The organism is Nocardiopsis rhodophaea, from assembly GCF_039530945.1.
Classification (GTDB): domain Bacteria; phylum Actinomycetota; class Actinomycetes; order Streptosporangiales; family Streptosporangiaceae; genus Nocardiopsis_C; species Nocardiopsis_C rhodophaea.
In genome coordinates this window covers 115,344-170,314 of the sequence record NZ_BAAAPC010000015.1, presented here as the reverse complement: position 1 = coordinate 170,314, position 54,971 = coordinate 115,344, and the positions used below count along the sequence as shown (strand labels likewise).

Here is a 54,971-nt window from a genome sequence, read left to right as displayed (position 1 = left end):
GTGGGCGAAGCCGAGCCGGGACACCTCGCCGCCGAGCATGGCGCGGATCATCCAGTTGGCGGCCACCCGCGCCCGAGCCGGGGCGGAGGGGACCGCCCACAGGTGGTAAGCGCGGGTCACCGCGAAGGCCGGCAGACCGGAGAGGTCGATGCCGAACGGCCGTGCGACGGCGTCCTTCCCGCTGAGGTCGACCACCAGCCCCATGTCCTCGTGCACGAACGGGCGCAGCGGACGGTCGAGCAGTGAAGAGATCACATTCTCGGCGGCGACGACGCCCTGGCGCTGCGCGTACTGGGCGGTGGGCGGGCAGAGCGCGGTCTCCTCGGGCGAGTCCAGGTTGGGAATCGCGGCGGCGTCGCCGATGGCGAAGACATGGGGCTCGTCGGCCGTGGCGAGGTGAGAACCGACCACCAGCTTCCCGCGATCGGTGGGGGTGCCGACGGAGGCCATGAGCGGGCTCGGCGCGGTACCGGCCGTCCAGATGAGGGTGCGGCACGGCAGCACCCGGCCGTCGGTGAGGGTCACCTTGTTCTCCGTCACGTTGCGGACGGACACCTCCAGCGTGACCTCGATGTCGAGGTTTCGGAGCAGGTCCAGCGTCTCCTCGCCCAGCTTGACGCCCAGTTCGGGGAGGAGGCGAGGAGCGATGTCGACGAGGTGCCAGTGGATAGCGGACCGCAGGTCGGGGTAGCGCAACGCGGCCTCGTCGGTGAGGCGGCGCAGGGAGGCGGCGGTCTCCACGCCGGTATAGCCGCCGCCGACCACGATGAAGCGGCAGCGCTCCTCGCGCTCCGCCGGGTCCCTGCTGGCGTTGGCGAGTTCCAGTTGGGCGAGCACGTGGTCGCGCAGGACGACCGCCTCGGCGAGGTTCTTGTTGCCGAACCCGTGCTGGGACAGGCCCGGGATGTCGAAGACCCGCGTGAGGCTCCCCGGCGCGAGGATGAGCCGGTCGTAGCGCTCGTAGGTGAGCTCGTCGGAGATCTTCTTGATGAGGACGACCTGGTCGGTGGTGTCGACGCCGATCGCCGTTCCGGGCACGATGCGGGTCCGGCGCAGCATCCGGTGCAGGGACACCGCGATCGACTGCGGCGTGAGGAGCCCCGAAGCCACCTGCGGCAGCAGCGGGCTGTAGAGCATGTAGTCGTTGGGTGCGATGAGCACGATCTCGGCCATGCCCTTGGGAATCCGCCGTTCCAGTCGACGGAGGGCGTGCAGCCCCGCGAATCCGGCACCGATCACCACGATGCGAGGTCGTGCCATGGTCGATTCCCCCTATCGATCGGCCCGGCACCGCCCCGAAGGCCGTGGTCGCGTCGCCCTCGTGCGGTTAGCGCCGATGCGGTCGCCTCCGGGGTGCGCGCTGCCGGGCGATGGTGACCTCTGTGGTCAGGGCTGCCCGTACCCCCTCAGGTCAAACGTAGATCGCGGTGGGCCGGTCATCGCGGCGGACGCGCCGGTGGGACGCGCCTTTTGGACCAGGATCGCTTTTCGTGCGAAACCCATTTTCGAGTTTCACCCACCGACAAACGAGCACATAGGCACATAGGGTGAACATTTCGTTACCCACCGATATCGGTGACGAGGCGCGCCGCTACCGCCGACGCGGTCAGCGCCGCGGCCTCCGCGCACCGGGGAGGGGATGACATGCGTGGTGTCAGCACGAGCGCGGCCATCGCGATCACGACCGGAGTTCTGTTCGCGGCGAGCGCGGGGAGCGCGGCCCGGTCCCCCGCGGAAACCGCCGCCCAAGGGCCGATCGAGGACCTGTTCGCGGTCCTCTCGGCCGTCGATACCGTGTGCCAGCAGGCGGAGGGGCTGCCGGACGTTCCCGACGCGGTTCCTCCCGACATGGACCCCGACGTGGATCTTCCCGACACGGACATCCGGGGTGCTGAGGCTCCCGGCGTCGACCTGCCGTCTCCGGATATCCGAAGCTCCCAGCCCCCGGACGACCTCACCGCGCCCGTCCAGGAATTGTGCGCCGCGTTTGAGGACCTCTCCATCGAAGAGCTGGAGAGCCTCTTGAACACCATTCCCGACCTGCCCACCGACGGGCTCCCAGAGGCACCGACGGACGACCTTCCGGAGCTTCCTGGGCTGGAATAGGCACGGGGGCGAACGTCGCGCCGCTCGCGTCAGGCCTCGGCGAGCAGCGCGGCGGTCCCCATGCCCAGCAGCAACTCGGTCATCCGCTCCTCCGGCAGCTCGCCAGCGCTGTGCGGCGTGGAGTTGAGCAGCCCGAACGTGGCGTGCACGGCGGCGCGCAGCACGGCGGGCGGGGTGGCGGGCCGCAGCAGGGCGAGCACGCCGACCCACTCCTCCACGTAGCCGCGCTGGAGCCGCCGGACGCGGCGGCGGTCGGGGTGGGGGACATTGTCCAGTTCGCGGTCGTGCACCGTGATGAGGGCGGGCTCGCCCAAAGCGAAGGCGATGTGCCCGCGCAGCAGCGCGTCCAGCGCTTCGCGCGGGCCTGAGGCGGAGGCGACGCGCTCGCGGCCGTCGGCGGCCAGCCGCTCGCTGATGTCCAGCAGCATCGCGGCCAGCAGCGCCTCCTTGCCCGGGAAGTGCCGGTAGAGGGCGGGGCCGCTGGTGCCGACGGCCCGCCCGAGGTCGTCGATGGACACGCCGTGGAAGCCGCGCGCGGCGAACAGGTCGGCGGCGGCGTGCAGGATCTCGGCACGGCGTGTCCCCGCGGTCCGGTTCACCATGGTCGCCTCTCCCCCAGCTCGGTGCCGGCCGACCCGTCGCGCCCTGACCGGTTCGATGTGACCCTGGACACCGAGGTTAACGATCACTAACATCGGCCATGTTAGCGACCATTAACACCTCAGGCCAGAGGGGACTCGATGAGCAGGGCACCCGTGCTCACCTCGGCAATCGACACCAACAGCGCGGCCTACGCCGCCAACGCCGAGGCCAACCGCTCCCTCGCCACCGAATTGCGCGAGCGGATCGCCGCCGCCGCGCTCGGCGGCCCGGAGAAGACGAGGATCCGGCACGTCGAGCGGGGCAAGCTGCTGCCGCGCGACCGGGTCGACGCGCTGCTCGACCCGGGCTCCCCCTTCCTCGAACTCTCGCCGCTGGCCGCCTACGGCCTTTATGGCGACGATGGGCAGGACGCGCCCGCGGCGGGTCTGATCACCGGGGTCGGCCGGGTTGCCGGGCGCGAGGTCGTGGTGGTGGCCAATGACGCCACGGTCAAGGGCGGCAGCTACTACCCGATGACCGTCAAGAAGCACCTGCGCGCCCAGGAGGTCGCGCTGCACAACCGCCTGCCGTGCGTCTACCTCGCCGACTCCGGCGGGGCGTTCCTGCCGATGCAGGACGACGTCTTCCCGGACCGGGAGCACTTCGGGCGCATCTTCTACAACCAGGCGACCATGTCGCAGTTGGGCATCCCGCAGATCGCGGCGGTACTCGGGTCGTGCACCGCCGGGGGCGCCTACGTTCCTGCGATGAGCGACGAGGCGGTGATCGTGCGCGAGCAGGGCACCATCTTCCTCGGCGGTCCGCCACTGGTGAAGGCGGCGACGGGCGAGGTCGTCACCGCTGAGGAGCTGGGCGGCGGCGACGTGCACTCGCGGACCTCCGGCGTCACCGACCACCTGGCCGAGGACGACGCACACGCGCTGGACACCGTGCGGCAGATCGCCGCGACCTTCGGCCCGCGCCACGAACCCGCGTGGGAGCGGCGCGAGACGCGCCCGCCGGCGCTCGACCCCGAGGAGCTGTACGGGGTCATCCCCGGCGACACGCGCACGCCCTACGACGTCCGCGAGGTGATCGGGCGCGTCGTGGACGCGAGCGAGTTCACCGAGTTCAAGGCCGAGTACGGGACCACGCTGGTCACCGGCTTCGCACACATCCACGGCCACCCGGTGGGAATCATCGCCAACAACGGCATTCTGTTCAGCGAGTCGGCGATGAAGGGCGCGCATTTCATCGAGCTGTGCGACCGGCGCCAGATCCCACTGGTGTTCCTGCAGAACATCTCCGGGTTCATGGTGGGCCGCGACTACGAGGCCGGCGGTATCGCCAAGCACGGGGCGAAGATGGTCACCGCCGTCGCCTGCGCGCGGGTCCCGAAGTTCACCGTCGTCATCGGCGGGTCGTTCGGCGCCGGAAACTACAGCATGTGCGGTCGGGCGTATTCGCCGCGGTTCCTGTGGATGTGGCCGAACGCGCGGATCTCGGTGATGGGCGGCGAGCAGGCGGCGTCGGTGCTGGCCACCGTCCGGCGCGACCAGCTTGAGGCGCGGGGCGAGGAGTGGTCGGCGGAGGCGGAGGAGAGCTTCAAGGCGCCCATCCGCGAGCAGTACGAACACCAGGGCAGCCCCTACTACTCGACGGCGCGGCTGTGGGACGACGGCGTGATCGACCCGGTGGACACCCGCACGGTGCTCGGACTGGCGCTGTCGGCGGCCCGGCACACGCCGCTGGAGCCGGTCGGCTACGGCGTATTCCGGATGTGAGGTCGCAGGTGGCGGAATCAACGGGAGCACCTGGGGCGACGGCCGGGGCCGCGGAGACCTCAGGCAGATCAGGAACCGCAGGGAGAAGAGCGACCGCAGGGAGAGCTGGGGCGGCAGTGTCAGCGGAGGCGACGGAGTCGAGGATGACGAACACCCGCGCGGCGATGACCGCCGTTCCAACGGTGCTGGTGGCCAACCGCGGCGAGATCGCGGTGCGTATCATGCGCACGCTGCGGCGGCTGGGGATGCGGTCGGTGGCGGTGTACAGCGACGGCGACCCGGACGCGCGCCACGTGCGCGCCGCCGACGTGGCGGTGCGGGTGGGCGGCGCGAGCCTGTCCGACAGCTACCTGAACGGGACCGCCATCATCGACGCCGCCCTGGCGACCGGCGCGACCATGGTCCACCCCGGGTACGGGTTCTTGTCGGAGAACGCGGGCTTCGCGCGGGCGTGCGGCAAGGCCGGGCTCATCTTCGTCGGCCCGCCGCCGGAGGCCATCGAGGCGATGGGCGACAAGATCCAGGCGAAGGCCACGGTGGCGGCGGCCGGAGTGCCGCTGCTGCCAGGGTTCGCGGAGGAGGCCGGGCGCCCGCTGCCGGACGCGGAGCTGGAGCGGGCCGCGGCGGAGGTCGGGTACCCGCTGTTGATCAAGCCCTCGGCCGGTGGCGGCGGCAAGGGGATGCGGCTGGTACGCGAGGCCGGTGAGCTGGCCGGGGCCGCGGCGGCGGCCCGGCGCGAGGCGGCCGCGGCCTTCGGCGACGCGACGCTGCTGGTGGAGCGGTTAGTAGAGCGGCCACGGCACATCGAGGTGCAGGTACTGGCCGACGGGCACGGCAACGTGGTGCACCTCGGCGAACGCGAGTGCAGCCTGCAGCGGCGGCACCAGAAGATCGTGGAGGAGGCGCCGTCGCCGCTGCTGACGGAGGAGCAGCGGGCGGCGATGGGTGCGGCGGCGGTGGCCGCGGCCCAGGCGTGCGGGTATGTGGGAGCGGGCACCGTGGAGTTCATCGTCCAGGGGCCCGGTGGCGCCGCGGAGTCCGGGGCCGTGCAGGAGGCCGGTGCCGTGAGGGCGCGCGGGCACGACGGGGCGGAGGTTCCGGGGGAACCCCTTACTTCAAGTGAAGCCGACGCGGCACCCGCCCGGCCAACGGCAGACGCCGACCTGGGGACAACCCGCGACCTCGACTACTCCTTCCTGGAGATGAACACCCGCCTCCAGGTCGAACACCCCGTCACCGAAGCCGTCACCACCATCGGCGGCCACCGCGGCGTCGACCTCGTCGAGCTGCAGCTGCGCGTCGCCCTCGGCGAGCCCCTCCCCTTCTCCCAGGCCGACATCGGCATGTCCGGCCACGCTGTTGAGTCCCGCGTCTACGCCGAGGACCCCGCCCTCGACTTCCTGCCCACCGGCGGACGGGTCCTGCTCCTCTCCGAGCCCGAAGGCGAGGCCACCCGCGTCGACTCCGGCCTGGACGACCACGCCGAGATCACCTCGGCCTACGACCCCATGCTGGCCAAGGTCATCACCTGGGCCCCGGACCGCCCCTCCGCGCTGGACCGGATGGACGCCGCGCTCGCCCGCTACACCCTCCTCGGCTGCGGCACCAACGTCGCGTTCCTGCGCCGCCTCCTGCGCCACCCCGACGTCGCGGCCGGGAACCTCAGCACCGACCTCACCGAGCGCATCCGGCCCGACCTCATCCCTGAGGCCGACGACGCCGTCCCCATCGAGCTCTACGCGGCCGCCGCCCTGGACCACCAGCTCCGGTTGGAACCGACCGACCCGCGCACCGACCGCTTCGACGTCCCCGACGGCTGGCGCGTCGGCGGCCCCGCCTGGACCACCTGGCGCCTGCGCGCTCCCCGCCACGAAGCGGTCATGGTGCTGGTCCGGCGCACCACCGCCCCCGACGCGCCCCGCTCCCCCGGTGCGCCCATCGGCTACGAGGTCCGCGTGGGCGACACCGAGCCGCTTCCGGCGCGCGCGTCGCGATCTCCGGACGGCAGCTCCCTGACCGTCGACTACGGCGGCCGCACCGTGCGCTACGCCCGCGCCGCCGACGGTGCCGACCTGTGGCTCGGCCGCGAGGGCTCGGCGTGGCAGATCCACGAGGAGCGCGCGTTCGCGACCAAGCGCGAGGCCGATTCCGGCGGCGACGGCGCGCTCCGCAGCCCGATGCCGGGCACGGTGCTGTCCGTCCCGGTCGAGCGGGGAGAGCGGGTCACCGCGGGGACCCCGGTCGTCGTGGTCGAGGCGATGAAGATGGAGCACGCGGTCACCGCCCCCATCGACGGCGTCGTCACGCGGCTGGAGGTCGCGCCCGGGCGCCCCGTGGCCATGGACATGCTTCTGGCCGTCATCTCCGCGGACGACAGCGTGCCGAGCGCCGAGCCACCAGCCGATCCACCGGCGGCACCGCACCCGCCGTCCGCCACCGCACCCACCGAACCGGCGCGACCCGCCGATTCCGTCGCCCCCAAGGAGTGACCGACATGACCCACCGACTCTCCGAAGAGCACGAGGAGCTGCGCCGAACCGTCGAGGCGTTCGCCCGCGACGAGGTCGCGCCGGTCATCGGCGACTTCTACGAGCGCGGTGCCTTCCCCTACGACATCATCGCCAAGATGGGCCGGATGGGCCTGTTCGGTCTCCCGTTCCCCGAGGAGTTCGGCGGCATGGGCGGCGACTACTTCGCGCTCTGCCTGGCCCTGGAGGAACTCGCGCGGGTCGACTCCTCAGTCGCCATCACCCTGGAGGCCGGGGTGTCCCTCGGCGCGATGCCGATCTTCCGCTTCGGCAGCGAGGAGCAGAAGAAGACCTGGCTGCCCCGGCTCTGCTCGGGCGAGGCGCTCGGCGCGTTCGGGCTCACCGAACCCGGCGGCGGCTCCGACGCGGGGGCCACCCGCACCACCGCCCGCCTCGACAACGGGGAGTGGGTGATCAACGGGACGAAGTCGTTCATCACCAACTCCGGCACCGACATCACCGCACTCGTCACCGTCACGGCCATCACCGGCGAGCGTCCGGACGGCCGCCCCGAGATCTCCGCGATCCTCGTGCCCTCCGGCACCCCGGGGTTCTCCGTGGGCCAGCACTACTCCAAGGTGGGGTGGAACGCCTCCGACACCAACGAGCTCGTCTTCGACGACTGCCGGGTGCCCGAGGCTAACCTGGTGGGCGAGCGCGGCCGCGGCTACGCCCAGTTCCTGCGCATCCTGGACGAGGGGCGGATCGCCATCGCCGCTCTGTCGGTGGGCCTGGCCCAGGGCTGCGTGGACGAGAGCCTGCGCTACGCGGCCGAGCGAGAGGCGTTCGGCCAGCACATCGGGCAGTACCAGGCCATCCAGTTCAAGATCGCCGACATGGAGACCCGTGCCCACACCGCCCGCCTGGCCTACTACGATGCGGCGGCGCGCATGCTCGCGGGCGAGCCGTTCAAGAAGGAGGCCGCCATCGCCAAGCTGGTGGCGTCCAACGCCGCCATGGACAACTCGCGTGACGCGACGCAGGTCTTCGGCGGCTACGGCTTCATGAACGAGTACCCGGTGGGCCGGTTCTACCGGGACGCCAAGATCCTGGAGATCGGCGAGGGCACCAGCGAGGTGCAGAAGATGCTCATCGCCCGCGAACTGGGCCTCCCGGCCTGACGCCCCGCCGCCGCGCGTGCCGCGACCGCTTCGGGCGACCGTTCTGCGGTCGCGGCGTTCACCGCCGCACGCCGTCCACTCCGCGCGCCTCCTCGTGGGTGACGCGGATCTTGGACTGGCCGTGCGGCTGCTTCTCCCAATCGTCCATGAACCGCGCTTTGAGCCCGTGCTTCTCCGCTACGGCGATCAGGGTCTCGGTGCGGTAGTAGAAGTCCTCGCGCAGCACGTGGTGTTCCTTCCCCTCCGTCCGGTCGAAGGTGAAGTCGAACCACCCGTCAGCGGTGAGGATCCGCCCCACGTGGGCCAGGCACTCGTCGATCACGTGCAGCGGCGAATGGGAGAACACGCTGTGGGCGTGGACCACTCGGAAATGGGCGTCGGGCAGGAAGGTAAAGGTGAGGTCGCGCACCGGCGTCAGGTGCGGCAGTTTGGCCTGCAGGCGCTGGCGGGCCAGGGTCTCCTGGGCAGCGACGAGAATGTCGGGCGAGATATCGATGCCGTAGTAGTTGCCGGTGTCGAGGTAGTCGATGAACCACCACCCCGCGCGCAGGTTTCCGCACCCGATGTCAAGCATGCGGTCGCCCGGCTGCAACCCGTGGGAGACGAGGTAGTCGAACTGCATCTTCCCAAGAGCCAGCCATCGGTCATGGGTCGCGGAGCCGACGGCGGCCTCGGGGCTGTTGGCGGTGTCATGCTTCATGACGGCGCGGTAGTAGGAGACATGGTCCGGGTAACGCAGCCTCAGCCACCTGTCGCGCCCCGCACGCTTCAGGTACCCCGGTATCTTTCCGGGGTTGCGCAGCGCATAGCCCATCTTGTGACCCAAGGTGGAGCGGTCCGCGATGACATTCTTCCTCGACACGGCGATGGATTCCTCTCAGCCACGACTCCTTGCCTCCGAACCGAAGCCTGCCAGACCGCAGACATCGATGGAGCAAAACGGGGCACTCGCCTTCTATCCTCACATTCACTCGTAAATCCAACACACCACCCTGTCCCTCACCACGTATCGGACACCCCATCCAGGACCGAGGGAAGGACCACTACGCCCGATTTCATCACTTTTTTTGGTAATTTTGCCAACTCCCCGATGGGCGCGATGCCTACCGTGCGGGGACCTTCCACAGCTCCGGGCGCGGGCGCGGCACACCGTCCGCGCTGGCTTCGAGCTCATCTCATCGGGGGTCTGGGGTAGCAGACCAGCGTGCGGCAATGGAGGCAACGCCCAGGATGTGGATCACCTTGCGCTCGCAGCAACGGTGCAGGCGGCAACATCCGCCCAGCGAGCCATCGTGCGTTCGGTACTGACGGCGAGGATGGTCGCGGACGAGCCCTCGCGTTCTCCGCATTCACGCGGGCCCCGATCCCGGAGCACGTGGGCGCCGTGAGCACCATTGCACCGAACAGGTGTCCGCGATCCGTCCGCCACAAGGCGTTCTACTATCGTCGCGCAGCACGGGGACCGAGAAACCACACAAGCTGACGTCGAGGAGCTGCCGAAACGCGATCGCCTGCGATGCTTGGGGCGATACGAATCAAATGATAACCAAAGCCCCCACAACAAAAGGCAGACTCCACAATATCGGATGGTTCCTTTCTGTCACAATGGACAAAAAGCAAAAATAAAGAACAATGGAAACCAGTAGACCAGAGGCTATGGAGAGAAAGACAAACAGGAGGGGCAAAGGAGGCGACAGGCACGCCCATTCGTCACACGAAAAGCTTGAATAAAACATGTAGGCAAGGATGAATCCCGCACAGAATCCGCTACCTGATACAAAAATCCGAGAAGCCCTTCCACCCAGGCGAAGGCCGCGAGCTACGAATACCGCAATAATGCCGGGCGATGCGACACCACCATACCCCAGCAGAACCCCGGAAAGAGCAATGATGGGCTCATTCGCCTCCGATGACGGAACACCGAACAAGAGCTGGAGAGTATAAAATGCCACGGAGGTCAGAGCGCCAGCAGTTATGGGTGCTCGAAGGAAGGACTTCAATCGTCCCGAAGAATCACTTTGGTTCACTGTGCATACCTTGTCGCCCTATCGAAGCAAGAAAGTAGCGGCCGCCCCCAAGCATTTAATCCATAAATAGGCGACCGCGGTAAGACTCTAACACAAAGATTTTAGGGACTCTGCAGACTTCGAATCCGAGCTGGTGCGAACCATGGCGCGCGACCACCATGTCGTTTGGATTGACAGCAGCTATTCTTAGACGCACTGCCTCATCAGGCGCCATGTTCTCCAATTTGACCCTCGACGCGCGCCCTCTATAGATCGGTTGATGCTGAGACCCGCGGTTATCGTCCTTGGTAGTCTCATCGAAAACCACGTATTCAGTTGCTTCAGGAACGCCGACGCCTGCACCGCCGATACGAGCGCAAGTCGGCCCACTTCCTGGGCGTAACCGCCATCAGCACACTCTGATCGGCTACCGCAGACCGCCAATGAGACGAGCTCGAAGCCGACATGACTGCTTAATTGGGCCGAGCGGTGCTGCCGTAAACCGGTTCCGGGGGTGTCGCGTTGGCGAGGAGGGCATGGATCGTGGCACCGATTTCATCGGCGTGCCAGCGAGCGCCCTTGTCTATGGCGGGGCCGTGCCGGTAGCCCTCCATCACGCAGATGCGGCCGCCGTCGACCTCGAAGACGCGGCCCGTGACCTTCGCTGAGCCCGCTGATCCGAGCCAGACCACCAGCGGCGAGACGTTGGCCGGGTCCATCCGGTCGAAGGTCCCGCTCTCTGGCTCGGCCATGGTGGTGGCGAAGAGGTCCTCGGTCATCCGGGTGCGCGCGGCGGGCGCGATGGCGTTGACCCGGACGCCGTAGCGCGCGAGTTCGGCGGCGGCTACCAGGGTCAGGGCAACGATCCCCGCTTTGGCCGCCGCGTAGTTGCCCTGGCCGACGCTGCCCAGGAGCCCGGCGCCCGACGACGTGTTGATCACGCGCGCGTCGACGTCGCGCCCGGCCTTCACCTCGGAGCGCCAGTGGGTCGCGGCGTGCTTGAGCGGCAGAAAGTGCCCGGTCAGGTGGACGCGCACGACGGAGTCCCATTCCTGCTCGGTGAGGTTGACCAGCATCCGGTCACGGAGGAAGCCGGCGTTGTTGACCAGGATGTCGAGTCGGCCAAACGCGTCGATCGCGGTGCGGATAAGGTCGGCGGCGCCGTCGGTCGTGGAGATGTCGCCGGCAGCGGCGACGGCTTGCCCGCCGAGATCGCAAATCTCCGCCGCCACCTGGACGGCCGGTTCCTGGGAGCGGCCCGTGCCGTCACGCTCCACGCCTAGGTCGTTGACCACGACCTTGGCCCCGTGCCGTGCGAACTCCAGGGCGTGGGCGCGGCCGAGCCCACGGCCGGCTCCGGTGACGACGGCGACTCTGTTTTCGCAGATCATGCGTTGTCCTCCCGGTCGGGGGTGTCCGCGTCGGCAGCGGCACCTGTCGATGTCTGCTGGGGGTTGGTGGGTGGTGCGGTCGATGCTTGTGCCGCGGCGTCCAGGAACGCGGGACGTTCGCCTCCTCCGTGCAGCGGCAGGGAGGCGCCGCTGATGTAGGCGGCGGCCGGGGAGGCCAGGAAGACGCACGCGTCGCCGACGTCCGCGGGCTCGGCGAGCCGGCCGAGCGGCACGGTGCGGGCGACAGCCGCAACGCCCGCCGCGTCGCCGTAGTGCAGCGCGGACTTCTCGGTTCGCACCATCCCGACGGTCACCGCGTTCACCCGCACCCTGGGCGCCCACTCGATGGCGAGGGAGGCCGTGAGGTTGTCCAGTCCCGCCTTGGCCGCACCGTAGGCGGCGGTGCCGGGCGAGGGACGGTGCCCGCTCACACTGCCGATCATGATGATCGAGCCGCCCTCGGGCCGACGCTGCAACACGCGGTTGGCGGCGCGCGAGATGATGAGCGGGGCGATGAGGTTAAGTTCGATCACCTTGGCGTGTCGGCGCGCGTCTCCCTCGCTCATAGGCAGGTACGGGGTACCGCCCGCGTTGTTGACGAGCACGTCGAGGTCGGTGATCCCGCCGATGAAGGCCTCCACGGCGTCGGCGTCGCGGACATCGACCCGCGTGAAACCGACCCCGTCGGGCAGGTCCTCGGGTTCGCGCCGGGCGCAGGCGATGACACGGGCGCCAGCGGCGCGAAACGCGGCGGTGATACCGAGACCGACGCCCCGCACGCCCCCGGTGACCACGACCGTCATCCCGCTGAGGTCTGCTGTGCGCACCCCGGCCCACTTCCTCTCCCACTGACGTTTCACCACCGCAGTCACGATCCCTCCGTTGATCTCGGCGATATCGACCTAATCTCCGCCAAAATTCGGTCGATTTCGCCGAGATCAACGGAAGGGCGAGGCGGGAACCGACACCGCCCGCGAAAAGCTCGGTGGCTGCTCTCGCTCACGGCGCTCCCGCGTTCGTCGGTCGTCGTCGTTTCCGCCCTCGCTGCCCTCTGGAGGGATTCGCGGGCGACTGCTACGGTCATAGTTCTAACAAACGTTTGGTGGAAAGGTAAGCCATGGCGGTCTCCACCACCATCCACTCCTCGGACATCGCCGAGATCGTGGTCCACACTCCCCCGGTCAACGCGCTCGCCGTGCGCGACTGGTACGACCTGGCCGACGCCGTGCGCCACTCCGGACACGACCCCGCCGTGCGTGCCGCCCTCGTTCGCGCGAAGGGGCGCGGCTTCAACGCCGGTGTCAACATCAAGGAGATGCAGCGCACGAACGACTTCGACGCGCTCCTCGGCGCCAACCGCGCCTGCTACGCGGCCTTCGCCGCGATCTACGACTGCGAGGTCCCGGTCATTGCTGCCGTGCACGGCTTCTGCCTCGGCGGCGGCGTCGGCTTGGCCGGAAACGCCGACATCGTCGTCGCCTCCGAGGACGCCTACTTCGGCCTTCCGGAAGTCGACCGGGGCGCGCTGGGCGCCGCCACCCACCTCGGGCGGCTCGTGCCCCAGCACCTGATGCGCGCCATGGTGTACACGTGCCGGAACGTGCGCGCCACGGAGCTGCACGCGTACGGCTCGGTGCTGTCGGTGGTGCCGCCCGCCGAGCTGCGTGCGGAGGCCCTGGCCGTGGCGGGCGAGATCGCGCAGAAGGACCCGCAGGTCATCCGGCGCGCCAAAGAGGTGCTGAACGGCATCGACCCGGTGGACGTCAAGCGCAGCTACCGCTTCGAGCAGGGATTCACCTACGAACTCACCCTCACCGGGGCAGGCGGTGCCCACCGCGACGGCTTCGTCGCCGAGAGGGAGACGAGAGAGACGAGGGAGACGAGGGAGTCAGCGGACTGCGAGGAGGCGGCGGATAAGGGCCCGCCCCTGTCCCCACTTCCGTACCTCGCCCACACGACCACCGACACGGACGGAACGCGGTGAGCGGCAAGGTCACCTCCCCCGAGCACATCGCCGCCTCGCTGTCCGACGGGATGACGATCGGTATCGGCGGCTGGGGATCGCGCCGCAAGCCGATGGCTCTGGTCCGGGCGATCTGCCGTACCCCGCTGCGCGACCTCACCATCGTCTCCTGCGGCGGTCCGGACGTCGGCCTGCTGTGCGCCTACGGCAAGGTGCGACGCGTGATCGCCCCCTTCGTCACGCTCGACTCGCTGCCGCTCGATCCCTGGTTCCGCACGGCACGGCAGCGCGGCGACATCGACTTCACCGAGTACGACGAGGGCATGTTCATGTTCGGGCTGCTCGCGGCGGCCCACCGGCTCCCGTTCCTCCCGACACCCGCCGGGATGGCCTCGGATCTCCCGCGGGTCAATCCCCACCTTCGGACCGTCCGCTCTCCCTACCCCACCCGCCCAGGCCCAGAGTCGAACAGCGACGAGAGAGCCGAGGAACGGGCAGGGCCAGGGGAGGCAGCAGGTGAGGAACTGATCGCCATGCCCCCGCTGCACCTGGACGTCGCGCTGGTGCACATGAACCGCGCCGACGCGCGCGGCAACGGGCAGTACCTCGGCCCGGACCCCTTCCTCGACGACCTCTTCGCCAAGGCCGCCCGCCGGTGCTACCTGTCCTGCGAACGCATCGTCGAGACGTTCGACGGGCCGGTGCAGTCGCTGCTGATCAGCCGAATGCTGGTGGCGGGCGTCGCGGAGACCCCGAACGGAGCACACTTCACCTCCTGCGAACCCGATTACGGCCGCGACGAGGCCTTCCAGCGGCGCTACGCGGCTGCCGCCCCTGCCCCCGACGACTGGCGGCGCTTCCGAATCCGCTACCTGGACGTGGACGAGGGCACCTACCAGCAGGAGGTCGCCCGCCCATGAGCCCGATGAACCCCACGAGCCCGACCGTGGCCGCGCCGACGCGCGCCGAGACGTGCGTGATCGCCTGCGCCGAGGCCTGGCGCGGCGACGGTGAGGTACTCGCCGCCGCCATGGGGACCTGCGCGATCCTCGGCGCGCGCCTGGCCCGCCTCACCTTCGAGCCGGGCCTCCTCACCACCGACGGCGGCGCGCTCCTCACCCGCGAACCGCTGCCGCTGGGCCGCCCCAGAACCCGCGCCGCCCCTTCCACCGACTCAGCCGACGCCTCCGCCGAGGGATGGCTCCCCTTCCGCGACCACCTGTGGTTGGTCCTGCATGGGCGCCGACACGTGATGATGGGCGCCGCGCAGCTCGACCGGCACGGCCGCAGCAACATCTCCTGCATCGGTGACTGGTCGAAGCCGACCGCCCAGCTCCTCGGCGCCCGCGGGGCACCGGGCAACACGATGTGCAGCACCACCAGCTACTGGATCCCGCGCCACACCCGACGCGTCTTCGTGGACAAGGTCGACATGGTGAGCGGTGTCGCCGCGACCGACGCCCATGACCTGCGCCGCGTCGTCACCGATCTGGGGGTGCTGGACGTCAACGGCCCGGGACGCACGCTCCAGCTGGTGTCACTGCACCCGGGCGTCACGGTCGAGGAGGTGTGTGACAACACCGGGTTCGACCTGCATATCCCAGGCAACGGTGTACGGACCACCCGCCGCCCGACCGCGCACGAACTCCACCTGCTACGGGACGTGCTCGACCCCGAAGGCCTGCGCGCCCGCGAGGTTCCCTCATGAGCCCCGAACCCGAACACACCGGCCCCCGAAAGGGCTCCCCGTTGCCAGCGAGCAGCCCCGCACCGCTGCCGACACCGCTGACCGCACTGGTCGGCTGCCGCTACCCGATCGTGCAGACGGGTATGGGCTGGGTCTCCGGGCCGCACCTGGTCGCCGCCACCGCGAACGCCGGTGGGCTGGGCATTCTGGCGTCGGCGACGATGCCCCTGGAGCGGCTCGCCGAGGCCATCGGCGAAGTGCGCGAGCGGACGGACGCCCCCTTCGGTGTCAACCTTCGGGCCGATGCCGCGGACGCGAGCGACCGCGTCGGCCTGCTGGTCCAGGAGGGCGTGAAGGTCGCCTCCTTCGCGCTCGCTCCCGACCCGAAGCTGATCCGCCGCTTGAAGGACGCCGGTGTCGTGGTCATGCCGTCGGTCGGCGCCCGGCGCCACGCCGAGAAGGTCGAGGCGTGGGGCGCCGATGCCGTGCTGGTGCAGGGGAGCGAAGGTGGTGGTCACACCGGGGCGGTGTCCACCACCGTGCTGCTTCCACAGGTCGTCGACGCGGTCGACATCCCCGTCATCGCCGCGGGCGGCTTCTTCGACGGGCGCGGCCTCGTCGCCGCCCTCGCCTACGGCGCCGCCGGAATCGCGATGGGCACGCGCTTCCTGCTGACCTCGGACAGCCCGGTCCCCGGCGAAGTGAAGCGGTTCTACCTCGGCACACGTGACACCGTGGTGACCCGCCAGGTCGACGGCCTGCCGCACCGCGTCCTGCGCACCGATCTCATCGACGGACTGGAGACCTCGGCTCGCCCCCGCCGCCTCCTGAGCGCGACCCGCAACGCCGTCCGCTTCCGCCGGATCTCCGGTCTGTCCTGGCCGCACCTTCTGCACGAGGCCATGGCGATGCGGCGCGGCACGGGCCTGTCATGGTCGCAGGTGCTCATGGCGGCCAACACTCCGATGCTGCTCAGGTCCGCCATGGTCGACGGCCGCACCGACCTGGGCGTCATGGCCGCCGGGCAGGTCGTCGGTGCCATTAGCGACCCGGACGACCTGCCCTCGTGCGCCGAACTCATCGACCAGATCATGGCCGAGGCACACACGACCCTTCACCGATTGGACCGCAGCTCGGTCACAGACGTGGCCAGGGCCACGGAGGGCGAGTGAATGGTGTCAAACGCTTCTGTCGGTCAGTCGTTCCAGACGCGAATGGTGCCGACGTTGTCGTTCAGCGTGTTCCCGATGAACGGAACCGGAAGATTGAACGTCCTCGCATAGGTATTGCTCTGTGAGACGAAATCCGCCGTATCGCAGGTCTCGGTTCCCGCGGCCGAGCTGATCGAGTTCCCCCATGACCACGGCCAGGTGGTCGATGGGTGAAGCTCATAGCCCGCGCTGTCGCATGGGCCGGCGTCGCCGTAGATGTCCGCCTTGGGCGTCCCGTAGTTCGCGTCCTCGAACCAGGTCATCAGCAGATCGCTGGACAGCTTCGTCGAGCTCTCGCTGCCCTGGGTCCGGGCTTGCGTGCGCTCCGCCGCCCGCATCATCCTGTTACGGGCGTCTTTCTCGGAGGTGGGGGAGCAGGCCGAGGCGATCACCGGCGAGGGCCCGTCACCGCTGGCCTTGCCCACGAGAATCGCGCAGTAGGGCTCGTCGGAATTCGACGCCACATCCGCGTTCGCGGACGGGGACGCCAGAACGATGACTCCGAATACGCCACAGGTCGCGGCCGCAATGGAACTGAGCTTTTTCATTGGTTTCCCCTTTCCCTCTCAGTTCCGAGGATGCGTCGCGGCGAATGGCACGGCAACGACTTTCGGCGACAGCCGAATGACGCGAAATCGCGGGGATCGCGACCTGTGTTTCGATGGCCGAGCGCCTGGTGCCGGACGGATTGTGGGAGCTGTGCCAGCTTCCGCCAGCAGGCTAAACCCGTGCGGTGGGGGCAAGGTCACGTCCGGAGGACGAGGAGCACCGCACCCCAGTCGGTAAGCGCAACCACCAGCGGGAGGGGACGGTCGACGGCCGTGCCCTCCCGAAACGCGTGAACGCCGGGAACCTTTAGATGCCCGCTCCAGCCATCTGCTGGCACTGCTCCGCGCACCGACGGCATGCGGCCGCGCACTCACGGCAGTAGTCGGCGTCGTACCTCTCGCACTCCAGCGCGCACGCCTTGCAGATCTCCGCGCACGTCCGACACAGCCGCACCGCCCATTTCGACCCCCGCGACAGCAGCGTCACGCACAGCGCACAGATCACCGCACAGTCCAGGCACAATCGCGCACACTCGGCCATCTCCGGGTTCTCCGCGCAGCACCTGTAGTTACACGCCTCGCACGCCTGCTGGCACTCAACGCAGGCATCCACACATTCCTTGTTCCGGTTGTCCAAGGTTGACACCGCCATGACGAGCCCCCTGTGATCGTCGATAACTGACAAACGGCTGTGTGCGCAGTGAGTATCACCCCAGTGCACGACGCACGCGGCCGCCCCTGCCCACGCTAGATCGTCGCTGCCGAGACAAAGCGGATCGACACCGAAAACAGTGGCTATGACCGAAAGTTAGATGTTTGCTGTCGGATTATTGGAAGACGCCGTGTCCGTCCACTCTGTGTCCCGCCCCTGCGTCGGGGATTGCCCCAAGCACTGGACATCTCCGACGAGTGAGCCAGGTGAGGACTCCCTCGCATGGCCATGAAGGCCGACCCGTCTGAGTTGAGAGCCGCCGCCGTCGCTACCATGGCGACCTCGCCCCGCCGTGCCCAACGACCTGAGCACCCCGAACGACCCGTCCTCCGCGCGGATCTGATCGACCGCGTCATCACCCAGGCGCGCTCGCCCCTGGATGGCCTGTTCCACCTGACCCGCACCGTTCGCACGTGTAGGAGATGAGTCGACCGCGGAGAGCACACCGCATATATCGGGCATTCAATCTCCTCTTCGGGCAAGAGCGGAGATCAATCTTTTCAAGAAAATTCTCCACGACTCCTGACACAAGACCCTAAAGACCAGAAAAACAAACGAATCAAGCGCGAGGGAGAAAAAAGCGAGCAAGCTCATCAACGAGCGCTAGGGATATCGTCTCCGACGCCAGGACCATAGGGGCGTCACCAACCGCTCGTGACCACACGACCTACTCGCTACAACAGAGGTGGGAAATTGGCCTGATCGGGCACCCGATTGGCTCGATGGGAAACATTTCTGGCCACTAATCTATAGACTTCGAGCAAGTCCACAGAGCGCCAAGAAAAGGATCCCCCCATGGCGACGACCAAGCTGATACTGACCTCCACCCTTGCCACCGCCGCGATCGCAGTAGCGGGCCTGTCCACCGGTACGGCCCACGCCGGCACCCTGTCCTCCTTGGTCGGCGACGGTGAGAGTGTCGCAGGCACCGTCGTGGACCCCGGGGCCGCCCTGAACGAGGGCAACCACACGATTCAGGACAGCAAGCCACGGGACACCAGTCTCATCGAGCCGCGGGTCGCCGACAACTTCTACGCTGAGGAACTGGTCGACACCGAGGACATGATCTCCCCCACGATCGAGCTCGGCACCAGCAAGTAGACGCAGACAAGGGCAACGAGGGCGGGGCCCTGGGCATTATCGAGAACCAAGAGCAGTGTGTGGGGCGTTCCGGCGACCGCGAGCCCGCGGGGTCGGCTCACACCCGCTCGATGATCGTGACGTTGGCCTGGCCGCCGCCCTCACACATGGTCTGGAAACCGTAGCGCCCACCCCTGCGTTCGAGTTCGTGGAGCAGGGTGGTCATCAACCGGGCGCCGGTCGCTCCGAGAGGGTGGCCGAGCGCGATGGCGCCGCCGTTAGGGTTGACGCGCGCCGGATCGGCACCGGTCTCCTTCAGCCAGGCGAGTACGACCGACGCGAACGCCTCATTGACCTCCAGCACGTCGCAGTCGTCGATCCGCATCCCCGCCCGGCTCAGCGCGTGCGCGGTGGCCGGGATCGGCGCCGACAGCATGCGCACCGGGTCCTCGCCCCGGGCGGATAGGTGGTGGACGCGTGCCCTGGGGGTGAGCCCGTGCGCGGCCACGGCCCCCTCGGAGGCGACCAGCAGCGCGGCGGCGCCGTCGGAGATCTGCGAGGCGAGCGCGGCGGTGAGCCGCCCGCCCCCGACGAGCGGGCGCAGTCCGGCCATGGCCTGCCGGGTCGCCCCGCGGCGCGGCCCCTCATCGGCCGTGACGTCGGCGTAGGGAACCGTTTCGCGGTCGAAGCGGCCGGAGTCGATGGCGTGGATCGCCCGCTGGTGGGAGGCTAAAGCGAACTCCTCCATGGCGTCGCGGGTGACGCCCCACTGCTCCGCGATCATCTCAGCGCCACGGAATTGCGAGACTTCGTGCGTGCCGTAGCGGCGTCGCCAGCCGTGCGACCCGGCAAAGGGTCCATCGGTGAATCCGAGCCCTTCGGCGGCGGTCATCGCGGAACCGATGGGGATCTGCGACATGTTCTGCACCCCGCCCGCGACGACCAGGTCGGCGGTCCCCGACAGCACCGCCTGGGCCGCGAAGTGCACGGCCTGCTGCGAGGAACCGCACTGGCGGTCGACGGTAACGCCCGGCACGTCCTCCGGCAGTCCGGCGGCGAGCCAGCAGGTCCGGGCGATGTCCCCGGCCTGCGGGCCGATAGTGTCGACGCAACCGAAGATGACGTCGTCAACGGCGGCAGGATCGGCACCGGAGCGGTCCATGAGCGCGGTGAGGACGTGCGCTCCCAGGTCAGCCGGATGCACGGCGGCCAGCCCGCCGCCTCGCTTGCCGACGGGGGAACGCACCGCGTCAACGATAAAGGCCTCGGCCATCTGCGGACACTCTCCTCACGCGGGTGCTGACTGGGATCGGCGGCAGGGTTACCGATTCTTCAAGCGCAATGCTCCTGCTTCTCCGTTGATCTCGGCGCAAGCGACCGAATTCGCGGCGAAATTCGGTCGCTTTCGCCGAGATCAACGGAGGCACCGGCGACATCGCCGGTGAAGCCTCAGTAGTCAGGAGGGGTGGGGTTGGATGCCCTCCAGGATCATCGTCAGGTACTGCTTGGCGACCATGTCGGCGGACAGGCGCCCGCCCGGCGCGTACCAGTTCGCCGCGACCCACACCGTGTCGCGGATGAACCGGTAGGCCAGGGGCACGTCCAGGTCGGCGCGGAACGCCCCCTCTCGGACGCCCCGCTCCAGCAGTCCGACCCACATGTCGCGGAAGCGGGAACGTGATTCGTTCAGATAGGCGAACCGGGGGCTCAGCGCCAGGTGCTTGGATTCGTTCTGGTAGAGCACGACGGCCGGACGGTGTGCGTCGATGGCGGTGAACGACGCCGCGATGAGCGCTTCCAGGGTCTCCCGGGCGCCCTTGTTCGCGGCCAGGATCCGGTCGTAGGACTCCCACAGCTCGGTGAGGAAGGTGGAGAGGATCTCGTCGGCCATCGACTCCTTGGAGTCGAAGTGGTAGTAGAGGCTTCCGGCGAGCATTCCGGCCGCGTCGGCTACCTCCCGGATCGTTGTGGCCGCGTACCCCTGCTCGGCGAAGATGCCGGCGGCTATGCCGAGCAGCTCCGCCCGCCGGTGGGTACGGGCCGTGGACGTGCTGTCGGCGTCGCGTCGCCGTGGGCTCATTGCGTCTCTATGCTCTCTGACTCGATACCGAGACCACTTCTCCCGTCATGTAGGAGGAGTAATCGCTGGCCAGGAAGACGATAACGTTCGCGATCTCCCACGGTTCGGCGTATCGGCCGAACGCCTCCCGAGCAGTCAGCTCCGCGAGAACTTCCTCGGAGGTCACCTTCGCAAGGTGCGGATGCATGGCCAGGCTGGGGGCAACAGCGTTGATCCGCACCCCGTGCGGCGCTGCTTCGATCGCGGCGCACCTGGTCAGAGCCATAACCCCCGCTTTGGCGGCGGCGTAGTGGGACTGCCCTTCCTGGGCGCGCCAACCCACTACGGACGCGTTGTTGACGATCGCCCCGCCGCCGTTCGCGGCCATATGGCGGAGGGCAGCACGGGTGCACCGCATCGTGCCGTTGAGCGTGACATCCAGCACGCGTTCCCACTGCTCGTCGGTCATATCGACGAGCTTGGCGGTACCGCCGAGCCCGGCGTTGTTGACGACGATGTCGACCCGGCCGAAGCGCGCACAGGCGGCCTCGAACATCGCCGCGACCTGGCTCTCGACGGTGACATCGCAGGGGACGGCGGCGACGGCGTCTGCCCCGAAATCGGCGGCGATTGCGGCCTCTGTTTCCTGCAGGCGACGTTCATGCGCGTCGCTGATGAGGACGCGAGCACCTTCGTCGAGCAGACGACGTGCGGTAGCGCCACCAATTCCGGTGCCAGCGGCAGCAGTGATGACGGCGGTGCGGCCACACAGCAGCCCGTGGCCGGGGACAGGCACGGGCGCCGGTACGCTCTGCTCCATGACAAGCAGCCTACCAAACGATTGTTAGGCAAGCTGTTGCCTGTGTTGACTAAAGCGATTCCTGACGCACGGCATTCACAAGGGAGACGAACTCGCTCGCTGGAAACTCAAGGAATCCGTGTTCGCGGTACCAGGTATCCCGAATCGCAGCAACTCGTCCTTCTGCTACCTCAACGCAGTTCTGACCCAGGCCACCATCCGTGTATCTGGAGGTATGCCAAGAGGCGACCTCAAGGCAGTTACCACCCGAAGTGTCGCTGTAGCTGGACTTACGCCAGCGCCCCATCTTAGAGGCCTCCCTTGATCTCGTAGATCATTGCTATCGAATCATCAGGGGAAAGCGCGTCTGCCTGCAAGGCACCGAACGCTGCTTGCAGCACAGCAACACGCTTCATCTTATCGAATGTCAAGCCACCCATGGCATGTTCCGCGTACCCGACAGTCTTTCCATCAGGCATCGTGCTGACACGAAAGGGAGGATGGAAGCCTGCACCCGTACGGGAGTCAGGAAGTACCTGGAACTCGATCTCACCCTTTTCCGAAAGATCAATAATGTGTTCGAGCTGCCTCTTCAGAATCTCATCCCCTCCCACTGGACACCGCATGACGGGAGAGCGCACGACGAACCACAGGAGGGGTCCTGATGGCACAATCGCAGGCAATCGACTCGTGCGAGCCTTGACAAGCTGCTGGAGCTGCTCAGTGGTTCGCCTCATGTAACGCGGCCCCAGGATGGCACGAGCATAGTCCTCTGTCTGAAGCAGCCCAGGAACAACTACGGACTGATACTCGCGGATCTCAGCGGCCTGGCGCTCGACTTTCAGAATACTTTTCAGGTGATCAGGGACATCCTTCGTGTCACTGATCTCATCCCAGAGTGCAGTAAGAGCACCCCCTGTGGCAAGCGCCCTGTCCAACTCTTCGGCATACTCCCGCTTTGGGGTTCTTGTCCCTTTCTCTAGAGCACTCAATTGCTGCCTACTGAGGGGCGCGCCCCGAGCGAGCTGCGCTTGCGTTTTCCCAGCTAAAGAACGCAATCGGCGTAGCTCTCCGCCCCACTGAGCCCAGACCGCATCAACTTTTTCTGCCATGTCCACAGGATGCTTCAGCTGTCTCCAAGATTCCACGGTTTCTCGGAGATGCCATAGATCTGTGGCGAAAGAGGAAGGCCACGGCTTGTGGAGTGATGCTTGTTCCACGCCCGCGGAGGGCGCCGAAAGGAGGTGACGGACCATGATCCGCACTCGACTGAGGAACGCACGCTCGGTGCGCCCCTATGTCACCGGTATGCACCTGCACTGCACCTACCACCGGTGGCCACGATGACCGAAAACCACATCATCCTGAAGAAGTCGGACATCCCGACGTCCGGCCGCCTGGAAGTGTGGCAGGGCGGAGAATTCTCCTGGTACCCCGACGCAGAGCAGGAGGGGTATTACTACTGCCAGCTCCTCGATGAGTCCGGGAACGTCCTCAAGCTGACGAAATTCGACTGGAGGTTCCTGCGGGAATTCATCGTGTGGAACGTCGAGCGAGGGTTGTACAAGCGCCTGTGCAAGCCGCTGCATGTCACACAGCAGGACACACGCGACTGGTAGTTCCACCCCCGCTGAGGACTCCATAGACCCCCCGGGCTTCCTGGGTGCCCGGGGACTCCCCCGAGCGGATTCGGGGATCTCCGTTCGGGGTTGAGGTGAGGGGGCGCGCTGTGCTGGCAGCGCGCCCCCTCGTTCTTCTCTCTCGTTTCCTATGCTGGCGACGCGGCGCCGACTACTGGCGCTCGCGCACGGCAGCGAGGATCTCGGCGACCGCGTCATCGACGGCGACGCCATTTTTCTGCGACCCGTCGCGGTAACGGAAGGACACCGCGCCCTTGCTGACGTCCTCGTCGCCCGCCAGCAGCATGAAGGGGACCTTCTGCTTCTGGGCGTTGCGGATCTTCTTCTGCATCCGGTCGTCGCTGGAGTCGACCTCCACCCGGATACCCTCGGCGCGCAGCTTCTCGGCCACCTTCTCCAGGTAGGGCACGTGCTCGTCGGCGATGGGGATACCGACCACCTGGACCGGGGCGAGCCAGGCCGGGAAGGCGCCGGCGTAGTGCTCCAGCAGAACCCCGAAGAACCGCTCGATCGAGCCGAACAGCGCGCGGTGGATCATCACCGGCTGCTGCCGCGAGCCGTCGGCCGCCGTGTACTCCAGCCCGAACCGCTTGGGCTGCTGGAAGTCGACCTGGAGCGTCGACATCTGCCACGTACGACCGATGGCGTCCTTGGCCTGGACCGAGATCTTCGGGCCGTAGTAGGCGGCGCCGCCCGGGTCCATGATCAGTTCCAGGTTCTGCTTTTCGGCGGCCTGCCGCAGGACCTCGGTGGCCTCCTCCCACTCCTCCGGCTCGCCGATGAACTTCTCGGACTCACCGCGGGTGGACAGCTCCAGGTAGAAGTCGCTCAGCCCGTAGTCGCGCAGCAGGTCGAGCACGAAGGTGAGCAGGGTGTCGAGCTCACCCGGCATCTGCTCCTTGGTGCAGTAGATGTGCGAGTCGTCCTGGGTGAACCCGCGCGCGCGGGTCAGCCCGTGCACCACACCCGACTTCTCGTAGCGGTACACCGTGCCGAACTCGAACAGTCGCAGCGGCAGCTCGCGGTAGGACCGCCCGCGCGACCGGAAGATCAGGTTGTGCATCGGGCAGTTCATGGCCTTGAGGTAGTAGTCCTGGCCCTCGAACTGCATCGGCGGGAACATCGCGTCGGCGTAGTTCGGCAGGTGGCCCGAGGTCTCGAACAGCTTCGCCTTGGTGATGTGCGGGGTATTGACGAACTCGTAGCCCGCCTCCTCGTGGCGGCGCCGCGAGTACTCCTCCATCTCCTTGCGGATTACGCCGCCCTTGGGGTGGAACACGGGCAGGCCCGAGCCCAGCTCGTCGGGGAAGGAGAACAGGTCGAGCTCCGCGCCGAGCTTGCGGTGGTCGCGCTTCTCGGCCTCCTCCAGGAAGGTCAGGTACTCCTTCAGCTTGTCCTTCGACTCCCAGGCGGTGCCGTAGATGCGCTGCAGCTGCGGGTTGAGCTCACTGCCCCTCCAGTAGGCCGCCGCGGAGCGCATGAGCTTGAAGGCCGGGATGACCTTGGTGGTCGGCAGGTGCGGGCCGCGGCAGAGGTCTTTCCAGCACAGCTCGCCGGTGCGCGGGTGCACGTTGTCGTAGATGGTCAGCTCGTCGCCGCCGACCTCGACGCCCGCCCCCTCGGCGGCGTCGCCCGCCCCGCCCTTGAGGCCGATGAGCTCCAGCTTGTAGGGCTCCGTGGACAGCTCGGCACGCGCCTCCTCGTCGCTCACGGCGCGGCGGTCGAAGCGCTGGCCCTGCTTGATGATCTGCTGCATCTTCTTCTCGATGTTCTTCAGATCAGCGGGGGTGAACGGCTCGTCGACGTCGAAGTCGTAGTAGAAGCCGTTGTCCACGGGCGGGCCGATGCCCAGCTTGGCCTCGGGGAACAGCTCCTGCACCGCCTGCGCCAGCACGTGCGCGGTGGAGTGCCGCAGGATAGCGCGGCCGTCCTCGGAGTCGATGGCGACCGGCTCGACGACGTCGCCCTCGGCCAGTTCACGGTGGAGGTCGCGCAGCTCGCCGTTGACGCGGGCGGCGATAACGGTGCGCCCATCGGCGTCCAGCGCCTGCCCGGCCGTCGTCCGGGCCGCCACCACACGCTCGGTTCCGTCGAGGGTGACACGCAGCTCAGGCACGGCAGACACAGTGACTCCTTCAGAGCACATCGGGGATGTTGCAACGCGAATAAGAACATGGGTCCGAGCCGCCCTCGACGTTGGCCGTCGCGGCCTGCCCCAGGGACGGTCTCCGATTCCCTCAATAGTACTGACTGACGTAGGGGTTCCCGCTCGTTCCCTGAACCGATACCGGCACCACGCCGCTGCCCCGGTCTCACGAACAGCGGGGAAACCCGGGTGCCACCGCGCCCGTGCCGGGGTAGGAATTGAAGTCGGGGAGTCACACGGGGTGGGGTCGGACAACACAAGGAGGTTCCGTGCGGATCGTCGTCGTGGGCGCCGGCATCGCGGGGGTGACGCTGGCGGCCGCTCTGCGCGACAGCGGAGTGGAGACCGTCCTACTGGAGCAGACACAGGAGGTCACCCCGGTGGGCGGGGGCCTCCAGCTCGCACCGAACGCGGCCCGCCCGCTGCTGCGGCTGGGCCTGGGCCCGGACTTCGCCGAGGTCGGCGTGCGCCTGGAGAGCCGGGACATGCTCCACTGGGCCGACGGCACCCTGGTGCACTCCATTCCCATGGGTGCGGAGTTCGAGAAGCGCTTCGGCGCGCCCTTCTACACCATGCTCCGGTCCGACCTGCACAGCATCCTGCTGGCCGCCGCGCCGCCCGACTGCGTTCGGCGCGGGCACTACGTCACCGACGTCCTGGAGAACAGCGACGCCGTGACCCTGCGGTGTGCCGATGGGCAGGAGGTAAGGGGCGACGCCGCGATCGGCGCCGATGGCGTGCACTCCATCATCCGCTCACTGCTCAACGAAGAGCGGCCACGTCCGGGCGGGCGCGTGATCTATCGCGGCCTGATCCGGTCCGACCGCGTCCCCGAGCACCTGGCGGAGCCCCGGATGCGGGTGTGGATGGGACCGGACCGGTACTTCTCCTGCTACCCGGTATCGGGCGGGACGACGGTCAGCTTCAACGCGCTGATCCCGACCGGGGAGCCCCGTCCGGACTCGTGGACGGCCGCGGGCCGGATCGACGACCTCGGGCGCGCGCTGCACGGCTGGGACCCCGACGTGCACACGCTGTTGTCCTCGGCCAAGTGGATCGGCGCTTGGGGGCTGCAGGAGCGGACGACGGTGCCGGTGTGGCACTCCGAGAGGATCGCGCTCATGGGCGATGCCGCGCACCCGACCCTTCCGTACTTCGCCCAGGGCACCAACCTGGCGGTGGAGGACGCCATCGTGCTGGCCGACCAGCTGCGCCGTTCGACACCCCTCACCGTGGGCCAGGCGCTGGCCGAGTACGCGACGGTGCGCAGCCGGCGCGTCAAGGAGGTGCACACGACCATCTGCGCGTCGCTGCGCGCACTCGAACAGGCCGAGACCGAGGAGCGGCGCGTGATCCTCGCCGACTCCGAGATGGCCACCGCCGACTGGATCTACGGGTACGACCCTGAGCACCCCGGCGAAACGACCGCGGCCTCCTCCTCCATCGGCAATCACCCCAATCGCCCCAGGACATAACCGAGGGTGCGTGATTCAGGCCCTGGCGTGGTTCTGGTAAAAGTTTCCGGTCCAGGGCCATCCGTCACAGATCTAGCGCCTGGGGGCGGCTATCGTTACCTCATGTCTCCGAGTTCTCCGAGCACCGTGACCAGAACAGAGGATCCGGACCCGGCGACATCCTCCCTTCCCGCGCCACCTCCTCGTCGATCCAGACGGTGGCGCAGATTCCGCACCCGCCTGCGGATCTGGCGGATGCGCATGCACTCCCACCCCGCTCTGCACTGGACCTGGCAGATCCTCGTCGGTGTCGTCGGCACCATCGTCCTGATCGCGGGCGTCATCATGTGCGTTACTCCCGGACCCGGCATTGGCGGGATCATCATGGGACTGGCGATCCTCGCCACCGAGTTCCCGTGGGCGCGGCGCCCGCTGCGCCTCGCCCGCCGTTGGGCCGTCAAGGCGACGGACCGCGCCCTGCGGGCCAAGCGGCGGCATCTGGGACCCCACGGCCTGCTGTCGCGCTTCCGCAAGTAGGGGCCCTGGGACAGGGCAGCGCCGCTTCAAGATTCGGCCACCACGAATCCGGAGCTCTGCACCGACCAGATCCGGACAACTCTCTGCTCGGCCCGCGCCCCGGGCCGACGGGGGGCCAGCTCCTCCCGCTGGCCGCGCTGACCTGCGATGCAGCCGGAATCACCGGCCATCGTGCGGTGGGGTGGGGCCGTTCTGCCGCCACCGTTCCACGGCGCGTGCAGCGCCAATACCCAACGAAAAGGGCCGACTCCCAAATAATGGAGTCGGCCCCTGAGCAAGTGGGCGATACTGGACTCGAACCAGTGACCTCGTCGGTGTGAACGACGCGCTCTAGCCAACTGAGCTAATCGCCCTGCTGTGTTGGCTCCGCCTTGCCCTGCGGTGCGAACAAGTAAGACTCTAGCGCATCTGACGGGGTGGTTGACGCGCCATCCGCTCCCCGGGAGGGGTTCGGCGCTGTGATCGACGTCTCACTGCACGGTTCGTCGGGTCGTCCCAGGGCACGCACAACGTGAAATCCCCTCAGCGGCGGGGAGTCTGGACGCTTAACGGACATGGGGCCCACCCCACCCCCCTTGACGTGCGTGACGCGGCACACAGATCATCCGGAAATTCCTGGTTTCCCCAGCTCATTACAGTGACGGAGGATCGGAGAAGCTGTGGCGACGATGCCCCCTCCGGATCCGAGAACAAATTCTTCTGAGGTTTTCCGCGTCATAGGTCTGGACCGGCCGCGTTAGAGCGGGTGACGGCAACCGACCCGCACTACGCGGGGCCGGACGAGAAAAGGTACGGCGAACATGAACAGTAGCGGCACCACTGCCAGCGCCGAGCTGGGCCTTCGGCTCGTGGTCCCCGACCGCACAGCGGTCCCTCTGGTCGCGCGGCTCGACTACACCGCCGATGACCCCTACGCCATCAAGGTGGCCTTCCACACGGGCGAGGACGAGCCCGTCGAGTGGATCTTCGCCCGCGAGCTCCTGACGGTGGGCATCGTGCGCCCCGTCGGCGAGGGCGACGTGAAGGTCTGGCCCGCCCGCGGCGAGGGCGAGCGCACTATCAACATCGCGCTCTCCTCTCCGTTCGGGCAGGCCGAGTTCGACGCTCAGGTCGCGCCGCTGGCGGAATTCCTGCACCGCACGTACGAGATCGTGCCCGCGGGCCAGGAAGGCGACTACATCGACCTGGACTCCGAGATCGAGCGGCACCTCTACTCCTGAGGCGCCGGCCGCGGTCGCGCCGCGGCATTCACCCGACCCCGCCGAGTCCCATACGCGACACGGACCGTACGGGCAACCGATGGTCACCGGATCAGCACCCTCACGACCCACCATGTCCGAAACCAGGGAAATACGGACAGGTTTCCGGTCGGTGGTTTACCCCGCGGCCTGCGGCCAAAACCCGTAACGGGCAGGATTCGTAGGAAAATGCCGCGGCTCTTCGGAGCCGCGGCATTTTCCTTACTGTCTGACCTGCGGTGATGTGCTGAGACACGCGGTCTCCGGTGCCGATCCCGCCATCACGGGTCCAGGTCGGACGCGCTGCGCTCGGTGAACACCTCGATGACCTTCGACGTCACCGGGCCCGGTGCCGCGGGCAGCACCCGGTCGTCGATCGCGCGGATCGGCTGCACGTCGCGGCCGGAGGAGGTCAGGAACGCCTCGGTGATATCCGGCAGCACTGACATCGGCACGTCGGTCTCCTCGCCCCCGGCCCACTCCAGGACCAGTTCGCGGGTGATCCCGGCCAGCGGTCCGGCCGACAGGGGGGGTGTCACCAACCGCCCCCCGAGCACCACGAAGATATTGGTGGCCGTCCCCTCGCACAGGTTTCCCGCGGTGTTGGCGAAAATCGCCTCCCCCGCGCCCCGCTTGCGCGCGTACTCCACGGCCACCACGTTCTCGGCGTACGAGGTCGTCTTCATCCCCGTGAGGGCGCCGTGCTCGTTGCGCTTCCAGGGCACCACCACGACATCGTCGGTGGGGGAGATGGGCGGGAAGGGCCCGATCGCGACGATGTAGGTCAGCTCTCCCCCGGTCCGGTGGGACCCGAGCGGGCCCGGCCCACCGGTCACGGTGATCCGAATCCGGGACGACGGCACGTCCGGATTGGCGTCCAGCGCCTGGCGGACGCCGTCGGCGACGAGGTCGAGGTCGGGTGCGGGCAGTCCGATGCCCGTGGCCGAGCGGGCCAGCCGCCGCAGGTGGCGGCTGAGGGCGAACGGCTCCCCACCGATCCCCTTCACCGTCTCAAACACGCCGTCGCCCACCGTGATCCCGTGGTCCAGCACCGGAATTTGGGCGTCCTCTACGTCGAGTACGCGCCCCCGCCCGAACCCGGCACCGGCGATCCACACCCGCATCGTCCTCATCCCCCTCGTTCTGCGTTTCCTCATCGTGGAGTGACCTTCAGCCCTGATCCTGCCACCTGGGTCGCGACACGCGGGAGGCATTGCGCCGCAGGGCCCGTGCGGGACGACCCTGGCCTGGGCGGCAGCGCAAGACCTGTGACCAACACTGGCCGACCCCTGTAGAGCTCGCTTACGGATGGGTACCGTTACGAAACGGCCGGTGATCTCTCCTCCGTTCGCCGACGCGCCACTCCCGGTTGACCCCGGGGAACCGGACACATGTGTTACGAATGGCTATCATCTGGGCAACGCTTATGGGGGCCCCGTATACACGGAGCCTCTCGGTGGGCCATGTGTGGGCTGGTCCGGTCGCAACTCGCCGGGCGCCGCCCACCCGGACGAACACAGATCAAGAGAGCTATGACCTCACAGAGCACCGCACCTGGCGAACTGAGCTGGCTGCTCGATGACCTGCTTACGCGCGCGCAAGGCACGCAGCATGCCATCGTGCTGTCGACCGACGGACTGCTGATGGCGTCTTCCAGCAGACTCGACCGCTCGGCCGCAGAACACCTGGCGGCCATCACCTCGGGACTGCACAGCCTGGCCGGGGGAGCCAGCAAGCAGTTCGGCGCCGGCGGCATCCGGCAGAGCATCATCGAGATGGACGAAGCTTTCCTCTTCGTCGCGGCCGCCGGGGAGGGGGCCTGCATGGCGCTGGTCTCCGACACCGACTGCGATGTCGGCGCCGTCGCCTTCGAGATGCACAAGGTGATCGAACGCGTCGGGGAGTACCTGTCCGCGCCTCCGCGCCCGGACATGCCCACCTCACCCGCGCATGTGGAGCGCTGACCACCCCGAGGCCCCACACCTCGGTACAGCGTCGGCGGCTCCCTGTCGGCACGGCCCGCACCACGTCAGCGGGCCGTGCGGAGGCTCGGCCGCCCCCGTCACAAGAGCGTGCGGCATCACCGTCGGTCATTCGATTTCGCGCATGCGCCGATATCCGCTAGAGTTCGTAACGCAGCGAGGGGGCAGCGCCCCGGGAAACCGGGTCGGGCCGGATCCCCTCCGCGCGGACGTGGCTCAGCTGGTAGAGCATCACCTTGCCAAGGTGAGGGTCGCGGGTTCGAATCCCGTCGTCCGCTCGCAGTAAAAAACGGTTGTCGGGCGCAAAGCCCCACAGCACGCGGACGTGGCTCAGCTGGTAGAGCATCACCTTGCCAAGGTGAGGGTCGCGGGTTCGAATCCCGTCGTCCGCTCGGAGAGGCCGCATGGGTTCACTCACGGGCTCGAGCGCGGCTCGTGGCGGAGTGGCCGAGTGGCTTAGGCAAGGGACTGCAAATCCCTGTACACGGGTTCGATTCCCGTCTCCGCCTCCATGCTTCGCATAGGCGCGGTTAGCTCAGTTGGTTAGAGCGCTACCTTGACACGGTAGAGGTCACAGGTTCGAATCCTGTATCGCGCACCGGAAGCGGCGAATGGGGCCAGAGGACATCCTCTGGCCCCATTCGTCGTTTTCACGCCCGCGCGGCATCGGGTACACCTGATGTTCATGGACACGACACGCATCGTCTACGAGCGCGGTGGCAGCGGGACTCCCGTGGTCCTGCTGCACGGGCTGGGCCACCGGCGCCAGGCGTGGTACCCGGTCATGGCCGACCTGAGGGAGCGGCACGAGGTCATCGCCCTCGACCTTCCGGGGTTCGGCGATTCTCCCGCTCCGGACGTCGAGCGTGCCTACGATGTCCCTTCGCTCGTCGATACGGTGCGCCGGTTCTGCGACGACCTTGGTCTCGACCGGCCGCATCTCGTGGGCAACTCCCTGGGCGGAGCCGTCGCGCTGGAGCTAGGCGCAGCCGGTGCGGCGTCGTCGGTGACGGCCCTCTCCCCCATCGGCTTCAACCCACCGCCCGCCGGGGCCGGCGCGCGGCTGCTCGCCGGCGCCGCCCAGGTGGCGGCGTTCGTGCCGCCATCGGTGCTGCGGGCCGCGACGCACAGCCCGGCAGGGCGGGCACTCGCCCGGCGCGCGCTGCGCGGCGACCCGTCCGACCCCGCCGACCGGCACCTCGCCTTCGACGCGAGCGCGATCACGGCCGGGTCCCCCTATGTGCGGCTCGCACCGCACGTGGCGGCCTACACGTTCACCGCCTCGGTGGTCCCCTGCCCGGTGACCATCGCGTGGGGCGACCGCGACCGCCTCCTCCCGCCCAGCGGCGCCCGGCGCGCCCTGCGCAGGATCCCGCACGCCCGGCAGGTCACGCTGCTGGGCTGCGGGCACATCCCCATGTCCGACCATCCCCGTGCGGTGGCGGCGGAGATCCTGCGGACAGCGGACATCGCGCGGGACCGCGGTCGGCGGGCGGTCGCCTAGCGGTCCCGCGCGGCGTCGAGCCCGGGGCCCGGCTTAGGCGACCTCGACCAGGTCGACGACGAAGACCAGGGTCTCCCCCGGCTTGATCGGGCCCACGCCGCGGTCGCCGTAGGCGAGGTGCGGCGGGATGACCAGACGGCGCCGGCCGCCGACGCGCATGCCCATCACGCCCTGCTCCCATCCGGCGATGACCTGGCCCCGCCCCAGCTGGAAGCGGAGCGGCTCGCCGCGGTTCCAGGAGGCGTCGAACTCCTCGCCGGAGGAGTGGGCGACGCCGACGTAGTGCAGTGCCACGTGGGAGCCGTGCCCGGCCTGTGTGCCCTCCCCCACGGTGATGTCGGTGGTTTCCAGGTCCGCCGGGGGCGGGCCGTCGATGAAGTCGATTTCGGGACGCTCAAGCGCCATGTCACTACCCCTCAGGATGATCTCTACAGATAAGCACCCCAGGGTATCGGCGGTGACGGCGTCGGGGCGCCGCGCGCGGCTCTGTTCACCGACAGCCGCACGACCGCCCGCGGCTGGGCGGCTGGTGCGTGGCGGGGGCCCGCCGGGGACGGGCGGGTCAGTCGCCGATGGTGGCGGCGACCACGTGGCCGGAGCCGCGGGCGCTGACCACGCCGGAGTCGGCCGGAACGAAGACGGACTCGCCACGGCTCAGGGTCATGGCTGTCCCGGACTCGGCACGGAGTTCGGCCGTGCCGTCCAGGGCCAGGACCACCGAGGGCACCCCGCCGGGCAACCGCGCGTCGATGGTGCCGGGGCCGAGCACGGCGAGGGCGAACTCGCCCACGCCCGGCCGGAACTCGGTGCGCCCGTCCGCTGTGACCGGCTGGGAGTAGGGGACGGGGAGGACCGAGAAGTCGACGACCTCCAAGAGTTCGGGAACGTCGACGTGTTTTCCGGTCAGACCGGCGCGCAGGACGTTGTCCGAGCTCGCCATCACCTCGACCGCAGTCCCGCGCAGGTAGGCGTGAACGTTTCCGGCCGGGAGGAACAGGGCCTCGCCGGGGCGCAGTGTGATGCGGTTGAGCAGCAGCGCGGCCACCGCCCCCGGGTCGCCGGGGTAGCGCCGCGCGAGTTCGATGACGGTGCCGCTGTGCTGTCCGGTCGCGACACCGGCGGCGGCGCGCTCCTCGCATTCGGCGATGAACCCGCCAACGAGCCGTTCCCGCTCGTCGCCGGGCAGGGTGAGGGCGCGCGTCAGGGCGGCGCGCAGAGCGCGGTGCGGGTCGGGGGCGGACAGGTCCTCGCGCAGTGCCCCGGCCAGGTCGCTGACGAGGCCGTCGAGGTCCGCACGGGCGTCGTGCGGGTCGCGGAAGCCGCACAGCGCCTCGAACGGCTCCAGGGCGAGCACGAGTTCGGGCTTGTGGTGGGGGTCCCGGTAGTTGCGGTGCGGGGCGTCGAGAGGGATGCCCGCGGCCTCCTCGGCGGCGAATCCGGCGCGGGCGCGCGCGGCGTCCGGGTGGGCCTGGAGGGAGAGGGGTTCCTCGGCGGCGAGGACCTTCAGCAGGAAGGGGAGGCGTTCGCCGAACCGGCTGACGGTCTGCTTGCCGAGGACGTCCTTGGGAGCGGAGGCGATGAGCTCGTCGAAGGTGGTGTCGCCGTCAGCGGTGCGCAGGGTGCTGGGGGCTCCGTGGTGGGCGCCGAGCCACAGCTCGGCCTGCGGCCGGCCGTTGGGCTCGCGGCCGAGCAGGCGTGGGATGGCGACCGTCGATCCCCACGCGTACGGGCGTACTTGGTTGGTCAGCCTGTGCATCCGCTCTGTTCTTCCCATCGCCGCCTCGTCGGACCGGTGGAGCCCTCAGTCTCGTGGACGGGCCGTCGCCGCGTCGGCAGCGGCACCGCCACCTGGCGGGGTGGTGCCTGCTCTACCACCACCGATCACGACGACACGTTCCGGCGATGTTACCGACTGGTTTATCTGCAAACCAGTTGCGCTGTCCAGTTCATCCTGACAGTCCCAGGTCCGCGGTGTCGCCCAGCTTCGCCAGTTCGTGCTCATTCGCCCGTCATCGCGGACCGCACCACGGAGGGCGGCGCCTGCTCCCGTGTCGCCGGTGATCACACGCTTTCCCCCTGCGTTCCCCCGGTTGGCCGGGCGGCTTCCGTGGTCGTCAGGGCCTGGGGACCCAGGTGAGCAGGGCGGGCGCCCTGGTTTCTGTCCGGTGTGCCCGAACAAGCGCCACGACCGTCGGCGGGGCGAGAGCGGGTCGCGCACGGCGCGGAGCCCGACGTGCGCGGTGGCGACCGGCGGGGGCACCCGGATAACAATTCCGAACGGGGCGGATCACACCGGTTCACAATGGTATTACCATTGCCTCCCAGGTGCCGCTGGGCCCAGCCCCTCTGCCCGTCTATCCCCCCACGCACCGCCCCGCACCACCCCACCCGCCCGCCGGTCGCGGCGCGCACCATTCGGGAGGCAACCTCGTGGAAGCCATCGAGCCCGCCTACGGCACCGGGCCGCTGCTGCTCATCGCGGTCGGCGCCGTCGCCGCCCTGCTCTTCTTGGTGATGAAGGTGCGCCTGCACGCCTTCGTCTCACTGACCCTGGTCAGCCTGCTGGTGGCGGTGGCCACCCGGATTCCCGCGGACGAGATCGTGCCGACCCTGCTCGACGGCTTCGGCGACACCCTGGCCAGCGTCGCCCTGCTGGTCGGCCTCGGCGTGATGATCGGCCGCCTGATGGAGGTCACCGGCGGTGCGGCGGTCCTGGCGAACACGCTGATCAGGGCCTTCGGCGAGCAACGGGCACCGCTCGCGCTCGGTGTCGCCTCGCTGCTCTTCGGGTTCCCCATCTTCTTCGACGCCGGCCTGATCGTGATGCTGCCGATCGTGTTCAGCGTCGCCCGCCGCCTGGGCGGATCGGTCCTCCTCTACGCCCTGCCGGTGGCGGGCGCCTTCGCCGTCATGCACGCCTTCGTACCGCCGCATCCGGGGCCGGTCGCCGCCACCGGCCTCATCGGCGCCGACATGGGCGCCACCCTGGTCGTCGGCCTGCTGCTCGCCCTGCCCACCTGGTACCTGGCCTCCTACCTGTTCGCGCTGTTCACCGGACGGCGGTTCCAGCTCCCGGTCCCCGACGACGTCCTCGGCGACGGGGCCGACCACGACGACGCGCCCCGGCTGTCGACCGTGCTCGCGATCCTGCTGCTGCCGATGCTGCTGATCTTCGGCAACACCGGCCTGACCACGCTCTCCACCATCGGGGCCGTCGACGGCGACGCCGCGTGGGTGCGGGTGCTGGTGCTGCTCGGGCAGACGCCCGTGGCGCTGCTCATCACCGCGGTGACGGCCATGGTGGTGCTCGGCCGGGGACGGCACCCGCGCGAGCGCGTCGAACAGATCAGCAACGAGGCCCTGGGGCCGGTCTGCTCGATCATCCTGATCACCGGCGCCGGGGGCATGTTCGGCGGGGTGCTGCGGGCCGGCGGTATCGGGGAGGCCCTGGCGCACAGCCTGGAGTCCACCGGCCTGCCGATCATCGTGGCGGCGTTCGCCGTCGCCACGGCGCTGCGGGTGGCGCAAGGCTCGGCGACGGTCGCGCTGACCACCACCGCCGCGCTCATCGCGCCCACGGTTCAGGCGACCGGCGGACTGTCCACCATCGACCTGTCGCTGATCGTCATCGCGGTCGCCTGCGGCTCCACGGTGCTCTCCCACGTCAACGACTCCGGGTTCTGGCTGGTCGGCCGCTTCCTCGGCATGGACGTGCGGACCACGCTGCGCACCTGGACGGTGATGGAGACGCTGATCGGCGTGATCGGCTTCGGCTTCGCCTACCTGCTCAGCCTCGTTCTGTGAGTCCCGGAGCGTCCGGAGGTCCCGCCGCGTTGGCGTCGGCCTCGTCCAGGGCCGCCACGACCTCGATGACGATCGCGCGCATCGCGGCCTCCGCGACCTCGGGCAGGCCGCTGTGGATCGCTGAGGCGACGTGCGCGTGCAGGCGCAGCGCGTGGGGGCGGGGCCGGTGCGGCATCAGCTGGTAGGTCGTGCGGCCGGTGAGCACCTCGGCGACGACGTCGGAGAGGCCCGCGAACATCTCGTTGCCGGACAGCCGCAGGATGCGCCGGTGGAACTCGATGTCCAGGTCGAGGAAGGCCGCCAGGTCGCCGCGCTCCCCCGCCTCGGCCATCCGCCGGTTGACATCGACCAGCGCGTCGCGCTCCGCCCGCGCGGCGCGGCGGGCGGCGGAGGCCGCGGCCGGGGGCTCGACCGCGGCGCGCAGCTCGTTCAGCGAGCGCAGCTGCGCCATGCGGCCGGGGCCGGCCAGCCGCCAGCGGATGAGCTGGGGGTCGTAGACGCTCCACTCCGCCTGCGGGCGGACCCGGACGCCGGTGCGGGGGCGGCTGACGACCAGGCGCATGGACTCCAGTACCCGCACGGCCTCGCGGGCCACGGTGCGCGAGACCCCGTAGTCGCGCTCCAGGCGGTCGAGCGTGAACACGTGGCCGGGTTCGACCTCGCCGGCCGCGATCGCCGGGCCCAGCTCCGCCAGGACGCGGTTGTGCAGGGTGCGGCGGGCCGGGCCGCCGTGATCGGCGTGGGCGCTCATCGGGCTCCTCGCTGTGGCCGGACCGGCGCCGGCCGCGGGGGCGCGGACGCTCCGGTCCGAATTATTGGTAACACTATTGGTACGCGGTGCGCACGGACGTCACATTCTCGCGTGCCCGCCGACCGGGAGGGAAACCATGCACTTCGTCGTCATGGGCGTATCAGGAAGCGGCAAGAGTACGGTCGCGCTACGGGTCGCCGAGCGCCTGGGCCTGCCGTTGGCCGAAGCGGACGGGTTCCACCCCGCCGCCAATATCGCGAAGATGTCGGCTGGGGTGCCACTGACCGACGAGGATCGCCGCCCATGGCTCGCCTCGCTCGCGGAATGGATCGCCGCCCACGAGCGGCGCGGCGCGCCGACGGTCGTGGCCTGCTCGGCGCTCAAGCGCGCTTACCGGGACATCCTGCGCACGGGGGCGCCCGATGTCCGCTTCCTCCACCTTCACGGGTGCGGATCCCTGCTCGCGCAGCGGCTGGCGGAGCGCTCGGGCCACTTCATGCCGCCCGCGCTGCTCGACTCCCAGCTGGAGACCCTGGAACCGCTGGAGGGCGATGAGGAGGGCGTCACCCTCGACATCACGCCCAGCCCCGACGTCCTCGTCGAGCGCGTCGTCGGCATCGTCGCCGCGGGTCTGGGGCGGGTCCCGGGCGCCCGCCACTGACACCCGGAGGGGCGAGCGGGCGCCGGTGGCCCGGAAGGATCGAGTGGGCGATGGGGGCGGAGGGCGGGCGGGGACGCGGGGTCAGGCCGAGGCCATGTGCCCCATGCGGGCGGAGATCTCCTCGGCGGCCTTCAGGACTGATTCACCGATGACGTCGAGGAGGTTCTCCTCCATCCGGTATGAGGGGCCCGAGGCGCTGACCGCCGCGATGACCTCGCCGGTGAGTCCGCGGATGGGAGCGGCGACCGCGTTGAGGCCGACTTCCAGCTCCTCCACGGCCGTGGCGTATCCGTTCTGCAGGATTTTCTCGAACTCTTCGCGCAGGGCGTCGGGGTCGGTGATGGTGCGGGGGGTGAGCCCCTCCAGCTCTCCGCGCAGGATCCGGCGCTGCTCGGGCCGGGACATGAAAGCGAGCAGCACCTTGCCGCTCGACGTGGAGTGCAGGGGGTTCTGGCGGCCGATCCAGTTCTGGCTGACCACAGCGGAGGAGCCGCGCACCTGGTCGATGTTGACGACCATGTCGCCGCTGGGGATCGCGATGTTGACCGTTTCGCCGAGGTCGGCGGCGAGGTCCTCGCAGACCTGACGGCTCTGCTGGGTGAGGTCGAGCCCCGCCGCCATCGTTCCGGCCAGTCGGATGATGCCGAAACCGAGCTGGTATTTTCCGCGCAACCCCGGTTGTTCCACCAGGCCGCGCCGTTCCAGCGCGCCCACCAGGCGGAAGGCCGTCGACTTGTGGACGCCGAGTTCCACGGCGATCTCCGTGACTCCGGCCTCACCGTGCTGCGCCAAAATCTCCAGGACGGTGATGGCGCGGTCCACCGATTGCACCGGCGCACCATCCTTACCGGAGGCTGTCCTGGTCGCCTCCGCTTCACCACCCGACCCCCGCTCGGACCGTTCCCCTCGTGGTGTGTTCCGAATCTTCTCTGCGCGGTGGTCGTTGGAAGCCATGGTCCTACGATAGTGGGGGAAAGTCAGCGCTCCCTGGACAGGAGCGTCCGATCTGTCATCCACGCAGGTCAGCGCAGTTTTATGGGTCCTGTATTCCAGCGTCAGCCCCTGGTGGCACTCCCCCGTGTCTCGGTTTCCATCGCGTCCAGCAGCCGCCGCGTGAGGTGGTCGGCGAACGACGCGCGCACGAGGATGCGGAACACCGGCACGCCGTTCTCCAGTCCCTTCTTCTCCCTTACCCCGTTTCCGGTGCTATGCATCCCCGTGTGGAGGATGCCGACGTTGGTCGTGGCGAACAGCGTCTGCGCGTAGGCACCCGGCCCGAAGACGCGCGGGTGCAGGTCCAGCGGGCAGCCCTGGGCCAGTACATCGCGGGCGCGCGGGCCCCGCAGTTCCAGCACCGCGCGCTGCGCGGACACGTCGACGACGCTGCCGCACACCGCGCCGTACTCGCCGCCCAGGGCCGCGCGCAGCCCGGCGGCCAGGCCGCGCCCGGTAGCACCGCCGTCCATGACCAGGTACCAGCCGGGGCCGCACCACAGCACGTAGGGGCGGCCGCCGCCCGAAGCGCGTCCGGCATCGGGCAGCGGACAGCCCAGGAACTCCCTGGCCAGCCGGGAGGCGGTCTCCTCCTCGTCGGCGTCGACGCGCAGTTCGACCTGGGCGAGGAACGGCACTTCCCGCAGGAGCGCGGTGTCGGCGGAGCCCGCTCCGCCAAGGCGGTCGGCCAGGTGGGCGGCCGGGCTGCGCGGTTCGGCGCGCGGGGCCGGAACCCCGGCCGTCATCGTCTCATCCGTCACGTCGCAGGCCCTCCTTGTCGTAGAACACCGGATCGGTCACGGTCACCGGGACGATCCGGTCCAGGTGCACGGCGTAGAGCCGTTCCCCGTGCCGCTCGCGGCCACCGCGCAGCAGGCCGAGCCCGAAGGTGCGGCCCAGTGCCGCGCTGTCGTAGGCGGAGGTGACGCGGCCCTGGGTGGGGGCCGGGCGCGGTGGGGGCGCGGTCGGCGTCGGCCACGCCGCAGAGCTGTCGGTGGGGGCATTGCGCGCGGCACCCGGCGGCCCGGCCACCAGCTGCGCTCCCTCGGCCAGCACATGGCCCGCGTCGTCGGGGAGGAGCCCTACCAGCTGCTCGCGGTCCTCGCGCGCGGTGTCGGCGCGGCTCAGCGACCGCTTGCCCACGAAGTCCTTGCGCTTGGAGACCGCCCACTCCATGCCGAGATCGATCGGGGTGACGCTGCCATCGGTCTCGTGGCCGACGACGATGAACCCCTTCTCCGCCCGCAGGACGTGCATGGTCTCGGTGCCGTAGGGAGTGATGGCGTGGGGTTCCCCGGCCGCCATGACCGCCTCCCACACGGCACGCCCGTACCAGGAGCTGACGTAGATCTCGAAGGTGAGCTCGCCGGTGAAGCTGACGCGCAGCACACGGGCGGAGACCCCCGCGACGGTGGTGTCGCGGAAGGTCATGAACGGGAAGCCCTCGGCGGAGACGTCCAGGTCGGGGGCGATTCGCGCCATGACGTCGCGGGCGCGCGGCCCGACCACGCTGACCGTCGCGAAGTGGTCGGTGGCGTGGGTGAAGTGGACGCACAAATCCGGCCACTCCTCCTGGGCCCACTCCTCCAGCCAGGCGAGCACCGTCTCGGCGTTGCCCGACGTCGTGGTGACCAGGTAGGAGTGGTCGGCCAGGCGCACGGCGACGCCGTCGTCGAGGACCATGCCGTCGGCGCCGCACATGACGCCGTAGCGGCAGCGTCCGACACGCAGGGTGGAGAACTTCCCGGTGTAGATGCGGTCGAGGAACACCGGGGCGTCGTGGCCGGACACGATGATCTTGCCGAGAGTGGAGGCGTCGAGCACCGCCACGCCCTCCCGGGCGGCGTGGCACTCGCGCAGCACGGCCGCGCGCATGTCCTCCTCACCGCGGGGGTAGTAGCGGGGCCGCTTCCACTGACCGACGTCCTCGAACACCGCGCCGTGGGCCACGTGCCAGTCGTGCATGGGCGTGCGGCGGGCCGGGTAGAGCAGGTCCCCGCGGTCCGGCCCGGCCAGGGCGGCGAACGGGACGGGCGCCACCGGTGGGCGCTGCCGGGCGCCGCCGACCTGGTCCATGGACCGGTCGAGCCACTGGGCGACGATCCCGGCGGTGAGGACGCCCGAGGTGCGCCCCTGGTCGGGGCCGGTTCCGACGGTGGTGAAGCGCTTGATGTGCTCGATGGAGGTCATTCCGGCATCGATGGCGGCGCGGAGGTCCGCGAGCGTGACGTCGCGGTGCAGGTCGACGAAGGTCAGCGCGGCGTCGCTGTGCGGCGCGGTGACCGCCCACAGCGCCATGGGCGGTGCGCCGCCCGCCGCGTCGCCGGTCCCGTCCTCCTCACTCGTCTGCCCTTCGGTGCCGTCCGCCGCCCGGGGAGCCGGGACGGTACCGTCGGTGCGCAGCGCCGCGACGGCCGCCGCCTGGCCCGCGCGATGTCCGGCGGCGCGGGCGGCGTCGGCGCTCCGGGTTCCCGCCGCCGCGCCCACGCAGTGCGTGGCGTCGGGCAGGGGGCCCGGGAGGAACGCGGCGTGCGGCGGCGACCAGCGGGGACGCATGCCGGTGTGTGAGGCGAGGGCGATCGCGGGGTCGTGGCCGCCGGAGACGGCGAGCAGATCGCAGGCGAAGGTCCGGTCCGGCCCGGCGACCCGGCCCTGGCGGTCGACGGGGGCCAGCGCGGCGTCGGACAGCACGCCGTCGGCGGTGGCCACGGTCCGCGTGGCGGCGTGTTCGGTGAGGACGTCGACGCCGCGCTCGCGCAGCGCGGCGACCGGCGCCGTTCCTGGCGCGGGGCGGGCGTCGGCGACGGCGGCGAGCTCGATTCCGGCGTCGTGCAGGTCGACGGCGGCCCACAGCGCCTCGTCGTGGCAGCCGGAGACGACGGCGCGGCGTCCGGGCAGGACACCGTAGCGCCAGGCGTACCGGGCGGCGGCGCCCGCGAGCATGACGCCGGGGCGGTCGTTGCCCTGGAAGGCGAACGGCCGCTCACCGGCGCCGGTGGCCAGGACGGTACGGCGGGTGCGGATGCGCCACAGCCGGTAGGAGACGGGCCGGGGCCGCGCGTCCGGCACGTTGCCGGTCGCGTCCTGCCGCGGACGGCGCTCCAGCGCGATGTGCTCTCCGTGGTCGTAGTGGCCGGTGACGGTGGTGCGGGTGAACACGCGCACCTCGGGGTGGGAGTGGAGTTCGGCGAGGGCCGCCGCGATCCACTCGGCGGCGGGCGTCCCGTCGATGTGGCGCCGCGAACCCAGCAGGTCGCCGCCGGGGTGGGGGCGCTCGTCGGCGAGGATGACCCGCGCTCCGACACGGGCGGCGGCCAGGGCCGCGGCGAGTCCGGCCGGGCCCGCGCCGACGACGAGGACGTCGCAGTGCGCCCAGGACTTGTCGGCGCGGGCGGGTTCGCGGTCGTCGGGCAGGCGGGCGTATCCGGCCAGCCCAGCGGCGCGCAGGCCGTCGTACGTCTCGACGCGGGTGGCCTGGGCCATGGCCTCGCCGGGGGACGAGTCCACCCGCACGTAGGCGCACGGCTCGGCGGCGTCGGCGGTGTACACGCCGCGCGGGCGTCCGGTGGAGATGGAGGTGCCCACCGTGCGCACCCCGGCGGCCAGCAGCGAGGCGGACAGCGGCTCCCCGGCGCGGGCGGTCAGGGCGCGGCCGTCGAAGACGACGCCGACGTACGGCGCCTCGACCCCGGTGGGGTCGTTCCAGTCGGGGCGGCGGCCGCTCATGCCCGGCTCCCCCGGGTCGAGCGGGCCGGATCCGACGCCGCCGCGTCGGCGCGTTCTCCGGTTCGGCCGGTATCGGGTGCGGGCAGCTGGGTTCCGGCCGGGCCGGAGGCGGCGATGCGGTTGTCGAGGGTGTCGCGCAGGACGTGGCACCAGCGGCGGCACCCGGCGGTGTGGAACCAGCGCTCGGCGAACCAACCCTTGGGGTTGTCCCGGACGAACAGGAACTCGGCCCAGGCGCCGTCGTCCAGGGCCCAGGGGTCGCGCGGGTAGGAGACACCCGCCTGCCCGCCGTAGCGGAATTCGGCCTCGTCCCGGGGGCCGCACCAGGGGCAGGGGATGAGCAGCATCCGAGGTTCCTCCTTCGTGGCGTGCCGGGTGGGTGTGTGCCGGGTCAATGGGCGACGGCCGCGGCGCCGTGTTCGTCGACCAGCGCCCCCGTGGTGAACCGCTCCAGCCCGAAGGGCGCGGCCAGCGGATGCGGGCGGCCGTTGGCGATGGTGTCGGCGAAGACGTGCCCCGCGCCGGGTGTGGCCTTGAACCCGCCGGTGCCCCACCCGCAGTTCAGGTAGAGGCCTTCGAACGGGGTCGGGCCGATGATGGGCGAAGCGTCGGGGGTCACGTCGACGATGCCGCCCCAGGTGCGCAGCAGCTGGGCGTGCTCGAAGATCGGGAAGAGCGCGACGGCCGCCGCGACCTGGTTCTCGATGGTGGAGAACGAGCCGCGCTGGCCGTAGCCGTTGTAGGCGTCGATCCCGGCGCCCAAAACCAGTTCACCCTTGTCGGCCTGGCTGACGTACACGTGCACGGTGTTGGACATGACCACCGTGTCGATGACCGGTTCCAGCACCTGGGTGACCAGGGCCTGGAGCGGGTGGCTTTGCAGCGGCAGGCGCAGGCCGAGCCGCTCGGCCAGGACCGAGGTGTGCCCGGCGGCGCACAGCGCGACCTTGCCCGCGGCGATGGGGCCGCGGCTGGTGTGCACGCCGACGACGCGGTCGCCGCTCCGCTGGAAGCCGGTGACCTCGCAGTCGTCGATCATGTGGACGCCGAGCGCGTCGGCAGCGGCGGCGAACGCCCAGGCCACGAGGTCGTGCTTGGCGATACCGGCGCGCGGCTGGTAGGTGGCGCCCAGCACCGGGTAGCGCAGTGCGGGGGTGATGTCGATGATGGGGACGAGCTTCTTCACCTCCTCGGGGGCCAGCCATTCGGCGTCGATGCCATTGAGCCGGTTGGCGTTGACCCGCCGCACCGATTCGCGGACGTCGTGGGTGGTGTGCGCCAGGTTGAGCACGCCGCGCTGGCTGAGCAGCATGGGGCGGCCGAGCTCCTCCTCCAGGCCCTCCCACAGCCCGAGCGCGTGCTCGTAGATCCCGGCGCTGGCGTCCCACAGGTAGTTGGAGCGGATGATGGCCGTGTTGCGGGCCATGTTGCCGCCGGCCAGCCAGCCGCGCTCCAGCACCGCGACATCGCGGATGCCGTGCTCGCTCGCCAGGTAGTAGGCGGTGGCCAGGCCGTGCCCGCCCGAGCCGACGATGACCACGTCGTAATGGTCCTCCGGCTCCCGCTTCCGCCACAGGGGTGCGTCGCCCGTCATGCGCGCAGCCTCGCCATCTCGGGGTCGAACAGGGGGTCGGTGGCCACGGTGGCCGGGATGCGCCGGTCGAAGTAGCCGATCTCCAGCTGGGTGCCGGGCTCGGCGCGGTCGGCCGGCAGCCACGCGTAGGCGATGCCGGTGCCGAGGGTGTGGCCGTAGGCGGCGCTGGTGACGTACCCGGCCGTACCGCCGCCCCCGCCGTCCTCTACGGGGACGTAGACCGGTTCGCCGCCCATGACGGTGTCCGCGGGGTCGGGGGTCGTGGTCAGGCAGCACAGTCGGCGCTGGACCGCGTCCGGGTCGCGCGCCGCCAGGGCGTCGCGCCCGAGGAAGTCGCCCTTGGCCATGCGCAGGGCGAAACCGAGCCCGGCCTCGTAGGGGTCGTGCTCGTCGGTCATGTCCACGCCGAACGCCCGGTAGCCCTTCTCCAGCCGGAGGCTGTTGAAGGCGCCGCGCCCGGCGGCGATGACCCCCAGCGGCCGCCCGGCCCGCCACAGCGTGTCCCACAGCCGCAATCCCAGGTCGGGGGTGGTGTAGAGCTCCCAGCCCAGTTCGCCCACGTAGGAGACGCGCATCGCCAGCACCGGCACCTCGCCGACATGCAGGCGGGCGCAGCGGAAGTAGCGCAGCCCGTCGTTGGACAGGTCGTGGTCGGCCAGCGGCTGCAGGAGCTCGCGGGCCAGGGGTCCCCACAACCCGACGCAGGTGGTGCGGGAGGTGATGTCCTGTACCTGCACGGAGCCGTCGGCGGGGAGATGGCGGCGCAGCCAGTCGAGGTCCAGCGGGCTGTTGACGCCCAGCTGGTAGTGGTCCTCGGCGACCCGGGCCATCGTGATGTCGCCGCGCAGCCGCCCGGTGGCGTCGAGCAGCAGGCAGTAGGCGACGAAGCCGGGGGCGCGGTGGGCGCGCCCGGTGGTCATGCGGTCGAGGAAGGAGGCGGCGCCGGGTCCGGTGACCTCCAGCCGCATCAGCGAGGACATGTCGTACATCGCCACGCGCTCGCGGGTGACCTGGGCCTCGGCGCCGACGACCGGTGACCAGTAGCGCGCGGCCCACGGACCGGGAGGGGTGATGCCGCGCCCCTCGGCCAGGTCGGCGTTGGCCTCGTACCAGTGCGGACGCTCCCAACCGTTGGCCTCCAGGCAAAAGGCGCCGAGCTCCCGCTGCCGGACGTAGAAGGGGGCGACGCGCAGCGGGCGGGGCTCCTCCATCGGCTGGAGCGGGTGAATGGCGTCGTAGACCTCGACGAAATTCTGGCAGTCGCGTTCGAGCAGGTAGCTGGGGGCGAGCTGGTGGCGCTGGAAGCGGTTGATGTCGCAGGCGTGCAGGTCGAAGGTGGAGGTGCCGTCGACGATCCACTCGGCCACGGCGCGGGCGACCCCGGCGGAGTGGGTGATCCAGACGGCCTCGGCCACCCAGAATCCGGTGGCGTCGGGGGATTCCCCGAGCAGCGGCATGTTGTCGGGGGTGAAGGAGAATAGCCCGTTGATGCCCTCGTCGATCTTGGTTTCGGTGAGGTCGGGGAGCAGGTCGAGGGTGTCGTTCCAGGCCGGATCGAAGTCGTCGGGGGTGAACGGCAGTTCCGAGGGCATGCCGTCGTCGGCCGCGGGCGCGGGCATACCGATGGCGTCGGGGTCGACGGGCATGGGCCGGTGGCCGTAGTAGCCCACGCCGACGCGGTCGAACTTCTCCCGGTAGTAGAGGTCGCGTTCCTGGAAGCGCAGGATCGGGTGGACGGCCTCGGCGGGCGCCCCGGCGAGCGCGGGGACTGGGCCGGTCCAGCCGAACTGGTGCGCCAGGGGGGTGAGCGGAAGCGTCATCCCGACCATGCGGGTGATGCGCGGGCCCCACATGCCGGCGCAGCAGACCACCAGGTCGGCGGGGATGTGGCCCTGGTCGGTGATGACGCCGGTGACCCGCCCGCCGGCGGTCTCGACGTCGAGGACGCGGTGCCGTGCCAGGAAGCGCGCCCCGCGCAGGACGGCGGCCTCGCCCTGGGCGCGCGCGGCCGGGAGGGCGGCGGCCAGGCCGTCGGTGGGGGTGTGCAGACCGCCGAGGATCCGGTCGGCGTGGACGAGAGGGTGGGCGGCGGCGCACGCGTCGGGGTCGAGCACCCGGGCCTCGATCCCCCAGGAGCGCGCCCAGCCGCAGCGGCGGTGCAGCTCGTCGAGGCGTTCGGGGGTGGCGGCCAGTTCCAGACCGCCGACGGGGTTGAAGCAGGGGCGGCCGTCGGCCGTGCGCAGCGCGCCGTACTTGCGCACGGTGTAGCGGGCGAAGTCGGACATGGTCTTGGCGCCGTTGGTCTGGAAGACCAAGCCGGGGGCGTGGGAGGTGGAGCCTCCGGTGCGGTACAGGTCGCCCTGGTCGACCACGGTGACGTCGGTGTAGCCGCGCACGGTGAGTTCGTCGGCGAGCGCGCAACCGACGATACCCGCGCCGATGATCACGATTCGGGGGACGGTCCGAGGGGCGGGACGAGGTGCGGCCATGGCAGCCCTACCTTCACCGTCGGAGTTTCTATCAGCGCAACAACCAGCGTGTTACGCAACAGGGTCTGATGTGGCCAGGGGCGCTGTCAAGGGGCGGATTTCGCCTGTCGTCGCATGCCGCACACCCCTTTGGCGGAACGTCACGCGAGATCGAAGTGTTTCACATAAGAGGAGTAGTTGCATAATATGCAACTACTCCTAAGCGGTGATTCCTGCCCGGCGCGCGGTCGCGGGCAGGCGGCGGCGAGCACGCGAGGAGTGCCCGCCCGCGCTTCGGGCCCCAGGGCAGGTCCAGGACGCGGAGCCACTGCGTGCCTCCACAGCGCAGGACCGCGCCGCGGGGAGCGGGGGTGACGCCCCCGCACCCCGCGGCGCGGCGCTACCCGCCGCTCACCGCTGTCGATTCCGCGCGGCCACCGGCGGCCCTCAGCCGGTGGCGAGCTGGTGCAGGTCCTGCTTGGGCACGTACTTCTTCGGGTCGATGAAGGGCTTCTCGACCACCGTGGCGGGCACAAGCCCGCCGGGCCGATCGATGGCCAGCTCGGTACCCACTGGGGCCAGCTCGATCGGGACCATGGCGAACCCGATGTTCTGCTCCAGGCGCGGCGAGAAGCAGGCGGAGGTGACCTTGCCGACCGGCTCTGTACCGCCGGGCACGTACACCGGGAACGGGTCGATCATCGATCCGTCGTTGAAGCTGCCCAGCGGCATGCCGCCGATCTCCACGCCGACGAGCTTGCGGTCGATGCCGTTATCGCGAATACGGCGCAGCGCCTCCTTGCCGATGAAGTCGGCCTCCTGCTGCAGATCGACCATCCAGCTCACCTCGTAGCCGTAGCCGACCTCGAAGGGGTTGGTATCGAGCCCGATGTCGCAGCCCCAGGCGAGGATGCCGCCCTCGATGCGGCGGATGTGGCACGGACCGATGACCTCGATCCCGTGCGGGGTCCCGGCCTCGATCACCTTGTCCCACAGCCGGAGGCCGTCGCGCGACGCGTTGCGCAGGTAGATCTCGAAGCCTAGCTCGGAGGTGTAGCCCGTGCGCGAGACGACCACCTGCATGCCGTCGAGCTCGAACTCGGCGCAGTAGTAGTAGCCGATGTCCAGGATCCGCTCACCGAACAGGTCGACCATGACATCGCGCGACTTGGGCCCCTGCACCTGCACCGGGCCGACGTCGGCCTCGCGGATCGTGACGTCGAGCCCGCTGTTGTAGGCCAGGCCTTGCGCCCACAGCAGCACGTCGCTGTCGGCGAGGGAGAGCCAGAAGTGGTTCTCACCGAGTCGCAGCAGGACCGGGTCGTTGATGATGCCGCCGTCGGGCGCGGTGATGAACACGTACTTGCACTGCCCCACCTTGCACTTGGTGAGGTCGCGCGGGACAAGCATGTTCGTGAAGGTGAACGCGTCAGGGCCGGTGATCTCGACCTGGCGTTCCACGCCGACATCCCAGAGGGTGACGCCGTTGAGCAGGTGCCAGTACTCGGCCACGGGGTCGCCATAGTGGCGCGGGTGGTAGGTGTGGTTGTACACGCTGTACTTGGCCACGCCGTGGCGGCGTGAGGCATAGAAGTACGGCGACTTCCTGATCCGCGAGTAGAGCAGGATCTCCGGGTTCTCGATGACGGCCATCGGGTCCTCCATCACTTGATACGCAACGAGGATCGCCATGCGCAACAGAGCGTCCCTCGCTGGCGGCGTCGGTGTCAAGGGATTGAGAGGCCATAAGTTTCGTCTTGCGCAACTGATATCCATTGACGCAACGAAACCGCCGGATTTAGCCTGTGGTCACGCGGCAGCGTTTCTCACTATGAGTGTAGTTGCATAGTTTGCAACAGTCGAGGTTGGGGTGGAGCCATGGCCCGCTTGCTCGCCACCATCGAACACGCCGTCAAGAAGCCCATCTGGGACTGCCGCATGTGCGGCCAGTGCGTCCTGCACTCCACCGGCTTCACCTGCCCCATGACCTGTCCCAAATCCCTACGCAACGGGCCGTGCGGCGGGGTGCGCGAGGACGGCACCTGCGAGGTCGACCCGACCATGACCTGCGTGTGGCTCAAGGCGCAGGACCGCTCAGAGAAGATGCCGCGCCCATGGCGTGAGGAATTCGACGACCTGCGACCACCCGTCGACAACCGCCTTCAGGGCACATCCTCCTGGATCAACCTGCTGACCGGCCGCGACAAGACGGCACCCGCCGGATGGGACCTTGAAGAACCTTCCGCCGGATAGCGGCGCACCAACCAGCTCCCCGCCACACCGCACGGGCCCAGCGGCCCACCGGACCAGAACACGACGCAGCAGGACGTTCCGGAAGGAGCCCAGGGTGCCCAACTTCGCCGACCTCCTCACCAGCCCCGAGCCGTCCCGCCCCGTCATCACCGCGGAGTTCCCGGTCACGGACGGCGGCGGTCTCCCCGAGATCGCCGCCCACGTTGCGGCCCTCGCGCCCTACGTCGACGCGGTCAACGCCACCGACAACGCGGCCGCGCACGCCCACGCGTCGAACGTCGCCGTGGCCATCGCGCTCCAGCAGTACGGCGTCGAGCCGGTGCTGCAGCTGGCGTGCCGCGACAAGAACCGGCTCGCGCTGGAGGCCGACATCATGGGCGCGGCGCTGCACGGCATCACCACCGTGTGCTGCATGACCGGCGACGACGTCACCGCCGGAGACGAACCGGAGGCGCGTCGCGTCTTCGACCTCGACGCGGTGCAGCTCATCCGGGTCGCCTCCGGACTGGCCAAGGGCCACTACCTCTCCGGCCGCCCGGTCGACCCCGCTCCCCCACTGCTGATCGGAGCGGTCGAGAACGCCGCGGCACCCCCGCACGCCTACCGCGTCCGCCGCGCCCTGAAGAAGGCCGCGGCCGGCGCGCGCTTCCTCCAACTGCAGATCTGCTACCACCCCGACCGCCTCGCCGAGTTCACCCGCGTCGGCGCGGCCACCGGCCTGACCCCGAAGGTCGCCCTGCTCCCGAGCATCGTGCTCGTCAAGGGCGCCCGCTCACTGCGCTACATGAACACGCGCGTCCCCGGCATCCACGTCCCCGACGAAGTCATCGACAAGGTGGCCGCCGCCCCCGACCAGCGCGAGGCCGCCTACCAGCTGGCACTGGAACAGTCCACCCACGCCCTGTCCCTCCCGGGCGTCCGCGGCCTCCACTTCATCGACTTCCGTCACGACGACGCCCTCGCCCGGCTCTGCTCCGACCTGGGCCTCCCGACGGTCCGCAGCGCGCCGGAGGGCAACGCCATGGCCGTGTGACCACCCACCCGACGCGCCGCTCGCCAGCTCCAACGATCGGGCCCCGTTTCCCCGGTCTGGTTGGCGGCTGCCAGGGTGACGGCATTGGGTTCACAGTGTCAGGTCGTGACCGGCACGAGAGGCGGTGCCGTGTTCGAGCGCCGACGCGTCGGGCCAAGGTGTCCGAGACGGTGCCCACAACCGACTCCGGCCGAGAGCCGCTGGGTTACGGGGACGGCCCGCTCTCGGAGCGCGAGGCGGAGGTCGCACGGCTCGTCGGTGGCGGTGCTTCGAACCGCGAGATCTCCCGTCGGCTGTTCATCACCGAGGGGACGGCGAAGAACCACGTCACCAGCATTCTGCGCAAGCTCGGGCTGCGGGACCGGACCCAGCTCGCGCTGTGGGTGAACCGGACGGCATCACCCGGGAGTTAGGAGCGCGCAGTGGGCTCAGTCTCGGTTCCGAGCCGCCTCCACCTGCGCGATGAGGCGGTCGGTCAGCTGCGTGAGTACCTGGGTGTCGGGAAGTGAGAGACCGGCGATGCTGCTGAGGTAGAGGCCGTCGCCGACGAGGCGGATCGTTTCGGCGAGGACAGGGTCGCCGACCTCCTCGTGCAGGAGGCGGGACCACTCGTCGAAGAGCTGGCGCACGAGGCGCTCGGACTCCTCGGACATGTCCTCCTTGCTACGCAGCGCCGCGATGATCGACCAGTAGAGCTCGGCCTCCTCGCGCGATTCGGGGATCGATGTGCGCAGGAAGGTCCGGACGACGCCCTCCTCGCTCTCTGTGGCTTCGCGGAACTCGTCCTGGGCGCGGTCGGCCAGCCGCTTGACCAGGCCGGTCATCAGGGCCGCCTTGGACGGGAAGTGGTAGAGCAGTCCGCCCTTGGAGACGCCCGCGGCGGCGGCCACCGCCTCCAGGGTGACGGCGGAGTTGCCCTCTTCGATCAGGATGTCCTGCAGCGCGTCGAGAATGCGGTCGCGGGTGGGAGATGTTTTCACGATTGACACTATACCGGCCGGACGGTACTGTACCGTCTGGACGGTTGAGAATAGGAAACCCCTGTCTACCGACCATCGCCTCACCGGACGTCGTCCGTGCCATCGGCCGGCGCCGTCCGCCCAGCCCCGCCCATCGGGAACCGAGGGCGGCCCACCCACTGACCCGAACGAGAGTGAAGATGAGTTCCGCTGCAGCCAGGCTCACCATGCCCGGAAGCGGAGGCGCGCCCACGGCAGGACCCCGTGAATGGGCCGCCCTCGCCGTACTAACACTCCCCGTGCTGCTGATCTCCGTCGACATGACGGTGCTCGGCTTCGCCGTCCCCTACCTGAGTGAAGACCTCTCCCCCAGCGCCGGGCAGCTGCTGTGGATCGTCGACATCTACGGCTTCGTTCTCGCCGGGTTGCTCGTCACGATGGGGTCGCTGGGCGACCGCATCGGCCGCCGCAAGCTGCTGATGTTCGGTTCGGCCGGGTTCGGTGTCGCGTCACTGCTGGCGGCTTTCGCTCCCACTCCGGAGGTTCTGATCGCCGCCCGCGCCCTTCTCGGGTTGGCGGGCGCGACCCTGATGCCCTCGACCATGTCGCTGCTGCGCAACATTTTCCTCGACCCGCGCCAGCGCCTGATCGCGGTCGCGATCTGGGCGTCCGGGTTCTCGGCGGGTTCGGCGCTCGGCCCGATCATCGGCGGGTGGCTCCTTGAGCACTACTGGTGGGGCTCGGTCTTCCTGATCAACCTGCCCGTGATGGCGCTGACCCTTGTCGGCGTGCCGCTGCTGGTGCGCGAGTCGCGCAACCCCACGGCGGGGCGGCTCGACCTGACGAGCGTCGCGCTGTCGATGGGCGCCATGCTGCCCTCTGTCTACGGCGTCAAGAGCCTGGCCGAGCACGGCCTCTCGGTCACCTCGGTGATCGCGATCACGGTGGGGGTGGCGCTGGGCGTCGCCTTCGTCCAGCGCCAGCTGCGGCTGGCAGACCCGCTCATCGATGTGCGCCTGTTCGCCGACCGGACGTTCAGCGTGGGCGTGGCCACGAATTTCATGCTCGTGTTCGCGATGGTGTCCTCGATGTTCTTCCTCACCCAGTTCCTGCAGCTGGTGCTGGGTATCAGCCCGATGAAGGCCGGACTGCTGCTGCTTCCGGGGCTGGTGCTGTCCGTGGTCATGAGCTTCGTGGCCGTGGTGGTGGCGCGTCGGCTGAGCCTGCGCGCGGTCATCGCGATCGCGCTGGCGTTCGTCGCCACGGGGTACCTGGCGCTGACGCAGACGGCCACCCACAGCGGCGTGCTCCTGGTGGTCGTCGCGTTCGCCCTGATCTGGGTGGGCGCCGGGCTGGCCGAGACGCTGACCAACGACGCCATCCTCACCGCGGCCCCGGCCGAGCGTGCGGGCGCCGCGTCGGCGATCTCCGAAACCGCCTACGAACTGGGCGGTGCGCTCGGGGTGGCGCTGCTGGGCAGCGTGCTGACGGCGGTGTACCGGCTTCAGCTCGACGACGTCGCCGGTGTCCCCGCGGATTCCATGAACGCCGCCCAGGACACCCTCGGCGGGGCTGTCAACGTCGCGGCGGACCTTCCGTCAGAGACGGCTACGGCCCTGCTCGACGCGGCACGGACGGCGTTCACCAACGGGATGCACCTCACGAGCGCGATCGCCGCGGCGCTGGTCATCGCCACCGCGGCCATGGCGTGGCGGATGCTGCGCACGCCCACTCCGCCGACCGCGGGAACCCCGCGGCCGCACACGAAGAAAGCAGGGCACCAGCACGTGCGCTGCTGCAACACGTGCGAGTTCACGGAGAACCGAGCCAGCCGGAACCGGGCCCAGGGGTAGCCCGGCCCCGGCGGCACAGCGGCCTGCATGAGAGGCCAGTCACACATTCTGCTGTCTGGCACCGGACCGACGCCAGAGCTTCCGGGAGATCCAGAGCGAATTCGGCCGCTGGTGGCCACATGCCACCGGCGGCCGCCATCGTTCCCGATGGTCAACCGGCCACCACAGTCGCATCAGCCCCGCGCGCAACCCGCGCGTACGGCGTCCATCCAGCGGAAAGACACGGGTTACATCGGCAACCACACCAGCCGGGCCGAGGGGCCGCGCCAGCCCGGCGGGATGACAGCGAAGGCGTCGGCCATGGCCGCGCCGCGCAGGCTTCCGGGGCGGTCGTGGCCCACGGGGCGGGCGACCGTTCCGTCCGCGACGCGCACCGCGATCAACCGGGTGTCCCGGTGGTGCGGGCGAACCTCTCCCTCGACCGGTAGGCGCGTGGGAAGTCCGCCCACCGGATCGGGACCCGGGCGGCCAGCGAGCGCCGCGACGAGCGGCACCAGCAGGGTCACCCCCGCGACCAGGGCGGCGTTCGGATTACCGGGCAGCCCCACGATCACCGGCCCCGGGCTCGACGGCTCGCCCAGGTGAGCGAGCAACTGCGGATGGCCGGGCCGACAGGCGACGCCATCCACGACCGGGGTCGCGCCCAGCGTGGCCAGGGCGTCGCGCAGGTGATCGGCGGGCCCCTTCGACGACGCCCCGCAGACGGCGATGACGTCGGCCCCGGCATCGGCGGAGGCGCGGAGCGCGGACATCATGTCGGCGAACGTGTCACGGACGCGTCCGCCCCCGACCGCCTCGCCACCGGCCCACGCCACCAGCCCCGGCAGCATCGGGCCGATGGCGTCCCGCACCTGCCCGGGCACCGGAAGACCGGTGTCGGTAATCTCATCCCCGCTGACCAAGATGCCGACCTTGGGTCGGCGAACCGGAAGCGTGTCATGCCCGAGGCTCGCGGCCAGTCCGACCGCGACCGGTGTGACAACCGCCCCTTCCGCCAGAACGGAAGCTCCAGGCTCGGTGTCCTCACCGGACCTCCGCACGTGCCTCCCCGGTTCGATCTCGCCCCTGACCCGGGTGACCGCCCCGCCACCGGCCGCACCGGCGATGGCGTCATCAGCGGGACCGCCGGCCTCTTCGGTCAGCGCGGCCTCATACGGCACGACCGCCTCCGTCCCGCCAGGCACGGGCGCCCCCGTCGCGATCTCGACGGCCTCCCCCGGACGCAGGTCGCCCGGCCGTTCGGTGACCCCGGCCAACACACGACCGCGCACCAGCCACGGCCCGCGCCCGGCGACGGCGTACCCGTCCATCGCGGCGGCGTCATAGGCGGGAACACCGACCAGTGCGATCAGGTCAGCGGCCAGAGTCGCCCCGATCGCTTCCCTCAGCTCCACGTGGCCCACCACTGCAAGACAGCGCACGCCGAGGCCCCATGCGGCCTCTCTCGCCGCCTCCCACGGCACCACCGCCTCGCCCGCCATGGCGCCTCTCCACTTCCCGCTGGCCTCGATTCCCACGTGTCCTTGTATATCCCCGGTTCAGCCCGCCATCGGCACCGGGACCGCGCCCTCCAACGTCTCGCCCCGTCATCCGACGCCATGCCCCACCGCGACGCCGCCCGATTTGCCGAATGCCGACTTTCCGCTAAAGTTCTTACTGCGCCACGGCGAAGGGGCCAGCACGAACGGCCCCGGATCCGGGAAGCGCGCGGACGTGGCTCAGCTGGTAGAGCATCACCTTGCCAAGGTGAGGGTCGCGGGTTCGAATCCCGTCGTCCGCTCGGAGACGCCAGGGGGATCTCGCTTCCCTTCTCGGAGTCCGGTGGAGTGGCCGAGAGGCGAGGCAGCGGCCTGCAAAGCCGTCTACACGGGTTCAAATCCCGTCTCCACCTCCAAGGCTACACGCGGGCGGTTAGCTCAGTTGGTTAGAGCGCTACCTTGACACGGTAGAGGTCACAGGTTCGAATCCTGTATCGCCCACCAGCAACATCACGGTTCAGAGGCCGTTCTTCGGTCATGTTCGGTTATCGCGGGCTTCGGTGCTGGAGACGATCGTGCTCCGGCTCTGCCTCGAAGCCTTGTTCGCACCGGGTGCCCGGTAGTACTCACCGAGCCGCGGGACCGTATCCGCAATCCCTTCCCGCTCGGCCGGTGTGAGCGCCGGCAGGCTGTGGCGCCCAAGCGCCTCCAGCACGGTTTTGTACCTGTTCTTTCATCCACGGCAACGTCGATGATCTCCCGCGGCAGGGCCTGCTCCCGGGCGGCGGCCAGAGCCGGTGCGTCGTTGACGCCGTCGCCCGCCACGCCCGCGGCCGCCCGCTCGTTCCCGACCGGGGGATCGGCCGGTCGGTGGATTCTTCACGCCAGAATCGCGGCGGTGGTCGGCGTGCCGGGCAGACCTAGCACGGCCACTCGGCGATATTCTCGGGCTCTTCCTCGGCAAACCGGCCACGGATGCCGAGTACCGCTTCGCGCGTCTTCGGCCGGTTTCCGACGGTGGGAATGGGGACGTTTGCTGGGTGGCCGTCGTTCGCCTCGCGGTGGTCTTCGGGGGGCGGGACACGTGAGGCGCGCCCGCGGCACTCACGGCGCGTCGACGGCGCGGGTGACCGAACCGGCGACATCCGAAGATGCTCGGCGATCCTGTCCGATCCGCCCGGACTTCCGGGCCCACTCACGTTAAGTGCCGACCGCAACCGGCTGTCCGTTCTCGAACAACGTCCGCAAGCGCGAAGCACGAAACAGGAACTTCTCGCTTTCGAAGGAACCCGGTAGGCGCGACGCACGCGACTCGTGGTC

47 protein-coding genes, 8 tRNA genes and 1 pseudogene (1 of these 56 only partly in view) are annotated in these 54,971 nt (G+C 69.6%); 28 read left to right on the top strand and 28 right to left on the bottom strand.

Annotated elements, in window-relative coordinates:
- A protein-coding gene (locus tag ABD259_RS17660; protein ID WP_344163968.1) for an NAD(P)/FAD-dependent oxidoreductase crosses the window boundary here: on the bottom strand, window positions 1-1,260 show its 5' portion. The gene continues 108 nt to the left of window position 1, outside the view; 1,260 of the gene's 1,368 nt are visible here — the first part of the coding sequence; the start codon lies at window positions 1,258-1,260; its stop codon lies off the left edge, out of view.
- 384 nt (window positions 1,261-1,644) lie between these two features.
- Here ABD259_RS17660 and ABD259_RS17655 point away from each other — a divergent pair, with 384 nt between their 5' ends.
- Window positions 1,645-2,106: a hypothetical protein gene (locus ABD259_RS17655; protein WP_344163966.1), complete on the top strand. Its 462-nt coding sequence runs from the start codon at window positions 1,645-1,647 to the stop codon at window positions 2,104-2,106.
- Between the two features lie 29 nt (window positions 2,107-2,135).
- Here the strand turns inward: ABD259_RS17655 and ABD259_RS17650 are convergent, their stop codons facing one another.
- Window positions 2,136-2,708, bottom strand: coding sequence for an SACE_7040 family transcriptional regulator (locus ABD259_RS17650; RefSeq protein ID WP_344107864.1), 573 nt, complete (start codon window positions 2,706-2,708; stop codon window positions 2,136-2,138).
- A 153-nt stretch (window positions 2,709-2,861) separates the two neighbouring features.
- Between ABD259_RS17650 and ABD259_RS17645 the strand changes: the two genes are divergently transcribed.
- From ABD259_RS17645 to ABD259_RS17635, 3 genes are all read left to right on the top strand, one after another.
- The gene (locus tag ABD259_RS17645) at window positions 2,862-4,472 is read left to right on the top strand and encodes a carboxyl transferase domain-containing protein (RefSeq protein WP_425573541.1); all 1,611 of its coding nucleotides are present in this window, start codon (window positions 2,862-2,864) and stop codon (window positions 4,470-4,472) included.
- A 143-nt stretch (window positions 4,473-4,615) separates the two neighbouring features.
- Window positions 4,616-6,961, top strand: coding sequence for an acetyl/propionyl/methylcrotonyl-CoA carboxylase subunit alpha (locus ABD259_RS17640; protein WP_344163962.1), 2,346 nt, complete (start codon window positions 4,616-4,618; stop codon window positions 6,959-6,961).
- A 5-nt stretch (window positions 6,962-6,966) separates the two neighbouring features.
- Window positions 6,967-8,121 carry an acyl-CoA dehydrogenase family protein gene (locus ABD259_RS17635; protein ID WP_344163959.1) on the top strand — a complete coding sequence of 385 codons (1,155 nt, stop codon included), beginning with the start codon at window positions 6,967-6,969 and terminating at the stop codon, window positions 8,119-8,121.
- Between the two features lie 58 nt (window positions 8,122-8,179).
- Here the strand turns inward: ABD259_RS17635 and ABD259_RS17630 are convergent, their stop codons facing one another.
- From ABD259_RS17630 to ABD259_RS17615, 4 genes are all read right to left on the bottom strand, one after another.
- A complete protein-coding gene (locus ABD259_RS17630; RefSeq protein WP_344163999.1) occupies window positions 8,180-8,935 on the bottom strand; it encodes a class I SAM-dependent methyltransferase in 756 nt (251 codons plus the stop codon).
- Window positions 8,936-9,656: 721 nt separating this feature from the next.
- Entirely contained in the window at window positions 9,657-10,148 is a 492-nt protein-coding gene (locus ABD259_RS17625) for a hypothetical protein (RefSeq protein ID WP_344163956.1), read from the bottom strand.
- A gap of 452 nt (window positions 10,149-10,600) precedes the next feature.
- A complete protein-coding gene (locus ABD259_RS17620) occupies window positions 10,601-11,518 on the bottom strand; it encodes an SDR family oxidoreductase (protein WP_344163953.1) in 918 nt (305 codons plus the stop codon).
- Window positions 11,515-12,345 carry an SDR family oxidoreductase gene (locus ABD259_RS17615; protein ID WP_344163950.1) on the bottom strand — a complete coding sequence of 277 codons (831 nt, stop codon included), beginning with the start codon at window positions 12,343-12,345 and terminating at the stop codon, window positions 11,515-11,517. Before ABD259_RS17615 ends, ABD259_RS17620 begins: the two co-directional genes overlap by 4 nt.
- A gap of 290 nt (window positions 12,346-12,635) precedes the next feature.
- Here ABD259_RS17615 and ABD259_RS17610 point away from each other — a divergent pair, with 290 nt between their 5' ends.
- From ABD259_RS17610 to ABD259_RS17595, 4 genes are read left to right on the top strand one after another with little or no spacing between them, the layout of a single operon-like run.
- Window positions 12,636-13,502 (top strand): enoyl-CoA hydratase family protein, encoded by an 867-nt coding sequence (locus ABD259_RS17610; RefSeq protein WP_344163947.1) that lies wholly within the window; start codon window positions 12,636-12,638, stop codon window positions 13,500-13,502.
- Window positions 13,503-13,552: 50 nt separating this feature from the next.
- Entirely contained in the window at window positions 13,553-14,401 is an 849-nt protein-coding gene (locus ABD259_RS17605; RefSeq protein WP_425573540.1) for a CoA transferase subunit A, read from the top strand.
- Complete coding sequence (locus tag ABD259_RS17600) at window positions 14,398-15,189, top strand: CoA-transferase subunit beta (protein WP_344163942.1); 792 nt, start codon at window positions 14,398-14,400, stop codon at window positions 15,187-15,189. The genes ABD259_RS17605 and ABD259_RS17600 overlap by 4 nt, the downstream gene beginning before the upstream one ends.
- Window positions 15,186-16,340 carry an NAD(P)H-dependent flavin oxidoreductase gene (locus tag ABD259_RS17595; protein WP_344102288.1) on the top strand — a complete coding sequence of 385 codons (1,155 nt, stop codon included), beginning with the start codon at window positions 15,186-15,188 and terminating at the stop codon, window positions 16,338-16,340. The genes ABD259_RS17600 and ABD259_RS17595 overlap by 4 nt, the downstream gene beginning before the upstream one ends.
- Before the next feature lie 23 nt (window positions 16,341-16,363).
- On the opposite strand, the gene ABD259_RS17590 is transcribed toward ABD259_RS17595, so the two are convergent.
- Both ABD259_RS17590 and ABD259_RS26045 read right to left on the bottom strand, forming a co-directional pair.
- Window positions 16,364-16,927 (bottom strand): hypothetical protein, encoded by a 564-nt coding sequence (locus ABD259_RS17590; RefSeq protein WP_344102291.1) that lies wholly within the window; start codon window positions 16,925-16,927, stop codon window positions 16,364-16,366.
- Window positions 16,928-17,234: 307 nt separating this feature from the next.
- Entirely contained in the window at window positions 17,235-17,579 is a 345-nt protein-coding gene (locus tag ABD259_RS26045; protein ID WP_486348486.1) for a four-helix bundle copper-binding protein, read from the bottom strand.
- An 855-nt stretch (window positions 17,580-18,434) separates the two neighbouring features.
- On the opposite strand from ABD259_RS26045, the gene ABD259_RS17585 reads away from it, so the two are divergent.
- Window positions 18,435-18,740, top strand: coding sequence for a hypothetical protein (locus ABD259_RS17585; protein ID WP_344102297.1), 306 nt, complete (start codon window positions 18,435-18,437; stop codon window positions 18,738-18,740).
- A gap of 97 nt (window positions 18,741-18,837) precedes the next feature.
- Here the strand turns inward: ABD259_RS17585 and ABD259_RS17580 are convergent, their stop codons facing one another.
- The 5 genes from ABD259_RS17580 to ABD259_RS17560 form a co-directional block, all read right to left on the bottom strand.
- The gene (locus tag ABD259_RS17580; protein WP_344102299.1) at window positions 18,838-19,992 is read right to left on the bottom strand and encodes an acetyl-CoA C-acetyltransferase; all 1,155 of its coding nucleotides are present in this window, start codon (window positions 19,990-19,992) and stop codon (window positions 18,838-18,840) included.
- 183 nt (window positions 19,993-20,175) lie between these two features.
- Window positions 20,176-20,799, bottom strand: coding sequence for a TetR/AcrR family transcriptional regulator (locus tag ABD259_RS17575; protein ID WP_344102302.1), 624 nt, complete (start codon window positions 20,797-20,799; stop codon window positions 20,176-20,178).
- A gap of 7 nt (window positions 20,800-20,806) precedes the next feature.
- Window positions 20,807-21,598, bottom strand: a complete 792-nt coding sequence (locus tag ABD259_RS17570; protein WP_344102304.1) for an SDR family oxidoreductase — start codon at window positions 21,596-21,598, stop codon at window positions 20,807-20,809.
- Between the two features lie 49 nt (window positions 21,599-21,647).
- A complete protein-coding gene (locus ABD259_RS17565; RefSeq protein ID WP_344102306.1) occupies window positions 21,648-21,884 on the bottom strand; it encodes a DUF397 domain-containing protein in 237 nt (78 codons plus the stop codon).
- A 1-nt stretch (window position 21,885) separates the two neighbouring features.
- Window positions 21,886-22,689 (bottom strand): helix-turn-helix domain-containing protein, encoded by an 804-nt coding sequence (locus ABD259_RS17560; protein ID WP_344102308.1) that lies wholly within the window; start codon window positions 22,687-22,689, stop codon window positions 21,886-21,888.
- A gap of 231 nt (window positions 22,690-22,920) precedes the next feature.
- On the opposite strand from ABD259_RS17560, the gene ABD259_RS17555 reads away from it, so the two are divergent.
- Complete coding sequence (locus ABD259_RS17555; protein ID WP_344102309.1) at window positions 22,921-23,196, top strand: hypothetical protein; 276 nt, start codon at window positions 22,921-22,923, stop codon at window positions 23,194-23,196.
- Between the two features lie 172 nt (window positions 23,197-23,368).
- Here ABD259_RS17555 and thrS read toward each other — a convergent pair whose 3' ends face one another.
- Complete coding sequence (gene thrS / locus ABD259_RS17550) at window positions 23,369-25,342, bottom strand: threonine--tRNA ligase (RefSeq protein WP_344163939.1); 1,974 nt, start codon at window positions 25,340-25,342, stop codon at window positions 23,369-23,371.
- Between the two features lie 290 nt (window positions 25,343-25,632).
- Between thrS and ABD259_RS17545 the strand changes: the two genes are divergently transcribed.
- Complete coding sequence (locus tag ABD259_RS17545; RefSeq protein ID WP_344163936.1) at window positions 25,633-26,838, top strand: FAD-dependent monooxygenase; 1,206 nt, start codon at window positions 25,633-25,635, stop codon at window positions 26,836-26,838.
- A gap of 234 nt (window positions 26,839-27,072) precedes the next feature.
- Window positions 27,073-27,354: a PGPGW domain-containing protein gene (locus ABD259_RS17540; RefSeq protein ID WP_344163933.1), complete on the top strand. Its 282-nt coding sequence runs from the start codon at window positions 27,073-27,075 to the stop codon at window positions 27,352-27,354.
- 279 nt (window positions 27,355-27,633) lie between these two features.
- Here ABD259_RS17540 and ABD259_RS17535 read toward each other — a convergent pair.
- Window positions 27,634-27,707, bottom strand: a tRNA-Val gene (locus ABD259_RS17535).
- A gap of 447 nt (window positions 27,708-28,154) precedes the next feature.
- On the opposite strand from ABD259_RS17535, the gene ABD259_RS17530 reads away from it, so the two are divergent.
- On the top strand, window positions 28,155-28,574 hold the full coding sequence (locus ABD259_RS17530; RefSeq protein ID WP_344102315.1) for an SsgA family sporulation/cell division regulator: 420 nt from the start codon (window positions 28,155-28,157) through the stop codon (window positions 28,572-28,574).
- Between the two features lie 299 nt (window positions 28,575-28,873).
- On the opposite strand, the gene ABD259_RS17525 is transcribed toward ABD259_RS17530, so the two are convergent.
- Window positions 28,874-29,716 carry an aminotransferase class IV gene (locus ABD259_RS17525; RefSeq protein WP_344102317.1) on the bottom strand — a complete coding sequence of 281 codons (843 nt, stop codon included), beginning with the start codon at window positions 29,714-29,716 and terminating at the stop codon, window positions 28,874-28,876.
- A gap of 408 nt (window positions 29,717-30,124) precedes the next feature.
- Here ABD259_RS17525 and ABD259_RS17520 point away from each other — a divergent pair, with 408 nt between their 5' ends.
- The 6 genes from ABD259_RS17520 (at window position 30,125) to ABD259_RS17495 (ending at window position 32,078) form a co-directional block, all read left to right on the top strand.
- Window positions 30,125-30,556, top strand: a complete 432-nt coding sequence (locus ABD259_RS17520; RefSeq protein WP_344102319.1) for a roadblock/LC7 domain-containing protein — start codon at window positions 30,125-30,127, stop codon at window positions 30,554-30,556.
- Between the two features lie 223 nt (window positions 30,557-30,779).
- A tRNA-Gly gene (locus ABD259_RS17515) sits at window positions 30,780-30,852 on the top strand.
- A 41-nt stretch (window positions 30,853-30,893) separates the two neighbouring features.
- A tRNA-Gly gene (locus ABD259_RS17510) sits at window positions 30,894-30,966 on the top strand.
- 45 nt (window positions 30,967-31,011) lie between these two features.
- Window positions 31,012-31,086, top strand: a tRNA-Cys gene (locus tag ABD259_RS17505).
- Between the two features lie 12 nt (window positions 31,087-31,098).
- A tRNA-Val gene (locus ABD259_RS17500) sits at window positions 31,099-31,172 on the top strand.
- Window positions 31,173-31,259: 87 nt separating this feature from the next.
- Window positions 31,260-32,078, top strand: a complete 819-nt coding sequence (locus ABD259_RS17495; RefSeq protein WP_344102322.1) for an alpha/beta fold hydrolase — start codon at window positions 31,260-31,262, stop codon at window positions 32,076-32,078.
- A gap of 33 nt (window positions 32,079-32,111) precedes the next feature.
- Here ABD259_RS17495 and ABD259_RS17490 read toward each other — a convergent pair whose 3' ends face one another.
- Both ABD259_RS17490 and manA read right to left on the bottom strand, forming a co-directional pair.
- Complete coding sequence (locus ABD259_RS17490; RefSeq protein ID WP_344102325.1) at window positions 32,112-32,483, bottom strand: FKBP-type peptidyl-prolyl cis-trans isomerase; 372 nt, start codon at window positions 32,481-32,483, stop codon at window positions 32,112-32,114.
- A 157-nt stretch (window positions 32,484-32,640) separates the two neighbouring features.
- On the bottom strand, window positions 32,641-33,834 hold the full coding sequence (manA, locus tag ABD259_RS17485) for a mannose-6-phosphate isomerase, class I (RefSeq protein WP_344102327.1): 1,194 nt from the start codon (window positions 33,832-33,834) through the stop codon (window positions 32,641-32,643).
- A 674-nt stretch (window positions 33,835-34,508) separates the two neighbouring features.
- Between manA and ABD259_RS17480 the strand changes: the two genes are divergently transcribed.
- On the top strand, window positions 34,509-35,882 hold the full coding sequence (locus ABD259_RS17480) for a GntP family permease (RefSeq protein WP_344102329.1): 1,374 nt from the start codon (window positions 34,509-34,511) through the stop codon (window positions 35,880-35,882).
- Here the strand turns inward: ABD259_RS17480 and ABD259_RS17475 are convergent.
- Window positions 35,866-36,633: a FadR/GntR family transcriptional regulator gene (locus tag ABD259_RS17475; protein WP_344102331.1), complete on the bottom strand. Its 768-nt coding sequence runs from the start codon at window positions 36,631-36,633 to the stop codon at window positions 35,866-35,868. The genes ABD259_RS17480 and ABD259_RS17475 overlap by 17 nt on opposite strands.
- Before the next feature lie 136 nt (window positions 36,634-36,769).
- Between ABD259_RS17475 and ABD259_RS17470 the strand changes: the two genes are divergently transcribed.
- Window positions 36,770-37,294, top strand: a complete 525-nt coding sequence (locus ABD259_RS17470; protein WP_344102333.1) for a gluconokinase — start codon at window positions 36,770-36,772, stop codon at window positions 37,292-37,294.
- An 81-nt stretch (window positions 37,295-37,375) separates the two neighbouring features.
- Here ABD259_RS17470 and ABD259_RS17465 read toward each other — a convergent pair whose 3' ends face one another.
- From ABD259_RS17465 to ABD259_RS17435, 7 genes are all read right to left on the bottom strand, one after another.
- Entirely contained in the window at window positions 37,376-38,125 is a 750-nt protein-coding gene (locus ABD259_RS17465; protein ID WP_344102335.1) for an IclR family transcriptional regulator, read from the bottom strand.
- 224 nt (window positions 38,126-38,349) lie between these two features.
- On the bottom strand, window positions 38,350-39,048 hold the full coding sequence (locus tag ABD259_RS17460; protein ID WP_344102337.1) for a sarcosine oxidase subunit gamma: 699 nt from the start codon (window positions 39,046-39,048) through the stop codon (window positions 38,350-38,352).
- Window positions 39,038-42,013, bottom strand: coding sequence for an FAD-dependent oxidoreductase (locus tag ABD259_RS17455; protein ID WP_344102339.1), 2,976 nt, complete (start codon window positions 42,011-42,013; stop codon window positions 39,038-39,040). Before ABD259_RS17455 ends, ABD259_RS17460 begins: the two co-directional genes overlap by 11 nt.
- The gene (locus ABD259_RS17450; protein WP_344102341.1) at window positions 42,010-42,360 is read right to left on the bottom strand and encodes a sarcosine oxidase subunit delta; all 351 of its coding nucleotides are present in this window, start codon (window positions 42,358-42,360) and stop codon (window positions 42,010-42,012) included. The genes ABD259_RS17455 and ABD259_RS17450 overlap by 4 nt, the downstream gene beginning before the upstream one ends.
- A gap of 44 nt (window positions 42,361-42,404) precedes the next feature.
- A complete protein-coding gene (locus ABD259_RS17445) occupies window positions 42,405-43,607 on the bottom strand; it encodes a sarcosine oxidase subunit beta family protein (RefSeq protein WP_344102343.1) in 1,203 nt (400 codons plus the stop codon).
- Window positions 43,604-46,096 (bottom strand): GcvT family protein, encoded by a 2,493-nt coding sequence (locus ABD259_RS17440; RefSeq protein ID WP_344163930.1) that lies wholly within the window; start codon window positions 46,094-46,096, stop codon window positions 43,604-43,606. Before ABD259_RS17440 ends, ABD259_RS17445 begins: the two co-directional genes overlap by 4 nt.
- A gap of 426 nt (window positions 46,097-46,522) precedes the next feature.
- Window positions 46,523-47,728: a glycine cleavage T C-terminal barrel domain-containing protein gene (locus tag ABD259_RS17435; RefSeq protein ID WP_344163927.1), complete on the bottom strand. Its 1,206-nt coding sequence runs from the start codon at window positions 47,726-47,728 to the stop codon at window positions 46,523-46,525.
- Window positions 47,729-47,953: 225 nt separating this feature from the next.
- Between ABD259_RS17435 and ABD259_RS17430 the strand changes: the two genes are divergently transcribed.
- The 3 genes and pseudogenes from ABD259_RS17430 to ABD259_RS17420 all read left to right on the top strand — a co-directional run.
- The gene (locus ABD259_RS17430) at window positions 47,954-48,328 is read left to right on the top strand and encodes a methylenetetrahydrofolate reductase C-terminal domain-containing protein (RefSeq protein WP_344163924.1); all 375 of its coding nucleotides are present in this window, start codon (window positions 47,954-47,956) and stop codon (window positions 48,326-48,328) included.
- A 94-nt stretch (window positions 48,329-48,422) separates the two neighbouring features.
- A complete protein-coding gene (locus ABD259_RS17425; protein ID WP_344163921.1) occupies window positions 48,423-49,361 on the top strand; it encodes a methylenetetrahydrofolate reductase in 939 nt (312 codons plus the stop codon).
- Window positions 49,362-49,573: 212 nt separating this feature from the next.
- Window positions 49,574-49,774: pseudogene (locus ABD259_RS17420) on the top strand (response regulator transcription factor); the annotation flags it as partial.
- A gap of 15 nt (window positions 49,775-49,789) precedes the next feature.
- Here the strand turns inward: ABD259_RS17420 and ABD259_RS17415 are convergent.
- Entirely contained in the window at window positions 49,790-50,341 is a 552-nt protein-coding gene (locus ABD259_RS17415) for a TetR/AcrR family transcriptional regulator (protein WP_344102354.1), read from the bottom strand.
- 179 nt (window positions 50,342-50,520) lie between these two features.
- Between ABD259_RS17415 and ABD259_RS17410 the strand changes: the two genes are divergently transcribed.
- Entirely contained in the window at window positions 50,521-52,173 is a 1,653-nt protein-coding gene (locus ABD259_RS17410) for an MFS transporter (RefSeq protein WP_344102356.1), read from the top strand.
- A 227-nt stretch (window positions 52,174-52,400) separates the two neighbouring features.
- Here the strand turns inward: ABD259_RS17410 and ABD259_RS17405 are convergent, their stop codons facing one another.
- Window positions 52,401-53,654 carry a molybdopterin molybdotransferase MoeA gene (locus ABD259_RS17405; RefSeq protein WP_344163996.1) on the bottom strand — a complete coding sequence of 418 codons (1,254 nt, stop codon included), beginning with the start codon at window positions 53,652-53,654 and terminating at the stop codon, window positions 52,401-52,403.
- Between the two features lie 226 nt (window positions 53,655-53,880).
- Between ABD259_RS17405 and ABD259_RS17400 the strand changes: the two genes are divergently transcribed.
- The 3 genes from ABD259_RS17400 to ABD259_RS17390 all read left to right on the top strand — a co-directional run bounded on the left by ABD259_RS17400 (window position 53,881) and on the right by ABD259_RS17390 (window position 54,155).
- Window positions 53,881-53,953: transfer RNA gene (locus ABD259_RS17400), tRNA-Gly, on the top strand.
- A 40-nt stretch (window positions 53,954-53,993) separates the two neighbouring features.
- Window positions 53,994-54,067 (top strand) — tRNA-Cys (locus ABD259_RS17395).
- A gap of 11 nt (window positions 54,068-54,078) precedes the next feature.
- Window positions 54,079-54,155: transfer RNA gene (locus ABD259_RS17390), tRNA-Val, on the top strand.
- The last annotated feature ends 816 nt before the right edge of the window (window positions 54,156-54,971 follow it).

What these genes read in the sequence shown, in the direction of transcription:
- ABD259_RS17595 (WP_344102288.1), top strand. Translation starts at nt 15,186, where the DNA reads ATGAGCCCCGAACCCGAACACACCGGCCCCCGAAAGGGCTCCCCGTTG.
- ABD259_RS17630 (WP_344163999.1), bottom strand. Translation starts at nt 8,935, where the DNA reads ATGGGCTATGCGCTGCGCAACCCCGGAAAGATACCGGGGTACCTGAAG.
- ABD259_RS17450 (WP_344102341.1), bottom strand. Translation starts at nt 42,360, where the DNA reads ATGCTGCTCATCCCCTGCCCCTGGTGCGGCCCCCGGGACGAGGCCGAA.
- ABD259_RS17650 (WP_344107864.1), bottom strand. Translation starts at nt 2,708, where the DNA reads ATGGTGAACCGGACCGCGGGGACACGCCGTGCCGAGATCCTGCACGCC.
- ABD259_RS26045 (WP_486348486.1), bottom strand. Translation starts at nt 17,579, where the DNA reads ATGGCGGTGTCAACCTTGGACAACCGGAACAAGGAATGTGTGGATGCC.
- ABD259_RS17470 (WP_344102333.1), top strand. Translation starts at nt 36,770, where the DNA reads ATGCACTTCGTCGTCATGGGCGTATCAGGAAGCGGCAAGAGTACGGTC.
- ABD259_RS17540 (WP_344163933.1), top strand. Translation starts at nt 27,073, where the DNA reads ATGCGCATGCACTCCCACCCCGCTCTGCACTGGACCTGGCAGATCCTC.
- ABD259_RS17430 (WP_344163924.1), top strand. Translation starts at nt 47,954, where the DNA reads ATGGCCCGCTTGCTCGCCACCATCGAACACGCCGTCAAGAAGCCCATC.
- ABD259_RS17600 (WP_344163942.1), top strand. Translation starts at nt 14,398, where the DNA reads ATGAGCCCGATGAACCCCACGAGCCCGACCGTGGCCGCGCCGACGCGC.
- ABD259_RS17475 (WP_344102331.1), bottom strand. Translation starts at nt 36,633, where the DNA reads ATGAGCGCCCACGCCGATCACGGCGGCCCGGCCCGCCGCACCCTGCAC.
- ABD259_RS17435 (WP_344163927.1), bottom strand. Translation starts at nt 47,728, where the DNA reads ATGGCCGTCATCGAGAACCCGGAGATCCTGCTCTACTCGCGGATCAGG.
- ABD259_RS17610 (WP_344163947.1), top strand. Translation starts at nt 12,636, where the DNA reads ATGGCGGTCTCCACCACCATCCACTCCTCGGACATCGCCGAGATCGTG.
- ABD259_RS17635 (WP_344163959.1), top strand. Translation starts at nt 6,967, where the DNA reads ATGACCCACCGACTCTCCGAAGAGCACGAGGAGCTGCGCCGAACCGTC.
- ABD259_RS17440 (WP_344163930.1), bottom strand. Translation starts at nt 46,096, where the DNA reads ATGGCCGCACCTCGTCCCGCCCCTCGGACCGTCCCCCGAATCGTGATC.
- ABD259_RS17445 (WP_344102343.1), bottom strand. Translation starts at nt 43,607, where the DNA reads ATGACGGGCGACGCACCCCTGTGGCGGAAGCGGGAGCCGGAGGACCAT.
- ABD259_RS17655 (WP_344163966.1), top strand. Translation starts at nt 1,645, where the DNA reads ATGCGTGGTGTCAGCACGAGCGCGGCCATCGCGATCACGACCGGAGTT.
- ABD259_RS17405 (WP_344163996.1), bottom strand. Translation starts at nt 53,654, where the DNA reads ATGGCGGGCGAGGCGGTGGTGCCGTGGGAGGCGGCGAGAGAGGCCGCA.
- ABD259_RS17640 (WP_344163962.1), top strand. Translation starts at nt 4,616, where the DNA reads ATGACGAACACCCGCGCGGCGATGACCGCCGTTCCAACGGTGCTGGTG.
- ABD259_RS17605 (WP_425573540.1), top strand. Translation starts at nt 13,553, where the DNA reads ATGACGATCGGTATCGGCGGCTGGGGATCGCGCCGCAAGCCGATGGCT.
- ABD259_RS17590 (WP_344102291.1), bottom strand. Translation starts at nt 16,927, where the DNA reads ATGAAAAAGCTCAGTTCCATTGCGGCCGCGACCTGTGGCGTATTCGGA.
- ABD259_RS17495 (WP_344102322.1), top strand. Translation starts at nt 31,260, where the DNA reads ATGGACACGACACGCATCGTCTACGAGCGCGGTGGCAGCGGGACTCCC.
- ABD259_RS17490 (WP_344102325.1), bottom strand. Translation starts at nt 32,483, where the DNA reads ATGGCGCTTGAGCGTCCCGAAATCGACTTCATCGACGGCCCGCCCCCG.
- ABD259_RS17560 (WP_344102308.1), bottom strand. Translation starts at nt 22,689, where the DNA reads ATGGCAGAAAAAGTTGATGCGGTCTGGGCTCAGTGGGGCGGAGAGCTA.
- ABD259_RS17585 (WP_344102297.1), top strand. Translation starts at nt 18,435, where the DNA reads ATGGCGACGACCAAGCTGATACTGACCTCCACCCTTGCCACCGCCGCG.
- manA (WP_344102327.1), bottom strand. Translation starts at nt 33,834, where the DNA reads ATGCACAGGCTGACCAACCAAGTACGCCCGTACGCGTGGGGATCGACG.
- ABD259_RS17565 (WP_344102306.1), bottom strand. Translation starts at nt 21,884, where the DNA reads ATGGGGCGCTGGCGTAAGTCCAGCTACAGCGACACTTCGGGTGGTAAC.
- ABD259_RS17530 (WP_344102315.1), top strand. Translation starts at nt 28,155, where the DNA reads ATGAACAGTAGCGGCACCACTGCCAGCGCCGAGCTGGGCCTTCGGCTC.
- ABD259_RS17525 (WP_344102317.1), bottom strand. Translation starts at nt 29,716, where the DNA reads ATGCGGGTGTGGATCGCCGGTGCCGGGTTCGGGCGGGGGCGCGTACTC.
- ABD259_RS17455 (WP_344102339.1), bottom strand. Translation starts at nt 42,013, where the DNA reads ATGAGCGGCCGCCGCCCCGACTGGAACGACCCCACCGGGGTCGAGGCG.
- ABD259_RS17410 (WP_344102356.1), top strand. Translation starts at nt 50,521, where the DNA reads ATGAGTTCCGCTGCAGCCAGGCTCACCATGCCCGGAAGCGGAGGCGCG.
- ABD259_RS17620 (WP_344163953.1), bottom strand. Translation starts at nt 11,518, where the DNA reads ATGATCTGCGAAAACAGAGTCGCCGTCGTCACCGGAGCCGGCCGTGGG.
- ABD259_RS17570 (WP_344102304.1), bottom strand. Translation starts at nt 21,598, where the DNA reads ATGGAGCAGAGCGTACCGGCGCCCGTGCCTGTCCCCGGCCACGGGCTG.
- ABD259_RS17580 (WP_344102299.1), bottom strand. Translation starts at nt 19,992, where the DNA reads ATGGCCGAGGCCTTTATCGTTGACGCGGTGCGTTCCCCCGTCGGCAAG.
- ABD259_RS17555 (WP_344102309.1), top strand. Translation starts at nt 22,921, where the DNA reads ATGACCGAAAACCACATCATCCTGAAGAAGTCGGACATCCCGACGTCC.
- ABD259_RS17575 (WP_344102302.1), bottom strand. Translation starts at nt 20,799, where the DNA reads ATGAGCCCACGGCGACGCGACGCCGACAGCACGTCCACGGCCCGTACC.
- ABD259_RS17520 (WP_344102319.1), top strand. Translation starts at nt 30,125, where the DNA reads ATGACCTCACAGAGCACCGCACCTGGCGAACTGAGCTGGCTGCTCGAT.